Below are 57,671 nucleotides of genomic sequence, written 5' to 3' on the forward strand. Positions count from 1 at the left end.
GATCCACTGGGGGACCTTCAACCTGGCGCGTCATCCGTGGGGCGAGCCCATCGCGCGGCTGCGGGCGGATTCGCGGCCGGACACGCCGACGATCCTGGTGCCGCAGCCCGGTGGCTCGATCGACCTGACCCACCGGACCGGTACCGGTGTGGCACAGCCCGGTTGGTGGGAGGCCTCCGCGTGAGCTCGTCGACGGGGATCGCCAGTCCCGGTCTCACCGCCGCCGAGGTGGCGCAGCGGGTCGCGGCCGGTCAGGTCAACGCCCTGCCCGACCGGTCCGGTCGCAGTGTCTCGGACATCGTGCGCGCGAACGTCTTCACGCGGATCAACGCGATCCTCGGGGTGCTGTTCGCGATCGTCGTGTTCACCGGCTCGCTGATCAACGGGCTGTTCGGGCTGCTGATCATCGCCAACTCGGGCATCGGCATCATCCAGGAGATCCGCGCCAAGCGGACCCTTGACAAGCTCGCGATCGTCGGTCAGGCCCGACCACGGGTCCGGCGCGACGGCACGGTGACCGAGGTGCCGCCCGATGAAGTGGTGCTCGACGACATCATCGAGATCGGTGCGGGCGACCAGATCGTCGTCGACGGTGAGGTCGTCGAGGCGACCGCGCTCGACGTCGACGAGTCGCTGCTCACCGGCGAGGCCGACCCGATCGACAAGGACCCGGGAGCCGCCGTGCTGTCGGGCAGTTTCGTGGTGGCCGGCGGGGGCGCGTACCGCGCCACCAAGGTCGGCGCCGACGCGTACGCGGCGCAGCTCGCGGCCGAGGCGTCGAAGTTCACCCTCGTCTCCTCGGAACTGCGCTCCGGGATCGACCAGATCTTGCGGGTGATCACCTGGTTGCTGATCCCGGCCGGCGTGCTGACGATCATCAATCAGCTCTTCATCAGTGACAACGATCTGCGCAAGTCGCTGTTGGGCATGGTCGCCGCGTTGGTGCCGATGGTCCCGGAGGGGCTCGTCCTGATGACCTCGATCGCCTTCGCGGTGGGCGTCGTGCGGCTGGGTCAACGGCAGTGTCTGGTGAACGAGCTACCGGCCATCGAGGGACTGGCGCGCGTCAACGTGGTCTGCGCCGACAAGACCGGCACCCTGACCGAGAACGGGATGCGACTGGCCGAGGTGCGAAACCTCGGGTCGGTACCACGCGAGACCGCGGACCAGGTCTTGGCCGCACTCGCCGCCCACGACCCGCGACCCAACGCCAGCATGGTCGCGGTCGCCGAGGCCCACCCGGTCGCGCCGGACTGGACGGTGACGGCCGTCAAACCGTTCACATCCGCCACCAAGTGGAGCGGGATGTCGTTCCGCGGAAGCGGCTCCGGCCCGGATGCCGGAAGCGACGACGGGCACTGGCTCATCGGTGCGCCCGACGTCCTGCTCGACCCGGCGAGCGACACGGCCCGCCTCGCCTCCGACATCGGCGCCACCGGACTCCGCGTGCTGCTGCTCGCGTGCACCGACATCCCCGTCGACACCGACCCCGCACCGGGTCAGATCGCTCCGGGAACCGTGTCGCCGGTGGCGCTCGTGGTCCTCGAACAACGCGTGCGTTCCGACGCGCGCGACACGATCGACTACTTCGAACAGCAGCATGTCGCGGTGAAGGTCATCTCCGGCGACAACGCCCGGTCGGTGGGCGCGGTCGCCGCGTCGCTCGGCCTCGGGTCGGTCGACACCTCGGTCGACGCGCGCGAGTTGCCCGCCGAGACAGGCGAACTCGCCGACGTCGTCGAACGCGGTGTGACGTTCGGCCGGGTGCGGCCCGACCAGAAACGCGCCATGGTGAAGGCGTTGCAGTCGCGGGACAACACCGTTGCCATGACCGGGGACGGCGTCAACGACGTCCTCGCGCTCAAGGACGCCGACATCGGCGTCGCGATGGGCTCGGGCAGCTCCGCTGCCCGGTCGGTGGCCCAGATCGTGTTGCTGGACAACAAGTTCGCCACTCTTCCCTACGTGGTGGGCGAGGGTCGTCGCGTCATCGGCAACATCGAGCGCGTCTCCAACCTGTTCCTCACAAAGACCGTGTACGCGGTGCTGCTGGCGCTGTTCGTCGGTGTGGGCGGACTCCTCGGGGCGGTGTTCGGGTCCGATCCGCTGAGCTATCCGTTCCAGCCGATCCACGTGACGATCTCGGCCTGGTTCACCATCGGCATACCGGCGTTCGTGCTGTCGCTGGCTCCCAACAACGAGCGAGCACGCCGTGGTTTCGTGCGCCGGGTGCTGCTCAGCGCGGTGCCCAACGGCGTCGTCGTCGGTCTGTGCACTTTCGTGACCTACCTGATCGTCAACCCGGGCGGCGCCGGTGTCGAGGTGGGCGGGGACGCCGTCGAGCTGTCGCAGCCTCAGACGCAGGCCGCCACCGCGGCGCTGATGACGTTGATCGCGATCGCGGTCTATGTGCTCGCGGTGGTCGCCCGTCCGTACAACTGGTGGAAGGTCGTCCTGCTGGCGGTCTCGGCCGGCGCGTACGTGCTGATCTTCGCGTGGCCGTTCACCCAGGACCTGTTCCGGCTCGACTCCTCGAACTGGGGGATGAACTCGGTGGCCCTGATCTCGGCCGCGGTCGGAATCGTGTGCGTCGAGGTCGTCTCACGCGTCGCGCCGAGGTGGATCGCCACCCACGGGGACGAAGCGCAGCTCAGCGGGGCGCTCGTCTCCGACCGATAGAATCTGCGGCAAGTGGCCGGAAGATGTCCGGCACGTCGATCAGAGGAGACGCCATGGATCTCAAGGGACTCGTCAACAAGGCCAGAGCCACGCTGCAGAAGAACCCGAACCTGATCGAGAAGGGCGGCGACGCCATCGACAAGGTCACGAAGAACAAGTACTCGGGTCAGGTCGACAAGGCACAGGACGCCGTGCGCAAGGCCGTCGGCGCGCCTCACCAGAACCCGGGGCACCAGAACCCCGGACCGCAGAATCCCGGGCACCAGAACCCGGGTAACCCCCAGCAGTAGAACGGTTCACGCGCCCGCCCGCGGATGTCGGCGATACGTCGACACCGTCGGGTCGCCGCCGATCCAGAATCGCCAGTCGAGGTCGGCGGCCCGACGGACGCCGACCCGTGGGCCGGCGACCACGCGTTCGCCGGCTCGGGGCGTCCCGGGTTCGAGGAGCACGGGGGTCGACGGGTCGGTGAGGTCGGTGTCGAGGTCGGCCATCGTGATCCCCAGAGCGCGGCACAGATTGCCCGGGCCGCTCGCGAGTCGGTCGTCGGAGACGGGCCCGACGCGGGTGACACCGCGCCGGGCGCGCGCGAGTTCGGTGCCGTCGATCACCTCGCCCGCGCGCAGCAACACGGCGGCCGCAGGACCCGGACCGGCGACCACGACGTTCGCGCAGTGGTGGCCGTGGATGCGGTAGACGTACAGGCGGCCCGGCGGGCCGTACATGATCTCCGAGCGGGGTGTTCGGGTGTAGGCGTGGGACGCCGGATCGTCGGGACCGGCATACGCCTCGACCTCGGTCAGGCGGATCGTCACACCGTGCCCGGTCAGGTGCGAGCCCAGCAGCGAACGTGCCTGTTCGGCGGCGGAAGCGGGGGCACTACTCTCTTGGGTCATGGCGAAGACGAGCGACTCCATCGGCGTTGATCTGTCACCGGAAGATACCTGGGCCGCGGCTTCGGATCTCTCGCGGTACAGCGAATGGCTGGTGATCCACGAGACGTGGCGCAGTCCCCTCCCGGACGCCACCGAGCTGGGGAAGGGGACCGAGATCTCGTCGATCGTGAAGGTCAAGGGCACCCGCGTCCGCTTCGACTGGGTCGTCGAGAAGTTCGAGCCGGTCTCCCACGTGCGCCTGAAGGGCAACGGCAAAGGCGGGGTCAAGGCCAAGCTGGATCTGGGCATCGCTCCCACGTCGACCGGATCGGAAGTAACCTTCACTGTTGATCTGGGTGGGCTGCCGCTGATCGGACCCGTGGGCAAGACCGCGGCGATGGCGGTTTCGGGGGATCTGCGTAAGTCGCTGCTGAAGTTCCGTGAGGTGTTCGGCTGAGCCACGCGTGAGCGCGCGGGCCGCGACCGCCGATGCGTCGATGCGTCGTGCGGCGGCCACGCGAGAGGCCGCCTGCCGGCTGCCGTACGAGGGGAACGGGAAGAAGACAAATGGGGCGTCACAGCTCCGGTGCCGATCGCGCCGGAAACGAGTGGAACGGGAACGACCGGACGGGAGGGGCGGTCCCGCCGCGTGCGCAGTCTCCGTCGAACAGTGCCCGGTCAGACCGCGATGACGACTTCGGTTTCGAGCATCGCAACACCGACGGGGGCCGTCGCGGCGGATGGCTGTGGGCGGGTGCCGTTCTGCTGGTCGTCGTCGCCCTGGTCACCGGCGTCATCATCTGGCAGACCAGTTCGGGCGGCTGCGGTGAACGCACCCGGGTGGCGGTGGCGTCGGACTCGGCGATGACGGGGCCGCTGCGCGAGGTGGCGCGGCAGGCGTCCGCGGATTCGTGTTTCGACTACGACGTGCAGACGGCCGCGGGCGCGGACGTGCCCGGACTCCTCACGCAGGGTGCCGCGGCTCCTGATCTCTGGGTCGCGGACTCGCAGGTGCAGGCCCGCCGTGTGACCACCCAGGTGCGTCGTGAACTCGACCTGGTGTCGCCGTCGATCGCGTCGACCCCGGCCGTCGTCGCCGGTACCGACGTGCCCGAGCTGGGCACCTGGGTGGAGGTCATGAAGCTGCCGGACCTGCGCACCGGCAGCCCCGTGGACACCAGCACCGGGGACGCGCCGATCATCGGCGCCCTCGCGGCGGTCGACTCCGGCGAGCTCGCCGACGAGGACTTCACCGAGGCGATGACCATCCTCGCCATCCAGCAGAACAATGCGCGCCTCGCCAACGACAACGAGGGCACCCGGCTCAACCTCGCCAACACCTCCGGCGTCCCGGTGGTCACCACCGAGCAGCAGTTCGACCTCTTCATGCGTACCCATCCGGGCTCGAAGCTGACGTCGACGATTCCCGCGGCCGGGACCGTGATGCTCGACTACCCGCTGGTCAACACGGCACCCGCGGCACGTCAGCAGGCGTCCGCCGACGCGGGGGCGGCCCTGGTAGCCGCTCTGAGCACCGACGCGGGACGCGCCGCACTGGCCGACTCCGGATACCGCGACGCCGACGGGAACGGCGTCGGCCAGCCGGTGAAGGAGCTCGAACTCCGCGATCCGTCGTCCGTCGACAAGGCGCTGCGACAGTGGCAGGTCCTGGGTGTGCCGATCCGCTCGCTGGTCGTGCAGGACACCTCCGGATCGATGGAGACGCCGGCCGGCGGGACCACCCGGGCCGGCCTGCTCATCGACGCCTCCCAGACCGGGCTGAAACTCTTCCCCAACAACACGATGATCGGCGGCTGGGCGTTCAGCGTGAACAAGGGCGGGCCCGGGCAGGACTGGGAGGAACTCGCCCCGATCCGTCGCCTCGACGCCCGCTCGGGGAGCGGTACGCATCGCGACGCGCTCGGCCGGGCCGTCGAAGAGGGGCTGTCGGACCTCGGTGGCGGGACCGGTCTCTACGACACGACCCTCGCGGCGTTCAAGAAGGTGCAGGACACCTACGACCCGAACTACTCCAACAGCGTCATCATCATGACCGACGGACAGAACGAGGATCCGGACAGCATCACGCTCGACGAACTGCTCGCCGAGTTGAAGCGCCTCGAGGACCCGGCGCGTCCGGTGCTGGTGCTGACGATCGGCATCTCCGACGACGCGGACTCCGACGCACTCAAGCAGATCGCGGAGGCGACGGGCGGCACCACCTACGTCGCGGAGAACGCGGCCGACATCCGCACCGTGTTCGTCGACGCCATCCAGGCGAGGGTCGCGGCCGCCGGACGCTGAGACCCGTTTCGCCGACGCCGCGGGCGTCGTCGGGACGAATGCGCGCGCGATCGGCACAATTGGTACATGACGTACATCCCAGAGACGCCCGAGACCCTCGAACCGCGCAGCACCGCCTCCTCCGAGTCCCCCCGTCCGTCCCGGACTCTCCGGGGATCCACCGCACTTGCTCGCACCGGCGGGGTGGTCGCCGCCATGGCGGCGGTCGGACTCGTCGCGGGCGCGTGCTCGTCCGGGGACTCCGGGTCGGGAGACTCGACCACCGGCACGACGGCGGACAGTTCGGCCGCCACCGAGGCGGCCGACGCCGGCTCCGGCGAATACAAGGACGGCGAGTACACCGCGCGCGGTGAGTACATCTCGCCCGGTGGCCCGCAGAGCGTCGGCGTGACCGTCACGCTGTCGAACTCGGTCATCACCGCGGTGTCGGTGGACACGAGCCAGACCAAGGGGCCGTCGCTGGAGTATCAGGGCAAGTTCGCCGGTGGCATCTCCGATGTCGTGGTGGGCAAGAACATCGACGAGATCGAGGTCGACAAGGTGTCCGGTTCGTCGCTCACCTCCGGTGGCTTCAACGAGGCGATCACCCAGATCAAGGAAGAGGCCCAGGCCTGACCGCACTCGGTGCCGCGCACCACTGGACCTTCGGCGCGATCGGGACCCGATGGACGATCAGTACCCCGTCGCCGCTGCCCGTCGACGTGGTCGACGCGGTGGACGCCGAGATCGACCGGATCGATCGCGCGTGGTCCCGGTTCCGGGACGACTCGACGGTCGCGGACATGGCCAGGCAGGCGGGTCGGTACCCGATCGCCGACTCCGACCAGCCGCTCGTCGACTGGTATCGCCGTCTCTACGACCTCACCGGCGGCGCCGTGTCGCCGCTGGTGGGGCAGACGCTCGCCGACGCGGGTTATGACGCTGCCTACAGCCTGCGCGCGTCCACCCGGGTGCCGGCCGCCCCGGCATGGGACTCCGTGATCGGCGAGCACACGGGCGCACTGGAGATCCGCGAACCGGCGTTGCTCGACGTCGGTGCTGCCGGAAAGGGATTCGCGGTGGACCGGGTGGCGGCCATCGTCGGCGCGAGCGTCGACGACTTCGTGGTCGACGCCGGTGGCGACATGGTGGTCTCGCCCCGCTCCCGCGGACTGCGGGTGGCGTTGGAGCATCCGTCCGATACGACGAAGGCGATCGGTGTCGTGTCCGTCGCCGGTGGCGCGATCTGCGCATCGGCGAGCAATCGGCGGGTGTGGGCCGACTGGCATCACATCGTCGACCCGCGCACGGCCTCACCCGCCCGAGAAGTCCTGGCGACCTGGGTGATCGCGCCGTCGGCGATGGAGGCGGACGGCTTGGCGACGGCGCTGTTCTTCACGCCGGCGGCGTTCCTGCGCGGCGACTTCGACCACCACCGCGAAGGTTTCCACCACGTGACCATCCGACGCAACGGGAGCGTCGAGCACACCGCGATCCCCGGATTGGAGTTGTTCCTGTGACAACGCTTCTGCCGCAGCTGCTCTCGCCGATCGATGCCGCCCGGCGACACCTGACCCCGTATCGGGCGGTGCTGTGCGGGTTGGTGGTGCTGGTCGCGGTGGCCTTCGTCGTGTCCGCGACCGACGCCGATTTCGGGTACGGCCCGGACGACCTCGCGGTGTGGCTGGTGGTCGCGGTCGGGGTGAGCGCGGTCGTCGGTTATGCCTGCGCCGGCGTGTTACGGGTGCCGCCCAACTCGGACTCCTGGCTGATCACCGGACTGATCCTGTTCTTCGTGTTGCCGGGCGGTTCCGAGGACACCGCGGTGGCGACCGTCGCGGTGGGCGCCGCCATCGCCGCGGCGTCGAAATATGTTCTCGCGTGGCGTCGTCGGCTGTTCGTCAATCCCGCGGTCGCGGGCGCGATCGGTTGCTATGCGCTGGCCTATGCCGGTGTCGAGGGCATCAGTTTTCCCTTCTGGTGGGTGGCCGCCGAACCGCTGCTCGTACCGATGATCGTGGTCGGCGCCGTGGTGGTGACGCTGATCCGCGAGTGGCGGCTGGCCCTGGTGTTCATCGGTGCCTCGCTCGTCACGATCGGGGTCGTCGAGCTGGTGCGGGGTGGGCAGGACCTGTCGACGTGGGTCGTGTCGAGTCCGATGCTGTTCGTCGCGGCCATCATGCTGCCCGAGCCGCTCACGTCACCCGCCACCGAGATCCATCGGCTCGTCTATGCGGCCCTGGTGGGCGTGCTGATGCACTGCCAGTACACGATTGCGATCACCGACGCGTACACGTTGGCATTTGTGCCCGAGGTCGCGTTGCTCGTCGGATGTCTGTACGCCTTCGCGGTCCGCCTGGTGTCGGGGACCGCGCGCCGGGTGCCGCTCGACGTGGTGACCACCCCGGTCGCCGACCGGACCTACGCGGTGCGCGGTGAAGCGGTCGGTGCCCCCGCGTCGTTCCGGGCGGGCCAGTGGTCGAGTGTCAGTGTGCCCCGGTGGTCGGCACCGGTGTGGTCGGGTTCGCGGCGGGTCTTCTCGTTCGTGTCCGCGCCCCGGCAGCAACCGGTGGAGTTCGGTTTCACGGTTGCCGCGAAGCCGTCCGCGTACAAGGCGGCGCTGGTGGAGGGGACCGCGCGGCGCGCCTACGTCGACGAGATCGGCGGCGACTTCGTTCTGCCGCGGGCGTTTCCGTCCAACGGCGCGGTGGTCTTGATCGCATCGGGGATCGGCATCACGCCGTTCGTGTCGATGGTGCGGGATCTGGTGCAGTCGGAGCCGGGTCGGGATCTGTCCGGACTGACCGTCGTGCACGTTCTGCGGGACCGACGACGCGCCGTGTACGACGATGATCTCGACAGCGCTCGGGCGGCCGGTGCACGCGTCGTGACCGTCGAAGCGCCGGACATCGCCGATGGGGTCGACGATGCTGACCGGGTCGCCGAACTGATCGGACCCCGCGCCGCGGGCACACATTACTACGTGTCCGGCACACCGGGGTTCGTCGAACGGACCTCGGCGACGATCCGTCGGCTCGACGGTTCCACGAGGACCCGGCCCTGGCGTGTTCACACCGACTCGTTCGCCGGTTACTGAATCCCGGCGAGATGGGGATAGCCTCTCCGAGTCACGAAATCGTTGACTGTGCGGAAGATTTGGTCGACTGTGCGTTGATTGTCGTTGACTGTGCGCACCCCATGTTCGGGTCGCCGCTGCCGGGGAGTTCGGGGTGTTGCGGGTCCATAGGTCGGGTCACCCGGCCAGCGCGCGCAGGAAGAAGCCGAGATTGGCCGGCCGCTCGGCGAGACGGCGGACGAGGTAGCCGTACCACTGTGCGCCATAGGGGATGTACACGCGGACCCGGGCGCCGGCGTCGGCCAGACGACGCTGCTCGTCGACGCGAATGCCGTAGAGCATCTGGTGTTCCCAGGTGCCCGGGGCCCGTCCGAACTCGTCGGCGAGGATGGTGGCGGCGTCGATCATCGTGGGGTCGTGGGAGGCGACCATCGGGTATCCGCGCCCCTTCATCAGCGTCCGGAGGCAGCGGAGATAGTTGTCGTCGACCTGCCGGCGCTCGGTGAAGGCGACTGCGGCCGGTTCGGCATAGGCGCCCTTGCACAGGCGGATTCGAGCTCCCGACGCCGCGAACTCGGCGCAGTCGTCCTCGGTCCGGCGCAGGCCGGCCTGCAGCACGGTTCCGGTGTCCGGGAAGTCGTCGCGCAACGAGCGCACGATCGCCAGTCGCCGGTCGACGGTGGTGTGACTCTCGGCGTCCACGGTGACCAGGACGCCCCGGCCATCTGCGGCGTCGACGATCGTCCGCGCGTTCTCCTCGGCGATCTTCGCGCCGTGCTCCGGCAGGCTCAGGCCGAGTGCGGTGAGCTTCACCGACACCTCGACCGACCCGGCAGGTGCCGACCGGAACATCGACAGTGCCTCGAGGAGTTCGAGATAGGCGCTCACCGTGGCGTCGGCCCGGGATTCGTCGACGGTGTCCTCACCCAGGTGGTCGACCGTGACGGCGAGTCCGTCATTGAGTTCGGCTCCGACGGCGGTCATGGCGTCGGCGAGTGATTCGCCCGGCACGAACCGGCGCACCACTCTCTCGGTCACCGGCCACCGCTCGGACACATCCTTGACGCGTTCGCTACGCGACACCGCGACGATCGCCGGACGCAGCACGGTGTCGAAGACGGTGCCCATCAGATCCCCGTCCAGTCGATGGCCATGTGCGGGTAGGTCGTCGTGGTGGGCGGGCTGAAGGTCTCCTTGATCGTGCGGGTCGACGTCCAGCGCATCAGGTTCTGCTTCGATCCGGCCTTGTCGTTGGTCCCCGACGCCCGGCCCCCGCCGAAGGGCTGCTGTCCGACGACCGCACCGGTCGGTTTGTCGTTGACGTAGAAGTTGCCCGCGGCGTTGCGCAATCGGTCGGACGCCAGTGTGACGGCCGCGACATCGGTGGCCATGATGGACCCGGTCAGTGCGTAGGTCGCCGTCGAATCCACCAGTCCGAGTATGTTCTCGTACTCCGCGTCGTCGTAGACGTGAACGGCGAGGATCGGACCGAAGTACTCGGTGGCGAACGCCTCGTCGGTCGGATCGTCGGACAACAGGACGGTGGGCCGTACGAAGAAACCCTCGGAGTCGTCGCAGTCGCCGCCGACCGCGACGGTGAGCGAAGCCGACGACTTCGCGCGGTCGATCGCCGCCACCTGCTTGTCGAACGCGCGCCGATCGATCACCGCGCCACCGAAATTCGTCAGATCTCGAACGTCGCCATAGGTGAGTTCGGCGGCCTCGCCGAGGAACTCGTCGCCCATCCGATCCCACACCGACCGCGGGATGTAGGCGCGTGACGCCGCCGAGCACTTCTGTCCCTGGTACTCGAAGGCCCCGCGCGACAATGCCGTTCGCAGCGCGTGCGGCTCGGCCGAGGAATGCGCGACGATGAAGTCCTTGCCACCGGTCTCGCCGACGAGGCGGGGATAGTTCCGGTATCGCTCGATGTTGGCGCCGACCTCGCGCCAGAGATGCCGGAACGTGCGTGTCGACCCGGTGAAATGGATGCCGGCCAGATCCTGGTCGGCGAGTACGACATCCGAGACGGCCACGCCGTCGCCGTGGACGAGGTTGATCACACCGGGCGGCAAGCCGGCGGCGTCGAGAAGGGCCATGATCAACTGGGCCGAATACGCCTGGGTGGGTGAGGGCTTCCAGACGACGGTGTTGCCCATGAGCACCGGAGCCGTGGGTAGGTTCGCGGCGATCGCGGTGAAGTTGAACGGGGTCACGGCGTAGACGAAGCCGTCCAGCGGACGATGGTCGAGCCGATTCCACACCCCCGGTGACGACTCCGGTTGTTCGGCGAGGATCTCGCGGGCGAAGGCCACGTTGAACCGCCAGAAGTCGACGAGCTCGCACGGTGCGTCGATCTCGGCCTGCTGCACCGACTTCGACTGACCAAGCATCGTTGCGGCCGCGATCCGTTCGCGCCACGGCCCGGCCAGCAGTTCGGCGGCGCGCAGGATGACGGCCGCCCGGTCGTCGAAGCTCGTGTGCGCCCAGTCGTCGGCGGCGGCGCGAGCGGCGTCGACGGCGGCACGGGCGTCGTCGTGGGTGGCGTTGGTGATGAAGCCCAGGACCTCGCGGTGTGCGTGGGGCTGGACGACGTCGATCTCATCGCCGGCACCGAGGCTCAGATGGCCGCCGATGATGTGGGGGAACTCGCGCCGACCGGCGTGGGACTGCCGCGCCAACTCGTCGACGATGCGCGCGCGCTCCGGCGAACCGGGGGCATAGCCGTGTACGGGTTCATTGGACGGTCGAGGGGGAGTGGTGATGGCATCCATGAGTCCAGTCCACCGTCCCTCCCGGCGCCGCGATATGGCCGATCGGCAAACATATCCGTCGTAGCCTTGTCCGTATGGACAAGACCGCGGGCATCGCTCTGGGACGGCTGGTCCTGGCCCTGGATCAGACCGTCGCGACCTTGGTCTCGTCCCCGCGCGGGCTCGACGCCCCGGTGTCGACGCTGGCGATGGTCGACACCGACGATCTCCACTACGGGCTCGGGCGTGCGGCGCGATCGGCCGATCTCTTCCTTCTCGTCGGACTCGGCGACGAGATCGGTGTCGAATGGCTCGGTGACCTCGGTGCGCATCGCCCGGTGGCCGTGCTGACCAAGAGCTCGACACCGGCGTTGATCGGTCTAACCGAGCGGCTGGGGATCGCGGTCATCGCCATCGACCCGCACGCCCGCTGGGAACGGATCTACAACCTCGTCACCCGGGTGCTCGACGCTCGATCCCATCCGGCCGGGGACGGCGAGTCCATGGAGTCCGGGAGCACCGGCGACCTGTTCCAGCTCGCAGCCGAGGTCGCCCGGCGGACCGGAGGCCTGGTGAGCATCGAGGACGAGCATGCGCACGTCCTGGCCTACAGCTCGGCCGGTGACGAGGCCGATGAGTTGCGCCGGCTGTCGATCCTGGGCCGGGAGGGTCCGCCCGAGATGCTCGCCTGGTTGCGGGAGTGGGGCGTGATGGACGCGGTACGGCAGTCGTCCGGGGTCGTGACCGTCGACGCGCGTGCCGATCTGGGGTTGCAGCCGAGACGCGCGGTGGCGATCCGGCCGGCACCCACCGCCCGACCGAGCGGCTCCGGCGACGTCCTGCTGGGGGTCGTCTGGCTGCAGGAGGGATCTCGTCCGCCGGCCCGCGACACCGACGAGGTGCTCGTCGGAGCCGCAGCCGTTGCGGCACGGATCATCTCGCGGCGCCGCTCCGCCGGCTCCGACCACGATGAGCGGGTGCGGCGGCTCCTCGGTGTGGGCGGCGAACCAGTCGACACCGATCGTCTCGCCGCCCAGCTCGGCATCGCGCCGTCGGCGACCGTGACGATCGCCGGGTTCGCCACCCCCGACGGCATCCGCGGGGGACAGGTCTCGGCACTGATGTTGCACGCCAGCGCATTCAGTCCACTCTCGGTGACGGTCACCATCGGCGACCGCGCCTACGCCGTGCTGCCGGGGGTCGCGCTCGACGACGCCGTCACATGGGCCCGGGTCGCCGTCGGCGCGGCCGACCGGCAGTTCGCGGTGCCGGCCCGCGCCGTGGTCGCCGGTCCCGACAGCATCTCCACCGCAACCGAGCTGCGCCACTCGATCGACCGCGTGCTCGATGCGGCCGGCCGGGAAGCCGACCTGATCGACGATGTCACCACGGTCGAGCGATCCCGCACCGGTGTGTTGCTCGGCGAGATCATCGGATTGCTCTCGGAGAACCCTGATCTCGTCGACGACCGGGTCACCGGCCTCGTCGATCTCGACGCCCGCAGCGGCAGTGCCTTCACCGCGTCACTGCGCGCCTACCTCGATCACTTCGGTGACGTCCGTGGGGCGGCCGCGGCACTGCATGTCCACCCGAACACGTTGCGCTATCGCCTACGTCGGATCCAGGCCCTCACCGGGATGGACCTCGACGATCCGGCGACGCGTCTCGTCGTGGCGCTGTCGCTACGTGTCCGGTGAGGGCGGCACAGCGAGTCCGAGTGTCACCCGCCCGGGAGATCCGATGGGTACCGTGGCGCCCATGCCGTCCTCGTCGAAGTCCCTGTCCGACCTCGCCGGCCGGCGGGTGGTCGTCACCGGTGCGACGAACGGCATCGGGATGGCCACCGCCGCGGCGCTCGCCCGGGCCGGAGTGCGGGTGGTGTTGGCCGTCCGCGACACCGAACTCGGCGCACGACGCGCACGGGAGTTCGGCGGCGAGTGCGAGGTGCTCCGACTCGATCTCGCCGACCTCGCCTCGGTGCGGGCCTTCGTCGCCGAACTCGACGGTCCGGTCGATGTACTCGTCAACAACGTCGGGATGTTTCCGCACCAGCGCAGGACGACGCCGGACGGGTTCGAACTGGGCATCGGCACGAACTTCCTCGGCCCGTTCGCCCTGACGAACCTCCTGCTGCCGCGTATCCGACGGCAGGTCGTGTCGGTGGGTTCCGAGGGGCACCGCCACGCCCGCATCGACCCCGCCGATCTCGACCACCGACACACCCGGTGGTCGGCACCCCGGGCCTACGCCGCGTCCAAGCTGGCGGTGATGCTGTGGGGCCTCGAACTCGACCGGCGATTGCGCGCGGTCGGGTCACCGGTGACCTCGATGCTCACGGACCCGGGCTGGGCCGCGTCGAACATCTCGAACAAGCCGGGCCTGGGAGTCCTGCACCGGGCGGCCCAGGGTCTGGCTGGAGTGCTCGGCAACGATCTCACCGCCGGGGCGGCACCCACGCTGCACTGTCTGACCGAACCCATCCCGCCGGGCAGCTATGTGGGGGTCGACGGACTGTGGGGACTGCGCGGCCGGCCGGTGCTGTCGGGCCGCGCCCGCATCGCGTGCGATTACGAACTGGCCGGCAGTCTGTGGAGCAAGGCCGAGAATCGCACCGGCACCCGGTGGCCGTTGGGGTAGGGCTCGCGTCGCCCTGCCGGGTCACGCCAGATCGGTCAGTCGATCCGACAGCTGGGCGGTGAGTTCGTGCGCATAGTGCACCTGCCGCTCCAGTTTCTCGCATGCAAGTCGGGCGCGCTGCCGGAACTCCGCGATCGCGTCGAGTGCCGCTCGCCGGTCCTCCGGTGCCGCGTCGCTGTCGTCGAGAACGCTCTCGGCGTGCAGGAGTTCACGCATGTCATCGAGCGTGAACCCGAGTGGTTTCATCCGCCGGATCACGAACAGCCGATCGATGTCGGCACGTGTGTACAACCGGAACCCCCCGGCCGAACGCGCGGACGGCACGACCAGGCCGACCTCGTCGTAGTGGCGGATGGTCTTGATGGACAACCCGGTTTCCGTCGCCACCGCGCCGATCTGCAGATGGCCGGTGGTCTCGGTCCCTCCGTCGGTCACGACCCGCCCTCTCTACCCGGTCAGCCTTCGCCGCCGAGCCGGCCACTGAGACGCCGATGGCGCTCGGCGCTGTGGCCGTCGAGGCCGACGATGGTGGCGGTCTTGCCCTTGGCTGCGTACTTGGTGGTGATCGCATCGAGGGTAGCGACCGTCGACGCGTCCCAGATGTGCGCCTCGCTCATGTCGATCACGACGTCGTCCGGGTCGCCGGCGTAGTCGAACTGGTAGACGAGGTCGTTGCTGGAGGCGAAAAACAGTTCGCCCCGCACCGCATAGACCCGGGTTCCGGGTTCGGGGTCGGCGACCTCGACCACCTCGGTGACGTGTGCGACCCGGCGCGCGAACAGCACCATCGCCGTGAGGACACCCACGATCACGCCGTAGGCCAGATTGTGGGTCGCCACGGTGACGACGACGGTCGCGACCATCACCGCGGTCTCGCTCTTGGGCATGCGCCGCAACGTCTTCGGGTTGACGCTGTGCCAGTCCAGAGTGCCCACCGACACCATGATCATGACCGCGACGAGAGCCGCCATGGGGATCAGGGCGACGATGTCGCCCAGCCCGACGACCAGGATGAGTAGGAACAGTCCGGCCAGGAACGTCGAGATCCGGGTGCGCGCCCGGGACTCCTTGACGTTGATCATGGTCTGGCCGATCATCGCGCACCCGCCCATCCCGCCGAAGAGGCCGGTCACGATGTTGGCGATGCCCTGCCCGGTGGCCTCACGCGTCTTGTCGGAATGGGTGTCGGTGAGGTCGTCGACGAACTTGGCGGTCATCAGCGACTCGAGCAGGCCGACGAGTGCCATGGTGAACGCGTACGGCGCGATGACCGAGATCGTGTCCCACGTCAGCGGGACGTCGGGGAAGAACAACGTGGGGAGGCTGTCGGGTAGTTCGCCCTCGTCGCCGACGTCGGGGACGGCGAAGCCGACCGCCAGGGTGACCGCGGTGAGCAGCACGATCGCCACGAGCGGTGACGGGATCGCCGAGGTGAGCCGGGGGAGACCGACGATGATCGCGAGTCCCGCTGCGACGAGGGGATAGACCAGCCACGGAACGCCCAGCAGGTGCGGCAGTTGGGCGGTGAAGATCAGGATCGCCAGCGCGTTGACGAACCCGACCATCACGCTGCGCGGGATGAAGCGCATGAGTCGCGCGACCCCCAGGGCACCGAGGACGATCTGGATGACACCGGCCAGGAGCACCGCCGCAATCAGATGGTCCAAGCCGTGACTGGCGACCAGGGGCGCCACCACGAGCGCCACGGCGCCGGTGGCCGCCGAGATCATCGCCGGACGGCCCCCGACGATCGCGATCGTCACCGCCATCGTGAACGAGGCGAAGAGACCCACCCGCGGGTCGACCCCGGCGATGATCGAGAACGAGATCGCCTCGGGGATGAGTGCGAGTGCGACGACGAGACCGGCGAGGACCTCGGTACGCAGCCGTCGTGGGGACCGCAGGGTCGCCAGTACCGACTGTCGGCGGGCAGGGGTCAGCACCTCGGCGGTCACGGCGTCTCCATCTTCGCGAGCGATCAGAACGGATGTCGCGCAGTGACTCACACACCTCGCCGGATCGTCGGCGACGATGGCGACCGGGGCCGACCCTACGGACGCGGCAACTGTACCCTTACGGGAGGGTAGATATCCACACCCGGTCGGTTGCGCGCCTAGAGGATCGTGAGCATCTCGTTGTAGGTCGGCAGGGGCCAGAGGTCGTCGGCGACGATGGATTCGAGGGTGTCGGCAACCTCGCGAACCGTGGCCATGGCCGGGATGAGGGTCTCCAGCGCGTACGTCGACTCGTCGAGTGTGGACTCGCCGTGCATCCCGGCGATGCCGGCATCCAGCGTCGCCAACCCCTCGTGCAGCGCGCCGATCAGGCCGGTCAGCTCCTCGAGCAGCGGTGTGGGAGCGTCGATCCCGGCCATCTTGAGCGACGCCGCGGTGCCCGCGAGTTCACCCTGGTAACGGATCGCGGCCGGCATGATCATCGTCTTGGCGATCTCCGCGGTCTCCTTGGCTTCCACGAGGAGGGTCAGCGCGTAGTACTCGAAGATGACGTCTTCCCGGGCCTCGAGTTCGCGGGCCGACAGCACGCCGTACTTCTCGAAGATCTCGATGACCTCCGGCGAGGTGTACTCCGTCACCGCGTCGACCGTCGTCCGCAGGTTCTTGAGGCCGCGGGCGGCCGCCTCCTCCTGCCATTCGTCGGAGTAACCGTTGCCGTTGAAGATGACCGCCCCGTGCGAATTGACGATCTCCTGCAACACCTTCTGAACGGCGTCCGCGAGATCGAGCCCGTCGGCGAGGAGCTTCTCGAGGTCGGCGGCGATCACATCGATCGAGTCGGCGAGGATGGTGTTGATGGCGACCATCGGATCCGAGATCGACTGGTTGGAACCCGGTGCGCGGTACTCGAATCGGTTGCCGGTGAACGCGAACGGACTCGTGCGGTTGCGATCTCCCGGATCGGCCGTCAGCGGCGGGAGGGTGTCGACGCCGAGTTCGATGACGCCCGCGGCCTTGGAGCCGGTCGCACCGCCCTTGGCGATCTGCTCGAACACATCCATCAGCTGTTCGCCCAGGAAGATCGAGATGATCGCCGGCGGAGCCTCGTTGGCCCCCAGTCGATGGTCGTTCGAGGCGGACGCGACCGCGGCACGCAACAGTCCGCCGTAGAGGTGGACCGCGCGGATGATCGCGCCGCAGAAGGTCAGGAACTGCATGTTCTCGTGCGGGGTGTCGCCCGGGTTCAGCAGATTGCCCTGGGTGGAGTTGCCGAGCGAGAAGTTCACGTGCTTGCCCGAGCCGTTGACGCCGGAGAACGGCTTCTCGTGCAGCAGACACTTCATGCCGTACTTCTCGGCGACGGCCTTCATCGTGGTCATCATCAGTTGCTGGTGGTCGTGGGCGAGAACCGACCGTTCGAAGACCGGCGCGATCTCGAACTGGCCGGGCGCGACCTCGTTGTGTCGCGTCTTCGCCGGGATCCCCTGCTTGAACAGCTCGCGGTCGAGCTCGATCATGAAGGACAACACGCGCTCGGGGATGGCGCCGAAGTAGTGGTCGTCGAACTCCTGACCCTTCGACGGCGGTGCGCCGAACAGGGTCCGGTTGCAGGTCATGAGATCCGGTCGGGCATAGAAGAAGTGCTCGTCGATCAGGAAATACTCCTGTTCGGCGCCCGCGTACGAGACGACGGTGTCGACGTTGTCGTGACCGAACAACCGGAGCAGCCGCATCGCCTGCTTGCTCATCGCCTGCTGGCTGCGCAGCAGCGGGGTCTTCTTGTCGAGGGCCTCACCGGTCCACGAGATGAAGATCGTCGGGATGCAGAGCGTGTTGCCGTTCGGGTTCTCCAGGAGGTACGCGGGACTGGTGACATCCCAGCCCGTGTAACCGCGGGCCTCGAAGGTCCCGCGCAGGCCGCCGTTGGGGAAGCTCGACGCGTCGGGCTCGCCCTGCATCAGCGTCTTGCCCGCGAACTCGGCGAGAGATGCACCGGTGGAATCGGGTTCGAGGAACGAATCGTGTTTCTCGGCGGTGAATCCGGTCAGCGGATAGAACACGTGGGCGTAGTGGGTGGCGCCCCTCTCGATGGCCCAGTCCTTCATCGCCACCGCGACGTAGTCGGCCAGGGTGGGGTCGAGCGCACAACCGGTGTCGACGGTCGCGGCCACCGCCTTGAAGACGTGCTTCGGCAGCCGCTTCTTCATCACCGACAGGCTGAACACATTGCGCCCGAACGTGTCTGCCAGCGGTTCGGTGAACCCCGGTGCCGAGCAGTCGTAGGTTGTCACGGCCTCGATCGCCTGTCGGCGGGACATGCTGCCACTCATGGTTACTCCTGGATGATCTCGGCCCCCACGTGCGCGGGGGTCGCACGACGACGTCGCCACGTCGTTGTCGCAGATGCGAGCGACTCGACGCTATGAGCTGGGTGTATGCGCTCGATTGCCCCCGTGTGACGCCGAGGAAAACTACTTGCCCCGGAACCGGTTGAGGCAGTGTCGAACCCGGAACGAGGCCAGGACGGGTCAGCGCAGGGTCGCGTCGTCGCCCATCACGGCACCTTCGCGACGCGGATCGGCGCCGCCGATCCAACCGCCGTCCTGCCGGAGCAACGCGCTGAGACCGCTCGACTGCTCCTCGATCGACACCTCGGCGCCGCGCTCCCGCAGGCCTCGGACCAGGGGATCTCCGGCGCCGTCGTCGGTGGTGTCGACCAGGGGGTGTTCACCGCCGACGTTCGAGGTCGGAGTGTTGGCCGAGCCGAAGTCGATCATCGACACGGCCTGCTGTGGGTCGAGTCCCCAGTCCAGCATCCCGACGATCGTCTTGATCACGAACTGGATGATCACCGACCCGCCGGGTGAGCCGAGGGCTGCGACCACCTCGGCGGGAGCGCCGTCGGCGCCCGGTTGCAGGACGAGGGTGGGAGCCATCGACGACCGTGGCCGTTTGCCGGGCGACACCCGGTTGGCGAGCAGCGTGCCGTCGTCGTCGCGGGGCTCCGCGGAGAAGTCGGTCAGCTGATTGTTGAGCAGGAAGCCGTCGACCATGTGGTAGCTCCCGAACGCGGATTCGATCGTCGTCGTCATGGAGGCGACGTTCCCGTAGCGGTCGGTGACGGTGATGTGGCTGGTCCCGTGTTCGGAACCGGCATACGACCCCAGGGGCACCGGCCCGAGGTCGCCCGCCGGGGCCTCGCCGAGCGATGAGTCGGGCTTGATGAGTGCCGCGCGCGATCGGAGATAGGCCGGGTCGAGGATGGTCGCCACCCCTCGTCCGGGGAGGGGGACGAAATCGGGGTCGGCCACGTACTTGTCGCGATCGGCGTAGGCGAGCCGCTCGGCCTCGGTGACGAGATGCACGGCGGCCGGGTCGGGGCGTCCGCCATCGGCGTCGACGTCGGTCGGGGGCATCGACGGGAGGTCGAAGTTCTCGAGGATGCCCAGTGCCGACGCCACGGCGATCCCGCCCGACGACGGCCCGGGCATGGCCACGATCTGGCGTCCGCGATACGTCGTCACGACCGGGTCCCGGACGAGTGCGCGATACCCGCGGAGATCCTGCACCGTCATCAGACTCGGCGTCATGCCGCCCGCGGTGGACCCGGCCTCGGCGACGATGGCGTCGGCGAGCGGCCCGTCGTACAGGGCGCCGGCGCCGTCGGCGGCCAGCGCGCCGAGCGTTTTCGCGTAGGCCGGGTTGACGAGCCTGGTGCCGGCCGCCTTGGGGGAGCCGTCGGCGGCGAGGAAGTACGCGCGCGCATCCTCGTCGACGGCGAGTTCGGCCGCGGACGCGGCGATCGCGGTCGCGAGCCGCGGGCTGATGTCGAAGCCGTTGTCTGCCAAGCGCACTGCGGGTTCGAACAGGTCACGCCAGGCGTGCCCGCCGAACTCGCCGTGGACCGTCTCCAGCATCCGCATCACGCCCGGCACCCCGATGGACCGGCCTGAGGCGCGGGCGCTCGGCACGGGCGGCGCGGGATCGTCCGGGCTGATCCGGGTCAGGTAGGACTCCGTGGCGGCGGCCGGGGCCGTCTCGCGCCCGTCGAAGGCCCGAACACTCTTCGACGCCGCGTCGTAGTAGAGGGCGAAGGCGCCACCACCGATGCCGGACGACTGTGGTTCGACGAGGCCGAGAACCAGCTGCGCGGCGACCAGGGCATCGGCGGCCGTGCCGCCGTCACGCAGGACCTCACAGGCGGCGCGGGTGGCGAGCGGATTCGCCGTTGCCGCCGCATATGTCGTGGTGACGACGGGCCTCATCCCGGTTCGGAACCCCGAGGCCACTTCCGGTCTGGTGGCGATGTCGGTCGGTGCGGCGGACACCGACCGGGCGTCGATCATCTCTCCGTTGGGGATCTCGGCGCAGGTGATCGGATTCGCTTCCGGCGGGGCCGAATCCGTGCCGCACGCGGTCGCGATCAGGGCGGTGGCCAACGCCGCGGACAGCGCGCGCACGATGACAGGGACTCCGCGACGGGGCGTCATCGACCAAGCGTACTGGCGATCGGCCGTCCGCGAGGAGAACCGGGTCGGGTGGTTCAGGTGAGTCGGGGGAGCGCATAGGGTCGAGGCGGTAGGGCCGCACCGGCACGGTCGGCCGAACGAGACGAACGGGGAGAATCGTGGGAGTGGTACGGCATCAGGCGCGGATCGACGGGCCGCGTGAGCGGGTGTTCGAGTACGTCGACGGGTATCAGAACGTCAGCGAGTACATGTTCGGGGTGACTCGTTTCGAACCCACCACCGAGCAGACGAGCGGACTGGGCGCGACCTTCGCGGTGACCATCGATGTCGGTCCCAAGGCGCTGAAGTCGATCGTCAAGTGCACCGAATACGTCGAGAACGAACTGATCGCACTGGAGGCGATCGAAGGGTTCGGGGCGAACACCAGGTGGCGATTCGCCGACGCGGACGGTGGATCGGGAACAGACCTGGACGTCGAATTCTCCTACACCCTCCCGGGCGGGATGGCAGGCAAACTCCTCGGCAAGATCATCGGCCCGTTCGCGGCCCAGGCCGTGCGCCACACCGAGGTGACCATCGGCAAGAAGGTCGGCGCCACCGGCTGACCGCCGGTTCAGGCCGCCTCCCGGTCGGCGGGCTCGGGTATCCGGTTCGGCAGGTGTCGCGAGAACAGCAACGCCAGGACGAGGAGACCGAACACGACGAACAGTGCCTGCTGCAGCGCCGCGATCTGCGAGTCCGCGTAAGCCTCGGACACCGCCTGTGCGGACTCCGACGAGCCGCCCGCATCGAGAACGAGGGTGCGGGCCTCGTCGGCGGAGATGATCGGTACGCCCGCGGCGTCGACCGTGCTGACGATCTGCTGCTGATCCGCCGCGGGGAGGTTCTCGGTGTCGTTGACCGCCGACACGAAGCCCGACGAGAGCATGAGGAGAAAGACCGAACCTGCCACCGCGGTGCCGAATGACGACCCCAGGTTCTGGAACGTGCCCTGGAGACCGCCGACCTCGGAGGTGTCCTTCTCCTCGACCGCGGACATGTTGACGTTACCCAGCTGCGAGGCGAGCAGTCCGAATCCCGCGCCCACCACGAACATTCCCGCCGCGAACACGGCGCTGCGCAGGTCGGTTCCCACCGACGCGATGACGAGGAGTGTCCCCAGCGCCATCGTGATCTGCCCGCCCCGGGCGATGAACCGCGCGGAACGTCGTGCGGTGAGCCAGGATCCGAGGATCGAGAACAAGATGAGACCGACCGAGAGCGGCAGGATCTTCACCCCGGTCTGCAGTGCGTCGCGCCCGAGCATCGTCTGCAGGTACACCGGGACCACGAAGAACAGGGCCGCGATCGCGAAGTACTGGGCGAGGAAACCGCCGAGTCCGCTACGCAGAGGGGCGATCCGGAACAACTCGACCCGTAGCAGCGGCTGTCGGCCGGAGTCGGCGAGAGTACGTTGCCGTAGGACGAACAGCCAGAGTACGACGACTCCGAGGAGCAGCAGGTAGGCGACCGGCGAGACCCCGAGCGGGGCGATCGCGTCCCCGCCGATCTCCGGCGGGTGCTGCGGTTTCAGCCACCCCCAGGTCTTCGACTGGAGGACGCCGTAGACGATCAACGCCAGACCGCCGGCGGAGGCCACGACACTCAGCGGGTCGATGCGCACGTTCGCGTCCCGGGGGACGTCGCGGATCAGCTTGGCCGCGAACAGGACCGCCACCATCACCACCGTCTCGGCGACGAACACGTAGCGCCACGACAGGTAGGTGGTCATCACGCCACCGAGGAGCGGGCCGATGGCCGCGGCCAGCCCGGTGACCGCGCCCAGGATCGAGAATGCGGTGACACGCGCCTTGCCGGTGTAGTTGATGGCGGCCAGCGATGCGATCGCGGGGATCACCAGAACCGCGCCAAGTCCCTCGACGAGCGACCACCCGATCAACAGGACGGTCAGGTTGGGACTCAGCGCCGTGGTCAATGACCCGATGCCGTAGATGACCGCACCGATCTTGAAAGCTCGTGCGCGGCCCATCAAGTCGCCCAGCTTGCCGCCGGTCAACATGAACGCGGCCATCGTGAGCGCGTAGCAGGTGATCGCGGCCTGCATGCCGGTGATCGAGGTCCCCAGGTCGTCGGCCACCACTGAGATCGACACGTTCATCACGGTGCTGTCGAGCACCATGACGAACTGGGAGATGGCCAGGATGATGATCACAGACCAAGAGCGCATCGTCAGTCTCCTCAGATGTGGTGAGCGCTCTGATCTTTACAGGTTCGGGCCGTTACCGCGTGGGATTGAGCATCGGTACGAGGAACTGACGCGCGACGGTGGCGAGCTGCTCGTCGTCGGTGATGTCGACGACACGACTGGGCACGGTGAGGAACGACGCCGACACGCGGACCATCATCTCGGCCACGAGATCGACGTCCAGCTGATCGGAGATGTTGCCCGCCACTTGTTCTCGACGCAGCTGCGCGGCGACGAAATGCTGCACCGTCGCGAGCAGCATGCCGTCCCCGCCGATCATCGATTCGATGAGCATGCTCGGTTCGGCGTCGCTGATCTCGCCGATCAGCGGATTGCCGGAGATGGCGCGGAGTGAACCGACGAAGCCGAACACGACACGGTCGGCGACGGTTTCGGCACGGGGTATCTCCGCGCGGAAGCGGTCGAAGTACCGGCGGAACTCGCGCAGCACCACCTGGTCGACGAGTGCGTCCTTGGTGGCGAACTTCCGATACAGGGTCACCCGCGTGACACCCGCGCTCTTGGCGACCTTCTCCATCGGCGTGCGTTGGACGCCCAGTCGGCAGAACAGTTCGAAGGCCGCGTCGAGGAGGCGCTCGGCGGTCGGGTCGGCCGCTCCCTCGGACGGTGTCGAGGACTCGAGAAACGCGCGCTGGAGTAGTGAACTCGACAGTGAGGCGCCGGTCGGCTGCGTGGTCACCTGGTCACCCCCTTCGTCTCATGATGACCGCCTGGGCTTCCATGATCGCAAAAATCGCGAAACACATGTGTCCTGGACCACCCGGTGGTAACAATGATACAAGGATACGTTGTTTGTCACATTGATACATGGAAGTGGTGGGACGGGGTCATGGAAGATCTGAACAGGCGGAATCTCATACGCGCCGGCGGTGTCGTCGGTGCGGCCGGCGCGGTGGCCGCGCTCTCGCAGACGACACCATGGACGTGGTCGCCGGCGAACTCGGTGCCCGGCCGAGGCCGCGGCGCGGATCCGCGGCAGCTGTGGGACGACGAGGCGGATCCGGTGATCGCCAAGGTCATCGACAGCGGACAGGTACACAAGGTCAACCGGCTGCTGCGCACGTGGCATCGTAACTCGCAGCCGCTGCCGGCCGGGCTGCCCTCGGAACTGCGCGACTTCATGGAGTACGCGCGCCAGTTGCCGTCGTGGACCGACCAGGCCAAGCTCGCCGACGCGGTCCGCTTCAACCAGAAACGCGGAACCTACCTCGGCGTCCTGTACGGCTTCGCCAGCGGCATGATGAGCACGGTCATCCCGCGCGAGGCCCGGTCGGTGTACTACTCCAAGGGCGGGTGGGACCTCAAGGACCGGATCACCAAGACCGCCAAGCTCGGTTACGACATCGGCTCGCTGAACGCCTACCAGCCCGGCGGCGAGATGGTCGTGACGTGCGTCAAGACGCGCATGGCCCACGCCGGCGTGCGGCATCTCCTGCCGCAGTCGCCGCACTGGGTGCACGGGGCGACGGAGAAGAAGCCGATCAGCCAGGCCGACATCATGGTCACCTGGCACAGTCTGCCCACGACGGTCATGCGCAACTTCGACAAGTGGAACGTCCCCATCGCCGCCGACGAGTCCGCCGGGTTCCTGCACTCGTGGCAGATCAGCGCCTACATGCTGGGCGTGAAGGACGAGTACATCCCCGCCTCGTGGGACGCCGCCGACTCGCAGGCGCGGCAGGTCCTCGATCCGATCCTGGCGCCGACCCCGGAGGGCCGCAAGCTCGCCGACATGCTGCTGGATCTCGGCATGAACCTCGATCTCTCACTGATCTCGCGGGGCGTGCTGGGAGCGCTCACGAGATTCGTGCTCGGCGACCAGGTCGCCAACTGGTACCAGATCCCGCGCGAGCCCGTGTGGAGCCCGCTGCTCGAGACGGCGTGGGGTCCGTACGTGCAGATCCGCGAGGGCCTGCTGAACGTCGGCATGCCGCGGGAGGCGTACTGGCTGTTCGACGAATTCCTCCGCCAGTTCGTGCTCTTCTACATGTCCGAACTCCGGATGCCGATCAACATCGAGATCCCGGTGATCAACAACCCGAAGTACAAGTAGCCCACGCCTAGTCGGCGGACACCTGCGCAGCCCCCGCCGACTCGCCGACTTCCACCGCCCGGTCCTGCTCCTTCTTGTTCCGCTTCGGGAACAGGGGGATGCGGGGTCGGGCGGTCAGCCATTTGCTGAACGGCAGACGCAGGAGGAGGTCGACGAGTGCCAGCGATGCCGCCAGCACCAAGGCGATCAAGATGATCGAGCGCAGGACCGCCGAGTGCGGGAACCAGTCGAAGAGCCCGCTGAGGAATCCCACGCGGCCCAGGATGTCGAGGATCAGCGGGTGGACCGCGAAAACCCCGAACGCGCGGAGCGTGGCCTGCGACACCAGCTTTCCGCCGGCCGGGCGCCCGGCGGCGCGTCGGTCATCCCAGACGAGACCGATCAGCCAGAGCAGGACGAAGCCGCCGACGAACCAGGGCAGTGACACCGGGTTCCAGGCCGTGTTGGCCTTCCACGGCACATTGCCCGGTGAGGTCGCGAGCAGGTAGCCGGCGATGGTGAACGCGGCGCAACCCGCCGCCACCAGGACGACCGTGGCCATGTGGTCGCGCAGCCAACGGTCGACGGCCTCGCGGTGCTGCGCGGCCAGGACACCCATCGCCACGAAGAGCGCGTACATCGGGAGCGTCTTCCACAGATGCTGGTACGCGACGTCCCATGCATGACCGGAGGGTCGGGGGAGGTACTGGTAGACGACGAACACCAGGAGCTGGATCGCGGTCGCGCCGGCGAGCAACAGCCACGGGCGGGTGCGGCCGCGTTCGAAGACCCATGCGATCAGCGGGAAGAACAGGTAGATCTGCATCGAGATCAACAGGAAGTACAGCTGGTACTTGCCCTCGCCCACGAGCAGGTCGTGCGCAAGCCGGGGCAGCATCTCGCCGACGGGCGGGAAGGGGTTGTCGGCCAGGATGAGGTGGTCGGTGATCGTGTAGATCAGCGTCCAGGCGAGGTAGGGGCCGACGACCAGTCCGAAACGACGGCGCCAGAACTGCCACGGCGACATCTCCCGGCCCTGCATGCTCAGCACCAGGACGTACAGCGTGACCGCGACGAAGCCGTAGCGTGTCAGATGGCACAGGGTGCCGACCAGATTCGCGCCGCGGATCTCGTCGACCCCGCCGTTGATGGCATTGACGCTGTGGGCGACGACCACGAAGGTGAACAGCACAACGCGAATGAAATCGGCGGTGTGGGCGCGTCCGCGCGGCTCGGTCGCAGGCGGGCGAGGTGCCGAACCGGCAGGACGTGGTGATGCGGCGGAGTCCGGCGACTCGGCGGTGGTGGCCGTGGTCTCGTCGTCGTCGGCGGTGCGCGCCGATCCTGATGCCGCGTGCACCAACGAAAAGACCTCCCCGGGTGAAACGGTAGAACGTATGCGGTAGGCAGTGTACGGACACAAGCTGGCAGCAACCTCAACGCCGGGGTGTTCCGAGTGGCGACAATCACAGCCGGAAATGTCCGTTTCGAGCGATGCCCCGACTATAGCGAGGATGCGCTCGGGAGCGTTGGCGGAGAGGGTGCTGCCCGGGTGAGGCGCTGACGTAGACTGCCGGATGGCCGTGCCGCGGAACCGCGGCCACGGCATCGACAACCCCGCCTTCGTAGCTCAGGGGATAGAGCAACCCTCTCCTAAAGGGTAGGTCGCAGGTTCGAATCCTGCCGAGGGCACCACACCGGTTTCGGACGGCAGGTCCATCCGCCGAGCGGTCTCGGGCTATGCATCGGCGCCGGATTTCGCGAACCGCCGACGGTAGACGAGCGGCGAGACGCCGACACTCGCGGCGAAGTGATGGCGCAGCAGCGTGGCCGACGTGAAGCCGACCCGCCGCGCCACCTCGTCGACGCTCGCGGTGGTCGACTCCAGCAGGTTCTTCGCCGAGAGCACGCGCTGCTCGGTCAGCCAGCGACGAGGCGAGATCCCGACCTCGTCGACGAACCGTCGCGCAAAGGTCCGCCCCGACATGTGCATACGGGTCGCCATGTCGTCGATGCTGATGTCGCGGTCGAGGTTCGCGGTCATCCAGGCGAGCAACGCGCCGAATCCCTCGTCGGCGCACGCCGGCATCGGCGCCTCGACGAACTGGCGTTGACCGCCGTCGCGATGCGGTGGCACGACCATCCGTCGCGCGATCCGGTTGGCGACCGCCGGCCCCCAGGACTCGCGGACGAGATGCAGTGACGCGTCGATCCCGGCGGCAGTGCCGGCGCTCGTGGTGATGGGGCCGTCGTCGACGAAGAGGACATCGGTGTCGACCTGCGCCTGGGGGAACATACGCGCCAGATCGTCGCCGTACCGCCAGTGGGTGGTGCACCGGCGACCGTCGAGGAGTCCGGCGGCACCGGCGACGAACGCGCCCGAGCAGACGGTGAGGACGCGTCCGCCGTTGTCGACGACCGCACCGATGGTGTCCAGGATCTCGTCGGGGTAGTCGCCGCTGATGCTTCCGCCGGGGATCACCACGAGATCGACGTCCCGGCACTCCGGCAGGGTGTGTGACACCTGCAGCGAGACCCCGTTGCCCACCCCGAGCGAGGATCCCGGTTCGGGGGACGCGACGCGAAAGTCGAAGGCCGGGACCCCGTCGTCGGTGCGGTCCAGGCCGAACACCTCGTGGACGACCCCGAACTCGAACAGCGCGACGCGTCCGTAGAGGAGGACGCCGACGGATTTCAACACCGCACCAGTATGGCAGATAATTTGCGAACAATGGCTTTGCTGCCACTGGTGGCGGGAAAGCCGTGGGCGAATGATTACTGCCATGACACTCCTCTTCGTTCTCGCCCTTGTCGTCGTCGTCTCGGTCGCCTGCGCGACCGGAGTGCTGGCTCTCGCCGCGCGTCGTACCCCCGCCGGACAGCGGACGCCGGGCCAGCGGATCTCCGACTGGTTCACGCGGAATCCGCGGCGGCCCTACGGCCCCGACACCGAGCGGGTCGCGGCGGAACTCAGCATCCTCACCCGCCGGTACGACAAGCTCATCTGACGCCCGGTCCGCTGCGCTACCGTTGCGGTCGTGACTTCACAGACCGTCCTCGTGACCGGCGCGACCAGTGGCATCGGCGCCGAGGTCGCCCGTCAGTTCGTCGCGCGGGGGCACCGGGTGTACGGCACCACCCGCAACCCCGACTCCGTGCGCAACCCGCTGCCGGGCGTCACCTATGTCCGGCTCGACAACGCCGACTATGCCTCCGCCGAATCGTGCGCGGCCCTCGTCGGCGAGGTCGACATCCTGATCAACAACGCCGGCGAGTCCCAGGCCGGTGCGCTCGAGGACACGTCGATGTCCGCCGTCGAAGATCTGTTCCGGGTCAACGTCTTCGGACCCATCGCGCTGACCAAGGCGGTGTTGCCCGGGATGCGTCTGCGGCGTCGCGGCACGGTCGTGATGGTGGGGTCGATGTTGTCCAGCTTCCCGGTTGCCTTCCGGTCCAACTATGCCGCGACCAAGTCGGCGCTGAAGGCGTTCGCGCTCGCGTCCCGACGCGAGCTGGCGCCGTACGGTATCCGGATGATCAGCGTCGAGCCGGGCACGATCGCGACCGGGATCGGTGATCGCCGGAGCATCCACATCGGCGACGATTCGCCGTACCGCGCCGAGTACGAGATGCTCGCCGCCGCGACGCGTCGCAACGAGGACGCGGGAATCACCGCGGAGAGCATGGCCACCCAGATCGTCGACGCCGCTCTCGCCGACCATCCGAAGCCCTTCTATGCCAAGGGCAATCAGGCGGGCCTGGTCTTCCTCCTCCGACGCCTCGCGCCGAGGCAGCTCATCCTGGATATGACCGCCCGCAAGCACGGACTCCCCAAGGTGACGATCTGACCGTGCGAATCACACTGCGCGTCATCGGGATCGGACCCGGGGGCCCGCGCCAGATCACGCTGCAGGCCATCGACGCGATGGCCGACGTCGACGCCTTCCTCGCACTCGAGAAGGGCACCGCCAAGAGCGGTCTGCTCGACGCCCGCCGCGCGATCCTCGCCGAGCATGCGCGGCAGGGTCATTCGCTGGTGGAGATCCCCGACCCGCCGCGCGACCGCGAACCGGAGAACTATGACGCCGAGGTCCGCCGCTGGCATGCTGCGCGCGCCGATCTGATCGCCACCGCGCTACGCGACGAGGTCGGTGACGGCGGCGTGGCCGCCTTCCTGGTCTGGGGCGACCCCGCACTCTACGACAGCACGCTGCGCATCGTCGACGATCTCGCGGCCCGCGACGACCTCGAACTCGTCGTGGAGGTCATCCCCGGCGTGACCAGCGCTAGCGCGCTCACCGCGGCGCACGGCATCGTCGCCAACCGCGTCGGTGAACCGATCCACACGACGACCGGCCGGCGCCTGGCGGACACGCCCGTGGGCGCCGACGCCAACCAGATCGTGATGCTCGACGCCGACCTCGCCTTCCGGCACACCGCCGACCCGGACGATCACATCTGGTGGGGTGCCTATGTCGGAACCGACGACGAGATCCTGATCAGCGGCCGGGTCGGCGAGGTCACGGACCGGATCGTCGAAGCGCGCGCCGCGGCCCGGGACCGGATCGGCTGGATCATGGACATCTATCTACTACGGAAGACGAGTCGGTAGTCGTCGTCACAGGTGTTCCCGCGCAACCAGTTCCACGGTGACGACCATGGCGATGGAACTCACCGCCAGCAGGGCGATCAGCACGAACAGCTGCATGGCCGCGGCCGCCCACACCGAGGCGCCGCCGAGGACCATCCCGACGAATGCGCCAGGGATGGTGACGAGGCCGACCGACCGCGTCTGATCGAGGCCGGGTATCAGGGCGGTGGCCGACGCCGGGCCGGCGATCTCCATCCGCGCGTCTCGCCGCTCGAAGCCCAGCGACAGTGCGGCCTCCACCTCACCCCGACGCACGCGCAGCTCGTCGTGTGCCCGTCGACCGGCGAGCGAGGCGGTCACCATGGCGCCGCCGAGCATGATCCCGGCGGTGGGGATCACGGCGATACCGCGACCGGGGAGCACCCCGGCCACGACGAGGGCGGTCACGATCACGATCGTCGGCGCGGCGACCGGCCCGGCGCACCAGATGACGTCGACGAGTCGGGGACGCGCGGGACGGACACGTCGGGCGGAGGTCCACGCGGCCGCCGAGGCCATCGCCGCGACGAACAGCGCCGAGGCCCAGAGGTGCGGGACGACCGCGGCGAGCACGGCGGCCAGCGCAGCCAGTTGTACGGCGGCACGCAGCGTGGCGACGACGGTCTCCCGAGCCAACCCGCTTCGGCGGTTCACCATCACCGCGACGCCGGCCAGCAGCACGATGACCACCACCAGGGCGGGGCCGATGCGCACCACCGCGTCGCCGATTCCGTTCACCGATCCAGTTCACCAGGGCCGGGCACGCACCGGCAGCGGAACGTTGTCTGCCCGCACCGATTCACCAGATCTGCTGCAGCGCGGCGAGCATCTCGTCGCGGATCTCGCTGCGGCAGATGACGAAGTCCGGCATGTACGGATGCCGGTTGTTGTACACGATCTCCGAACCGTCGAGTCGACTGCAGTGCAGGCCCGCCGCCAGCGCGACCCCCACCGGCGCGGCGTTGTCCCACTCGTACTGACCGCCGGCGTGGACGTAGGCGTCGGCATCCCCGCGGACGACGGCCATCGCCTTCGCCCCCGCCGAGCCGACCGGCACCATCTGCAGACCCAGTCGGTTCGCCACATGACTGGTCTCGTAGGAACCGCCCCATCGGGAGGTGACCAGGCGGCGGGTCAGTTCACCGGCGGGGCGCTCGACCGTGTCCGACCGAAACAGTTCACCCGTCGCGGGCAGCGACACCGACGCCTCGGTGACGATCCCGCCCTCGGTCAGGGCGACATGCACGGCCCAGTCCGCCGAACCGGCGGCGAATTCCCTTGTGCCGTCGAGCGGATCGATGATCCACACCCGAGCGGCGGTGGCCCGGTCGCCGACGTCGGCGGCCTCCTCGGACAGCACCGCGTCGCGTGGCCGGTGTTTGCGCAGCACCGTCGAGATCCAGGCCTGCGCAAGCGCATCGCCCACATCGCCGAGCATCGCGCCGCCCAGCAGGTCACCGGACCGGATTCCGAGAAGTACTTCGCCGGCTCCCTGCGCGATCCGGGCGGCCAGGTCGGCGTCGGAAAGTCGGGAGTTCATCCCACAACTAGAGCACACTGGTGGCATGCCTGAGCTCCCAGAGGTGGCCGCCATCGCCGACTACGTCGACGGTCGAGCGGCCGGACTCCCGATCCGTCGGGTCGACGTCGCGTCGCTGTCGGTGCTGAAGACGGCCGATCCGCCCTACACGGCGCTGATGGACCGGATCGTCGAATCCGTCGGACGTGTGGGGAAGTACCTGGTCATCCGGACCGTTCCCGGTTCGGCGGCCACCGCGTCAGAGCCGTTGTTGCAGCTGGTCATCCACCTGTCGCGCGCGGGCTGGGTGCGGTGGAGCGAGGACCTGTCGCCCAAACCCCTGCGGCCGGGCGGCAAGAGCCCGATCGCCCTGCGCGTGCATTGTGGACTACCCGGTGAGGGATTCGACGTCACCGAGGCCGGCACCCAGAAGCGGCTCGCCGTGTGGCTGGTCCGCGAACTCACCGAGGTCGAACGCATCGCGGGCCTTGGACCCGATGCGCTCGAACTGACGGCCGAGGAATTCGCGGAGATCCTCGCCGGGACGACCGGCCGGATCAAGAACGTGCTCACCGACCAGCACACCATCGCCGGGATCGGCAATGCGTACTCCGACGAGATCCTGCACACCGCACGTCTGTCGCCGTTCGCCTCGTCGAAAACGCTGAAGCCCGACCAGGTCGCCACTCTCTACGACGCCATGCGCGGCGTGCTCACCGACGCGACGGGTCGCCTGGAAGGCCAGGCCGTCGCGCGGCTGAAGTCCGAGAAGCGCACCGGCCTGCGCGTACACGCCCGCACCGGCCTGCCGTGCCCGGTGTGCGGCGACATCGTCCGCGAGGTGTCCTTCGCCGACCGGTCCTTCCAGTACTGCGCCACATGCCAGACGGGCGGGAAGGTGCTCGCCGATCGGCGGATGTCGCGATTGCTGAAGTAGCCGTCGCGGCCGGGCGGAGAACCCGGAACTTACCGGCCGGTAGCCTGGCGGTCGTGACGACACGACAGAGAATTCTCATCACGGGGGCCAGTTCGGGGCTGGGGGAGGGCATGGCCCGGCGCTTCGCCGCGCAAGGGCGTTCGCTCGCGCTCGCGGCCCGCCGACGCGACAAACTGGAGGCGCTGGCCGATGAGCTCCGGCCGTCCGCCGAACGTGTCGAGGTCGCGGCGCTCGACGTCACCGACGTCGAGGCCGTTCCCGAGGTCTTCGGGAGACTGGCCGACGGGCTTGGCGGTCTCGACCGGGTCATCGTCAACGCCGGACTCGGCAAGGGGGCGCCCCTCGGTACCGGCAAGGCCGCGGCGAACATCGAGACGGTGCAGACCAATCTGGTCGGCGCGCTCGCCCAGGCCGAGGCGGCACTGGAGATCTTCCGGGCGCAGAACGCCGGCCATCTGGTGCTCGTCAGCTCGATCTCGGGTGTCCGCGGCATGCCGAAGGCGCAGGCCGCATACTCGGCGTCGAAAGCCGGGCTGACGGCGCTGGGGCAGGGGCTGCAAGCCGAGTTCGCCTCGTCGCCGATCACGGTGTCGGTGGTCGCGCCGGGCTACATCGAGACCGACATCAACCGGGGCGTGAAGACCTCCCTGATGGTCGAGACGGACAAGGGCGTCGATGCGCTGGTCAAGGCGATCGAGGCGGAGAAGGGGTGGGCGCCCGTACCCGCGTGGCCGTGGACGCCGATCGCCGCGGCGCTGAAGTTCCTGCCGGCGTCGGTCAGCCGCCGGCTGGTCTGAGCGTTTCCGCCTCGCGCGGAACTCATTCACGCAGTGGACCTTTCATCGTGCCATGGCCGGAGGGGACTAGCGTGGCGGAATGACGCGCAACCGGTGGCGGTCCTGGTGGGTCCTAGTCGCTGCCGTGGTCGGTTGTGCCGGGCTGCTCGGTTGCGTGCCGTCGGCACCGGCCGGCCGGGTCCCGGCATCCTCGTCGGTGCACCCCTCATCGACGTCGCAGCCGACGAAGACGCTGACGACCGGCCCGCGCCGGGACATCGAGCCGGTGGCGGCGCGGTTCCCGGCGCTGGCCGACGCGACCGTCGACGGCTGGGCGGCAGGCACTCTCGGGACGAGCGCGACGGGTCGCGTACCCGGGCCGAGCGCCTACTGGTTCGACGCGGTGATGAACGCCGGCGCCGATCAGGTCGCGCGGTGGGCGGCGGAGTACGAGGCGAAACCGGTGCCGGAGCCCCTGTCGCCGGTGAACGCGTTGCGCGAGTTCGTCCCGCCGGGCGAGCTTCTCGGCAGCCCGGAACTCGACCGGGCCTTCTCGTCGGCGCAGTGGCAGGCGCGGGTCTACCTGTCTCCGGCGTCGGGGCGCGTGGTCGTCCTCGGTGTCGACGACTGACCTGCGTAAGGTGGCCGTCGTGGCGAACAAGCAGGGACAAGTGGTGGCGTCGGGCGCGTTTCAGGCGTTCGGCGCCCGGCAACGGGAGCAGGTCGGCGAACTGCTCGGCGAGATCTTCGACCGCACGGACATCGCGGCCATGGGCTCCGACTGGCGGGGCATCGTCTATTTCACCCTCACCGACGACGAGACGACCTCCGCCGACACGGTTCTGGGCTTCGATCCGTCGAGCGGGACCTCGGGCGAGCTGGCCACCGTCGACGAGGTGGCCGAGGCGATCCGCACCGGCGATGTCGCCGAGGCCGTCGACGTCGCGAGCTTCGACGCCTGGCGGGCGGCGACCGGCACCCGCGCGCTGGACATGGGCGCCTGCGTGCCGCCCACCCTGTACGAGTTCCTCGGCGGCGATCCCGCCGAACGTGACATGGAGCCAACAGATCTCGTCACCTACGTGGCCACCGCGGCCGCGATCATGGGCCGCATCCAGTCCCTCGGCGTCGAACCCGGGGACGAGATCCCCGACGAGGTCTTCGACGAGGAGTACTGGAAGTAGGCCCTCAGACCGCGCGGCCGCGTCGTTGCCGGTACCAGGTGACGAGGGCGTCGGTCGACGAATCGTCGTGGGTGTCAGGTGCTTCGGGTTGGACGAGGGTGCCGAGCAGTTCCTTGGCCTGGGTCTTGCCCAGTTCGACGCCCCACTGGTCGAACGGGTTGATGCCCCAGATGGCGCCTTCGACGAACACCTGGTGTTCGTAGAGCGCCACGAGCTGGCCGATCACCGACGGGGTGAGCTGGGGGGCGAGGATCGAGGTGGTGGGTCGGTTGCCGGGCATCACCTTGTGGGCCACGACGTGTGCGGGTACGCCCTCGGCGGCGATCTCGTCGGCGGTCTTGCCGAAGGCGAGCACCTTGGTCTGGGCGAAGAAGTTGCTCATCAGCAAGTCGTGCATGGAGCCCGTCCCGTCGGCGGAGGTCGGTAGGTCGTCGGTGGGTTCGGCGAAGCCGATGAAGTCCGCGGGCACCATCCGGGTGCCCTGGTGCAGCAGTTGGTAGAAGGCGTGCTGACCGTTGGTTCCCGGTTCGCCCCAGAAGATCTCACCGGTGTCGGTGGTGACGTGGTGGCCGCCGGCGGTGACCGACTTGCCGTTGGACTCCATCGTCAGCTGCTGCAGGTAGGCGGCGAAGCGGGCCATGTCGTTGCTGTAGGGCAGTACCGCACGAACGCCGACGTCCCAGAAGTTGTTGTACCAGAGGCCGATCAGGCCGAGGATCACCGGCGCGTTGCGCTCGAGGGGCTGGGTGCGGAAGTGCTCGTCGACCTGGTGGAAGCCGTCGAGGAATTCGGCGAAGCGTTCCTTGCCGATCGCGGCCATCACCGACAGTCCGATCGCGGAGTCCACCGAGTAGCGGCCGCCGACCCAGTCCCAGAAGCCGAACATGTTGTCGGTGTCGATGCCGAAGTCGGCGACTTCGGCGGCGTTGGTGCTGACGGCGACGAAATGCTTTGCCACGGCGTCGGAGTCGGCGTCGAGAGCCTGCAGGAGCCAGGTGCGTGCGGCGGCGGCGTTGGTGAGCGTCTCGAGGGTGGTGAAGGTCTTCGAGGCGATGATGAACAGTGTCGTCTCGGCGTCGAGGTCGGCGAGTGTGCCGACCATGTCGGCGGGGTCGACGTTGGAGACGAAGTGACAGCGGATTCCGGCGTCGACGTAGTGGCGCAGCGCCTGGTAGACCATGACCGGTCCGAGGTCGGAACCGCCGATGCCGATGTTGACGACATCGGTGATGGGTTTGCCGGTGTGTCCCTTCCACTCTCCGCTGCGGAGGCGGTCGGTGAACTCGCCCATCCGGGTCAGGACCTCGTGGACGTCGGCGACGACGTCCTGGCCGTCGACGGTCAGTGTCGCGTCGGCGGGCAGCCGCAGGGCGGTGTGCAGGACCGCGCGGTCCTCGGAGGTGTTGATGTGGGTTCCGGCGAACATGTCGTCGCGGATCTCCTCGAGACCGATCTCGCGGGCCAGGCTCATCAGCAGTTCGAGGGTCTCGCGCAGCACCCGGTGCTTGGAGTAGTCGATGTGCAGATCCCCGACGTCGACGGTCAGCTCGGTGCCGCGCGCGGGGTCGATCGCGAACACCTCACGCAGATGCATGGCATACACGTGCGGCTGATGAGCCGCGAGCGCCTGCCAGGACTGCGTCGCGGTGATGTCGCCGTGGTCGGTGCCGGTGAAGTCGCTGCCAGGGGCCTGGGTGCTCATGACCCCTAACCCTATGTGCTCGGCGGCCGGGCCGCGACGGTCGTCACACGCGGCGCGGAGACATCACCGGATCACCACGTCGGCGATATGACTGCTCGGAATCAGCGGCCCAGCGGTCCACGCCCCAGGCGCAGCAGCAGCATCGCGAGGGTGTGCCCCTCCTGGCCGAGGTCCTGGAAGCGCTCGAGCACCTTCACCTCGCGGCTGTGGACCAGGCGGGGTCCGCCGGAGGCCATCCGCGCGGCGCCGATCTTCTTCGACACCGCCGACCTGCGCTTGATCGCGGCGAGGATCACGGCATCGAGCCGGTCGATCTCGAGCCGCAGCTGGTCGATGTCGTCGGGCAGGTCGCCGACCTCGGACGAGAGCTCGTACTTGTCGAGGTCGATCGAGTGCTCGAACGACGTGCCGCCGGACGGGCGGGGGTCCTGAGCGCCGGGGCTGGGGCTGCGGTCGGTCACGCGCCCGATTTTGCCACGACGCCCCCCGACGACCCGCACGTGGCCGAGTCACCCGACCCGACCACGACGCTGCTCGGCGCACATGGAAACTGGAGCGCATGCCCAATGCTCGGATGGTGTCCCTCGTCGCCCTGTCCCTGATCGTGGGTCAGCTGATCATCCGGGGCTGGCTCGTCGCGACGGGCAACTTCTACTGGGACGATCTGGTCCTCGTGGCACGCGCGTCGTCGAACCCGATCCTGTCCTGGGAGTATCTGGGCCACAGTCACGACGGGCACTTCATGCCGGCGGCGTTCCTGCTCGCCGGGGTGGCCACGTGGCTGGCACCGCTGAACTGGGTGCTGCCGGCGCTGATGCTCGTGGCGATGCAGGCGATCGCGTCGGTGGCGGTGTGGCGGATGGTGCGGACCATCGCGCCGCGCGCCCGCATCGGTGCACTCGTCGCGCTCGCGTTCTATCTGTTCAGTCCGATGACGGTGCCCGCCTTCGCCTGGTGGGCGGCCGGCCTCAACACCCTGCCCCTGCAGGCGGCGATGGCGTGGATCGTCGCCGACGCGGTCCGCCTCGCGCGCGGTGACGTCGACGACGCCCGACGCAGGCTGGTGTGGGTCCGCTCGACGATCGTCTTCCTGATCGCGCTGGCGTTCTTCGAGAAGTCGTTGTTCATCCTCCCGGTGGCGTTGGTGGCCGCGGTCCTCGCGAACGGCGGTCCCCGCGCGACGACGGCGACGCTGCGGGCCGCCCGGGAGTTGTGGCTGGCGCTGACCGTCGTCGCCGCGTCGTGGGTGGCGGTGTACTTCATCACCACCGACCCGACGTCGGGTGAGCATTCGGTGGCGCAGACCGCGCGCCTGGTCTGGCGGTCGGTGACCGATGCGATCGTGCCGTCGCTCGTCGGCGGGCCGTGGGAATGGGAACGGTGGACACCGAGCCCCCCGACGGGTTTCCCGCAGATGTGGATGATCGTCGGCGGCTGGCTGGTCCTGGCCGTGGTCACCTGGTGGGCGGTGGCCCGCCGCCGCGGTGGCGCGGTGATCGTCGCGTGCGCGGCCCTCTACGCGGTCGCGGCGCAGATCCCGGTGATGTGGAATCGGTCGAGCCCGCAGACCGCGATCGAACTCGCCCAGCACATGCGCTACCTCCCGGACACCGCGCTGGTGTTCAGCATCGCGCTGGCCGTGCTGTGTGCGGCGCCGGCCCGGAACGCCGAGGTGGGCGGGCGGCATGCACGCACGTCCGACGCGGAGTCCGGGCTCGACGAGGAGCGGTCGGCCTTGCCCGCCTTCGCATCGGTCGTGGGTGCGCTCGTCGCGGTGTCCGCACTGGTGTCGCTGGTCTCGTTCTCGTCGTCGTGGCGGGACAACCCGACCGGCGACTACCTCGAGACGGCGACCGCGTCGCTGCACGATGCCGCGGCGCAGGGGCCGGATGGCCTGACCATGCTCGATCAGTCGGTGCCGCTGGAGATCTTGCAGCCGTTCGTCTACCCCGACAATCAGATCAGCCGCATCTTCGGTCGGGTGGATCCCCGGCCCGACTTCGGGGCGGCCACCGACCGGCTGTTCGTGCTCGACACCGCGGGAAACCTCGTGCCCGGCGGCGTGACCCAGCGACGCATCATCTACGCGGGTTCGGGAACCTGCCGCACCCCGGAGGTCGACGGGCCCTCCCGACTGCGACTCGACGGCCCGCTCTTCTCCTGGCCCTGGACGATCGCGCTGAGCTACTGCGCGACCCGGGACGGCGAGATCGAGATCGCCCTCGAGGACGGGGAAGCGGTCCGGGCGCCGGTCCGCGCGGGACTGGGGTCGGTGTACGTCCGGATCGACGGCGGCGGCGACCGCGTGGACATACGTCCCCTGACCCCGGGTCTGCGGTTGCACACCGGCGCCGGTCGGGTGGGCGAGGCCGCCGAGGCGCGCTTCGCCGGCGGCTGAGCGCCCTCAGTCGTAGTAGAAGGCGGAGATGTTGTCGCTCTGGTTCTCCGCGGCGATCAGGGCCCGGAGGGCCGACGCGGTCTCCTCCTCGGCGACGAAGTAGACGACCTTTGCGTCCCCGGCCGCGGTGACCTGTTGCCGCATCTGCTCGCGGAGCACCTCGGTGCCCTCCCAGGACGGATCGAAGGTGCCGCCGACGATGTGCTCCCGATACCCGTCACCGAAGGTGATGTGCATGTTGCCGTCGGTGCCGATGCCGTCGAAGACGTAGTCGCCGCGCTTGATCGCGTAGTAGCTCGGCAGGCCGGTCACGCTGGCACCGAAGCGGGCCTGTTCCGGTTCCTTGTTTCCGGTACGGACATAGACGATCTCGGTGTTGGTCTGCTTCTCGTTGTTGTCGATGAGATCGTTCAGCTCGGTCTCGGTCGAGTCGATGAACGCGAGGTAGGTGAAGCTGTACCGCGACGCGATGTTGGTGTCCGGCGGGAGGTTGGTGGCCGCACACCGGGTGGTGCCGTTGCGACCGAAGTCCACCCGCAGGACCACCTTGCACTCACCGCCGAGCGCTCCGGGTGGTCGGTTGCCGACCGCGAAGTTGAGCGTCAGACCGTAGTTGAAGTGGCCGCGGACGTCGTCGGTGTAAGGGCTGCCCTGCACGGTGTAGTCGAAGGCGCACGACGAGGTGGTGCATGCACCGGTCTGCCGCGAGGACACCACCGGTTGCTTCATCCACAGCCCGGGCGCGGGTACCGACACGAGGTCCGAGACGAGTGCGCGCTGGTTGGCGAACACCTTCTGGGCCTGGTCGGCCGGCTGCAGGCTGACCGCCGCGTCGATGTCGTAGGTGACCGGGCCCTGCACACTCTGACCCTTGACGTTGGTGACGTTCTTCGTCTCCGGATCGAACGTGACCTCCCAGGCCCCGATCTTCACCTTGTCGTCACCGACGAACTCGATCGGCGGGTCGGTGGTCGGCCAGTGGCGGGCGTCGGGCGTGCCCTTGTTGGGTGCCGGGAGTTCGGCCCCCAGCTGCGGCGCGTCGCCGGCCTCGATGTTGCCGATGTCGCCGGCGAGATTGTCCGGGCCGAGGATCGTGCCCAGGCGCGGCATGCTCGTGAAGCGGGTCGAGGCCCACTTGTTGTCCAGGGGCCCGGTGTCGAGGTTCGTCTTCTCCGCGTCGACGAGGAGCTCGGTCCAGAGGGCGCCGGGCGCGCTGATGAACGGACTGTTGCCGATCTGGCGGTACTCGCCCTGCTGCGCGCCGAGGGTGATCGTGCCCTCGGCGGTGTTCGACGTGGTGACGATCAGGTCGTCGAACTCGACCGTGCCCTCGCCGCGCTCGTCGTCGTATTTGTAGGTGACCCGGCCGGTGAACTTGGCCGCCGGGCTCGTGGCCATCTTGAACAGCACCTCGTCGAGGCTCTTCTGCGCACGGAAGGCGGGCGTGGGTTCGACGGTGCCCGCGCTGCTGAACGGCACGAACGACAGGACGAGCGCGATGACGAGGGCCAGTGCTCCGACACCGAGTGCGATGGCGGCGGGGACAATGGACGGTCTCTTCATGGGCGCCTCTTCCTGCTCGCCGGGGCGGCGTCGCCGCATGCGAGTTCGTTCGCAGACAGGGCACCCCGAGCCGGTGGTACGGCGTCATATTAGCCGCGGGCGACGACGATCGGGGCCTCAACCCACGGGGCCGGTCGACTGTTCGATGGACCTCGTACCGGGGCCGAGCGGACCGGCCGACGGGGGTCTGTCGGCAGTGGCGGGTAACCTGGACAACCGATGAACAGCTCTTCTTCTGCCCCTCTTCTCGCCGGTCGCGCGGGCGCCGCCTCCTTGGGTGCGGCCGCCGACGATCGGGTCGCGCGCCTGCTCGAAGGTCTCAACCCGCAACAGCGCGCCGCGGTGCTGCATGCCGGCGCACCGCTGCTGATCGTGGCGGGTGCCGGCTCGGGCAAGACGGCGGTGCTGACCCGCCGGATCGCCTACCTGCTGGCCGCGCGGGATGTCACACCCGGACAGATCCTGGCCATCACGTTCACCAACAAGGCCGCCGCGGAGATGCGCGAGCGCGTCATCGATCTCGTCGGCCCCCGCGCCGCCTACATGTGGGTGTCGACGTTCCACTCCACGTGTGTGCGCATCCTGCGTGCGCAGTCGGGGTTGCTGGAGTCGATGAACTCCAACTTCTCCATCTACGACTCCGACGACTCGAAGCGGTTGTTCGGCATGGTGATCCGCGACCTCGACCTCGACCCCAAGAAGTTCAGCCCGCGCGGGGTGTCGGTGGCCGTCTCGAACTTCAAGAACGAGCTGATCTCGCCCGACGAGGCACTGGCCTCGGCGCCCGAGGACGATCCGACCTCGACGACGATCGCCCGGATCTACGCCGAGTACCAGCGTCGGCTGCGCGCCGCCAACGCCTTCGACTTCGACGACCTGATCGGCGAGACCGTCGCGCTGCTGCACCGGCACCCGCAGGTCGCCGAGTACTACCGGCGCCGGTTCCGTCACGTTCTGGTCGACGAATACCAGGACACCAACCACGCGCAATACGTGCTCATCCGCGAGCTGGTGGGAGAGCAGACCACCGCGAGCGGTCTGGAACCGTCCGAACTGTGCGTGGTCGGCGATGCCGACCAGTCCATCTATGCGTTCCGCGGTGCCACGATCCGCAACATCGAGGAGTTCGAGCGCGACTTCCCGTCCGCCGAAACCGTTCTCCTCGAACAGAACTACCGGTCGACGCAAACGATCCTGTCGGCCGCCAACGCGGTCATCGCGCGCAACTCGAACCGGCGCGAGAAGCGGCTGTGGACCGACTCCGGCGAGGGTGAACTCATCGTCGGCTATGTCGCCGACTCCGACCGCGACGAGTCGACGTTCATCGCCAAGGAGATCGAGGAGCTCACCGACTACTCGATCGGCGGTTCGTCGAGCCACAAGTACTCCGACGTCGCGGTGTTCTACCGCACCAACACGGGGTCGCGTGCGATCGAGGAAGTGTTCGTCCGGCACGGGATTCCGTACAAGGTCGTCGGCGGCACCAAGTTCTACGAGCGCAAGGAGGTGCGCGACGTGGTGGCCTACCTGCGGGTGGTCGCCAACCCGGACGACTCGGTCAGCCTGCGCCGCATCCTCAACACCCCCCGGCGCGGCATCGGCGACCGCGCCGAGGCCTGCGTCGCCGTGCATTCGGAGAACACCGGCCGGAGCTTCTACGAGTCGCTGATGGACGCGGCCGAGGGCAAGGTCGCCCTGTTGAACACACGGGCCGTCAAGCAGATCGGCGGGTTCGTCGAACTCATCGAGGGCCTGCGTTCGGACTTCCTCACCCACTTCGGCGAGGCGGGCACCGAAGACGCCGACGTGGCCTTCCTCGACGCCACCGAGGAATCGGCGGACATCGGCGAACTCGTCGACGCGATCGTCGAACGCAGCGGCTACCGGGCCGAACTCGAGGCCTCCAACGATCCGCAGGACGGCGCGCGTCTCGACAACATCAACGAACTCGTGGCCGTGGCAAGGGAATTCAGTGCCGATGCGGCACAGGTCGACGCCGATGCCGATGACCCGGACATCGAGGTCGACCGCGAGGGCGAGCCCGAACCTGGTTCGCTCGCAGCGTTTCTCGAGCGCGTCTCGCTGGTCGCCGACGCCGATCAGGTGCCCGACGAGGGCGAGGGTGTGGTCACGATGATGACGCTGCACACCGCCAAGGGGTTGGAGTTCCCGGTCGTCTTCGTGACCGGTTGGGAGGACGGGCATTTCCCGCACATGCGCGCGCTGGGCGATCCGGCCGAGTTGAGCGAGGAACGCCGGCTGGCGTACGTGGGCATCACCCGCGCCAAGCAGCGTCTCTACCTCACCCGATCGGTCACCCGAGCGTCCTGGGGCCAGCCGGTGTCGAATCCGGAATCCCGCTTTCTGCAAGAGATCCCGCAGCATCTCATCGACTGGCGCCGCACCGAACCCCGACGCTCCGCACGCGGCTTCGGCGGGTCCTCGGGCGGAGTGTTCGGCCGCGACGGGGGATTCTCCGGCTCGGGCGGTTCGTCGTCGATGGGTCGCGGACGTTCGTCGTATTCCTCGGATCCGGCACGTGGTCGCAACAAGCAGGTCCAGCTCGACATCGGCGATCGGCACAACCACCCGAAGTACGGGATGGGCAAGGTCGTGGCCAAGGAGGGGAGCGGCGCCACCGAGCGCGTCACGATCGACTACGGCGGCAGCGCGGGTCGAGTCACTCTTCTCACCGCGGGCGGGATTCCCGGGGACAAGCTCTAGGGGGAGGGCAAGCGACACCCCCGGCTCTCCCTGAGGGGTGCTCGGAGCTTGCGGCGGCCGCGCTGCTACTAGCCGGTGTAACCGGAGAGCTTCACGCCCTTGGCTGCGAGCCACGGCACGGGATCGATCTTGGTGTTGCCGTTCTTCCACACCTCGAAGTGCAGGTGCGGCCCGAACGAGAAGCCCTCGTTGCCGACCAGGGCGATGACGTCGCCGGCGGTGACGCGCTGGCCTTCTTTGACGAGGACGCCCGAGGAGGCCATGTGGCCGTACATGGTGACCGTTCCATCGGCCGCCTGGACCTGAACCCAGTGGCCGTATCCCGATGCGGGCTCGGCCTTGATCACGACGCCGTCGGTGGCCGCGTGGATCGGGGTCCCGAGCGGAGCGGCCATGTCGATGCCGCCGTGCATGGTGCCCCAGCGCATCGCGAAGGCCGAGGTGAAGTCGTAGCTGCCGAGCGGGATCGGCGAGGTGAAGAGCGGGCGGCGGGCCAGGGCCTCGCGGCGATCCTGGTCTGCGGCCATCTTGGCGCCGACACCGAGCTGGTTGGTGAAGACGTTCATCTGGTCGGTCTGTGCTGTCGCAGCGGCCACTCCGGGGCCGAGTTCGACCGGTGCGGCGCCGGGCGCTGACGCGTCGTTGACGGCGGCGGCGTTCACCGGGGCGGGCGCTTCGTCGCCTGTGCCGACCTGGGCGACGGCGGCGACGGCTGCGCCGGCCGCCATGGCGATGAGGGCGGCGCGTCCGCCCTTGAGGGCGTTCGGGGGCGCAGCGATGCGGTGCTTGCCGCCACGGCGCACGCGCTGTCCGGCCGGGTTGGTGCGGAAGGGGCGATTCTCGCCGTCGAGGGCGTCGTCGGCGAGGGTGTCGAGTTCGCCTCCGTCGAAGGCGTCGAGTTCGGCGCCGTCGACATCGAACGGCTCGTCGTGCTCGTACTGATCGAACTCGTGCTCGGGAATCAGGATGTCCTGAGTGATCTCCGAGCGGGTGGGGCGGTAGTAGCCCTGCCACGACGACGGGGTCCAGCCGGCGTCGGAGGACTCGCGGGTGGTGGCGGAGTCGGCGAAATCGAAGTCGTAGTCGCTGAGGTCGTATCCGGCGGCGCCGTCGGTGTCGACGATGGGGATGATCGTGGTCATCTCTTCCGCTGTGACGTCATCGATCAACCCGCCCGATCGGACGCGGCCCGATCCGCGTGAGACACCGAGTCCCGCCAAATCGTCCACCTCATCTCTTGCTGCCGCATCTCGTCGTTGGCGGATTCGAAGTTACCGTCCGTAATCCTTCTGTGACCAACCGCTGAGAGCCGACGGTAACGAAATGATTGCGGCAAGTCCAACCGTAGAAAGCGACAAACCGGGATATTGTGAGCTGAGTCACACGACTTGTGCGCCACGCTCGAAATTGACGAATTTGCAGTTCACGATGGTGCATTGAACCTGTGAATCCGGCGAGCAGATGTCGGCGGGTGTAAGTGCTGCTCATGGACGCTCGGGGTGGGTGTCCCCCTCACTCGGCGCCGCCAATCCTGTGAGGGCCGACCGAGCGAGTGATCTGTCGCACAAGCGCAGGGTGCGCGCGGGGTGGCGATTTCCGACAGGTTTAAAGTCCGATATGGCCCGCATTACACCCTTGCGCGGGCAAATCTACGAGATGGTGAGCTGAATGGATCTCTTCGAATACCAGGCGAAGGAACTGTTCGCCAAGCACGGGGTTCCCACCACACCCGGTCGGGTGACCGATGATGCCGCCGACGCGCGGGCGATCGCCGAGGAAATCGGCAAGCCCGTGATGATCAAGGCGCAGGTCAAGACCGGCGGGCGTGGCAAGGCAGGCGGCGTGAAGTACGCCGCGACCCCGGACGACGCGCAGTCCCACGCTTCCAACATCCTTGGCCTCGACATCAAGGGCCATGTCGTCAAGAAGCTGCTGGTCGCCGAGGCCAGCGACATCGCGGAGGAGTACTACATCTCCTTCCTGCTCGATCGCACCAATCGCTCGTACCTGGCCATGTGCTCGGTCGAGGGCGGCATGGAGATCGAAGAGGTCGCCGCGACCAAGCCCGAGCGCCTCGCGAGGGTCGCCGTCGACGCCGTGAAGGGTGTCGATCTGGAAACCGCGCGCTCGATCGCCGAGCAGGGCCATCTGCCCGCCGAGGTGCTCGACGCCGCAGCGGTCACCATCTCGAAGCTGTGGGAGGTCTTCGTCAAGGAGGACGCCACCCTGGTCGAGGTCAACCCGCTCGTCCGCACTCCGGACGATCAGATCCTCGCCCTCGACGGCAAGGTCACCCTCGATGCCAACGCCGACTTCCGTCAGCCCGGCCACGAGGAGTTCGAGGATCGCGACGCCACCGATCCCCTGGAGCTCAAGGCCAAGGAGAACGACCTCAACTACGTCAAGCTCGACGGTGAGGTCGGCATCATCGGCAACGGTGCGGGCCTGGTCATGTCGACGCTCGACGTGGTCGCCTACGCCGGTGAGAAGCACAACAACGTGAAGCCCGCCAACTTCCTCGACATCGGCGGCGGCGCCTCGGCCGAGGTCATGGCTGCCGGTCTCGACGTCATTCTCGGCGACGAGCAGGTCAAGAGTGTCTTCGTGAACGTCTTCGGTGGCATCACTGCGTGTGACGCCGTCGCCAACGGCATCGTCGGTGCTCTGGAGAAGCTGGGGTCCGACGCCAACAAGCCGCTGGTCGTCCGCCTCGACGGCAACAAGGTCGACGAAGGCCGCAAGATCCTGGCCGATGCGAACCACCCGTTGGTCACGCTCGCCGAAACCATGGACTCGGGCGCCGACAAGGCCGCCGAGCTGGCGAGCAAGTAAGGGAGCCACGGAAATGTCGATCTTTCTGAACAAAGACAACAAGGTCATCGTCCAGGGCATCACCGGCGGCGAGGGCACCAAGCACACCGCCCTGATGCTCAAGGCCGGCACCAACGTCGTCGGCGGTGTCAACGCACGCAAGGCGGGCACCACCGTCTCGCACGTCGACGCCGACGGCAACAACGTCGAACTCCCGGTGTTCGCCTCGGTCGCCGAGGCCATGAAGGAGACCGGGGCCGACACCTCGATCGCCTTCGTGCCGCCGAAGTTCTCCAAGGACGCCATCATCGAGGCCATCGACGCGGAGATCCCGCTGCTCGTGGTCATCACCGAGGGCATCCCGGTGCAGGACTCCGCCTACGCGTGGGCCTACAACGTGGAGAAGGGCGAGAAGACCCGCATCATCGGCCCGAACTGCCCCGGCATCATCACCCCGGGTGAGGCGCTGGTGGGCATCACGCCGAACAACATCACCGGCAAGGGGCCGATCGGTCTGGTCTCCAAGTCGGGCACCCTGACCTACCAGATGATGTACGAGCTGCGCGATCTCGGCTTCTCGACCGCCATCGGCATCGGCGGCGACCCGGTCATCGGGACCACCCACATCGACGCCATCGAGGCGTTCGAGAAGGATCCCGAGACCAAGCTGATCGTCATGATCGGTGAGATCGGCGGCGACGCCGAGGAGAAGGCCGGCGAGTACATCAAGGCCAACGTGACCAAGCCGGTCGTCGGTTATGTCGCGGGCTTCACCGCTCCCGAGGGCAAGACCATGGGCCACGCCGGAGCCATCGTCTCCGACGGTGCGGGCACCGCCCAGGGCAAGAAGGAGGCCCTCGAGGCCGCGGGCGTCAAGGTCGGCAAGACGCCGTCCGAGACCGCCTCGCTGGCACGGGAGCTCTACCAGGCCCTGTAAGCCTCGACGCACACGGGAAAGCCCGGGCGGGAATCCTCCTCGCTCGGGCTTTTTCATGGGTCGACCCGCCACAGTCGCCGCGTGAGATAATCCGTCGGTGAACTCCCAGGCTCGACGCGGCGCGATTCCCCAGCTGGTGGGGGAGTCGGTGCGGTACGCCGGGGTGCTCGTGGGGGTTGCCGAACGGCTTCCGGTGGCGGGCGGGTTGATCGGGTCCGCACGGGCGCGGATCGCCACGATCACCGACGCCGCTGTGACGGTGGCGGTCTCGACGACGCGAGCCGTCCTGGGCGTCGTCATCCGGGAAGTGGTCGACGCGCTGGTCGAGGAGGTCGACCTCACCGACCTCGTCCTCACCCATGTCGACCTCAAGCGCCTCATCAGCGAGGTGCTCGCACTCATCGACATCGACGAGGTGATCACCACCGTGGATCTCGATCGTGCTGTGGCACAGGTGGACCTGAACGCGGCGATCGACCTCGTCGACCTCGACGCGGTGATCGGCAAGGTCGATCTCGATGCCGTCGCCACCGGAATCGACATCGACGCGATCGCCGCGCGGATCGACATCGACGCCATCCTCGGGCGGGTCGATCTGATCGGGCTCGCCGAGGAGATCATCGACGGCGTCGATCTCCCCGACATCATCCGCGAGGCGAGCACCTCGGTGACCGCCGATGTGATGACCGATGTGCGCAGCACCAGTGAGCGCGCCGACGACGCGGTGGCCAATGCGGTCAACCGGTTTCTGCGCCGGCGTGGCGCCGCGACCGTCGAGGCTGCGCCCGACGCCGAGGGACCTCGATGACCGCTGAACCGAAACCGACCGGGCCGCTGGAGGATTCGACTCCCGCGTCGCCGCCGCCGACGACGCCCGGCCGGCCACCCGCGCACAAGGCGCATGCGGTGCAGGACCGGGACAAGAACGCCGGCATCGTGAGTCGGGGTGTCGCCTCGTTCCTCGACCTCCTCGTCGTCTGGACGATCCTCGGCGCCTCCTACGCGGGACTGTCCCTGATGAAGTTCGTCATCTCGGTCGGCGAATTCTCGCTGCCGGAAGTCAATCTGATCTTCACCACGACCGGCTTCGTCCTCGTCGCGGTGCTCTATCTCGCGACGTGCTGGGAGATCTCCGGACGGACGCTCGGGTCGGTCGTGATGGGCCTGCGCGTGGTCAATTCGGAAGGGGCCCGCATCCGGCCGACCATCGCGGTGCTGCGCGCGCTGCTGTGCACCTTCTTCGCGATAGGCCTCGTGTGGGTGGTGATCGACCGGCGTCGTCGGTCGGTGGCCGACGTCCTCCTGCGGACCCGGGTCATCTACTCTCGGTGACCGCCTTGAGTCGGGTCAGCCCCTTCTCGAAGTCCTTGCCCAGCATCTTGTCGAAGATGCCGAAGAGTCCGGCGACGCGGCTGAACAGCGACTGCGGGCCCACCATCGTCCAGGACACCCGCGTGGCCCGACCCTGCGGAACGAGTTCGAAGGTGACGGTGTTGGTGGCCTTCATCGGCTTCTCGAACTCGAGGCGCACCTCGACCTCTCGGGGTTCGTCGACGCGCGTGATCTCCATGGCACCCCGCCCGGCCTTCTTGTTGCCCGACCACGCGTACTCGGCGCCGACACCGCGCTCCGCGCCGGAGTAGTCGCGCGTCATGTCCGGATCGACGCCCTCCCACGGGGACCAGTGCACCCACTGCCGGAAGTCGGTCAGGTACGGCAGTACCGCCTCGGGCGGTGCGTCGACGGTGATGGATCGGGTGATGCGGAACGTGTCGGACATGCGGGTCTCCTGGCCGTCGGTCGGCTGATTCGAGGTGACGTGAGTATGACACCGGCGGGCAGCCGATACGGTGGCATCCATGGGTGAACGGGCACGGCTGAGCGCACCGGTCCTGCGCGACATGCTCGTCGACGAGGGAACGTGGGAATCGTGGGACTCCCCGGTCGAGAGTCCGGCGTCCGCCTCGGACGGCGACGACGACGCCTACGCCGAGGAACTGGCGCGGTCCCGCGAGCGCACCGGGTCCGACGAATCGGTGATCACCGGCTCCGGTGTGATCGGCGGCCACCCGGTGGTCATGGTGATCAGTGAGTTCGGCTTCCTCGGTGGGTCCATCGGACGCGCCGCGGGTGCCAGGATCGTGACGGCGGTCCGGCGCGCGACGCATGAGCGGCTTCCGCTGCTGGCCCTCCCGGCTTCGGGGGGCACCCGGATGCAGGAGGGGACTGCGGCGTTCCTGCAGATGGTCGCGATCACCGGTTCCGTCACCGACCACAAGGCCGCGGGACTGCCCTATCTGGTGTACCTGCGCCACCCGACGACCGGCGGTGTGTTCGCCTCGTGGGGGTCCCTCGGGCACATCACCTGGGCGCAACCCGGAGCGCTCATCGGATTTCTCGGACCGCGTGTGTACGAGGGCCTGCACGGTGAGCCATTCCCCGACGATGTCCAGACCGCCGAGAACCTGGTCCGCACAACGGTTGTCGACGACGTGGTAGCGCCGCTCGACCTCCGCGACCGCCTCTCGGCGGTACTGCGCCTCCTCGCCCGTCGGGGAGATGCGGTGGCGCCGACCGACTCGATTCGGGTACGTGCGCGACGCACGCGTTCGGGGGAGCCGGACGACACCTGGGCGTGTGTCCGCGCGACCCGGGAGCCCGAGCGCGCGGGACTCGTCGAGTTCCTGGCGCACGGCGACTCCGCGCCGCTGTCGGATGCCGGGCCACTCCGATTCTCGCTGAGCGACTTCGACGGACACGTCGCACTGGTCGTCGGATATGACCGGACGTCACAGGCGGCCGGCGAGTTGCCGGGTCCCCGGCACCTGCGCGAGGCGCGCCGGGCACTCCTGACGGCCGGGGACCTGGGGCTCCCGGTGGTCACCGTGATCGACACCCCGGGCGCGGAATTGTCGGTCGTCGCCGAGGAGGGTGGCCTCGCGGCGCAGATAGCGCGCTGCACAGTCCAGTTGATCAGCGCCCCGGTGCCGACGGTCTCCGTGCTGTTGGGCCAGGGTGCGGGCGGTGCGGCGCTGGCGCTCTTCCCCGCCGACTTCCGCGTCGCGCGCGCCGATGCCTGGCTCTCGCCGTTGCCGCCCGAGGGAGCGAGCCTCATCGTGCACCGGGATCTCGACCACGCCGGTGAAATGGCCTCGCGGCAGGGCATTCTCGCCGGTCGCATGGCGGCTCAGGGGATGATCGACGTCGTCGTCGACGCCGGATCGGATGACGAAGCGATGTCGGCGCTCCGTGACTCGATCGCCCGGTACCTGGCCGCTTCGCTCGTTCCGGACAGCGAGGCGCGCACGCGCGTGCCGACGGCGGACGCCCGATGACCGACCGCGTGGTTGCCGTCGGCGCACTCATCACCGACGAGGACGGCCGAATCCTGTTGATACTGCGCCGCAACGAGCCGTCGGCCGGACACTGGAGCCTCCCCGGCGGCAAGGTCGAGCCCGGGGAATCGCTCGACGAGGCGGTGGTGCGCGAGGTGGAAGAGGAAACCGGTCTGGCGGTGACGGTCGGTGAACCGGCCATCCAGCTCGAGATCCCGGTCGGCGACGGACGGGTGTACGAGGTGCACGACTTCCGGGCCGAGATCCGTTCGGGGAACCTGCGTCCCGGTGACGACGCCGCCGACGCGGCCTTCTTCACACCGGCCCAGGTGCGCACGGCGAGAGTCACCAGCCGGCTGGTGGAGTATCTGGAACAGGCCGGTGCACTGCCACCCGAGTCGCCCTGACCGGTCATCGAGCCGAACCCGCGGACGGCAGTTCGCCGTGTGGGGGTGACGTGGTGCCCGAGAGCGGTTGTGTGCAGGATGGAGACATGACCGAACTACTGCCCCTGGACCCTGACCAACTCCTCACCACCACCCGCTCGGTGCGCAAGCGTCTCGACTTCGATCGTCCCGTGCCGCTCGACGTGGTCAAGGAGGCGCTCGAGGTCGCGTTGCAGGCGCCGACCGGCAGCAACAGTCAGACCTGGCACTGGATCGTGCTCACCGACTCCGAGCTGAAGCAGAAGGTCGCGGACTACTATGCGCAGTCGTTCGCGAAGTACTACTCGGGCCAGGCCCCGCGGGACGAGACCGGTAAGCGGGTCGCGTCCAGCGCCCAGTACCTCGCCGACACGATGGGTCAGGTCCCGGTGCTGGTCATCGGCGCCATCTACACCGGAGGGGGCCTGCCGGCGGGTAATCAGGCCGGTGTGTGGGGTTCGTTGCTGCCGGGTGCCTGGAGCCTGCAGCTGGCGCTTCGTGCCCGTGGTCTCGGGTCGGCGTGGACGACGTTGCACATCAACTACGAGAAGGAGATCGCCGAACTCCTCGGCATCCCGGACAACATCCATCAGGGTGTGCTGCTGCCGGTGGCCTACAGCAAGGGCACCGACTTCAAGCCCGCACCGCGGAAGTCCCTCGATTCGGTCCTGCACATCGACGGCTGGTGATCAGGAGGTGCCGGGTCCCACCTGATCCGGCACCTCGCACCGCAGTGCAGCCAGCGCCATCGCGGTCAGAAGTCGACGCAGTCCGTTCTGGTCGAAAGCGGGCAGGCGCGGCGAGGAGTTGAGCAGCCCGAACATCGCGTGCACGCGCACGCGGGCCTCGGCGCGGTCGAGAGCCATGCCGGCCTCGTCGGTGACGGCGAGGAGCACATCCACCCACCGTTCCACGTAGCGGCGCTGCAACAGTCGAACCCGATGATTGGCGGCCGGGGTCATCGACGGCAGGTCGCGATCCTGCACGGTGATGAGGTCGGGGCGGGTGACGAGCACGTCGATGTGAAAGCCGATGAGCGCCACCAGCGTTTCCGACGGGGAGCCACCGCGGTCGGCGACCTCGCTGCCGCCGTCGTGCAGTCGCTGACTGATGTCGATGAGCATCTCGTCGAGCAGCTCGGTCTTGGAGGAGAAATGGCGGTACATCGCCGGTCCGCTCACCCCGACAGCCCGTCCGATGTCTTCCAGCCGTACCCCCGCGAACCCGCGCTCGGCCATCTGACGAGCGGCGGCGGACAGCAATTCGGCACGACGGGCCGCCTTGGCCTGGGTTCGGCGCGTCGGCGGACGATTCGTGGCTTCCGATTCGTCCTCGCGCGGTTCGTGCGTTGCGGACATCGATCCCGCACTCTACGCGTCCGTGCATGCGAACGAGATGCAGCCTGACCGACGTCGGCGGGCGGATCCCGGTGGCGGGTGACCCGGTCGAATGAAAACTGCGCCGGCCACCGCTTCCGGGGCCGGCGAGGGCTTAGTCTTGCGCATGGTCGCGCGCCGGACGGCGGGCGCAGGACAGTCCGGAAGGGCGGCGGGCCGAGTCCCGCATCAGCGACGAGGAGCGGATCGTGAATCCAGGCGAACCCCAGCACCCGGGCGGTCAGTGGTCAGGCGTTCCGCAGGGCCCGCCGCAGACCGGAGGCTTCGCCGGAAACCAGGACCAGACGGCCCACGTTCAGCACCCCGGCACCGGAGGTGTTCCCGGTCAGCAGTGGAACACCGGCGCGCAGTACCCGCCTCCCGGTTGGGGGCAGCCGACCCGTGGCCCGCGTGCCGACCTGTCGGTGATCTTCGCGCTGGCCTCCGCGCTCGCCGGGATCGTCACCTACTTCATGGGTTTCCTCAGTTGGGTCTCGGTGTCGGCGGGCGCCGAGGAGGAACTCAACCGGTGGGGCACCGACTTCGAGGAGGGACAGGGTGGGATTCCCGCGTTCTTCTCCTACGAGATCGTCCTGAACCCCGGGAAGTTCTTCATCGCACTCGGGGTCGTGGGCATCGCGGCGACGTTCGTCCTGGTTCCTCGCTATCGCAGGGCGCTGCCGTTCCTGGCGGTCGTCGGGGTGGCCGCGTGGCTGGCGCTGTTCGCCGCGGCCCTCATCACTCCGCCGTTCCTCGATCTGGGCGCCGGCGCGATCGTCGGACTGATCCTGGGCTTCCTGCAGGTGGCGCTGCTCGTCGCGGCCGCCTTCTTGTACGGTCTGAAGAAGGATGACGCGCACCACTCCTGACCACGGACCCGACGATCCGATCGTCGGTCTCCTGCGTCGTGCCGGGTGTGTCTTCGCCGAAGAGGAAGCCGCACTGTTTCGCGAGCAGGCCACCGGCGCAACCGAACTCGATGAACTGTGCGCACGCCGCGCGGCGGGGGAGCCGCTCGAACATCTCCTGGGATGGGTCCGCTTCGGCGACCTGCGGTTGTGTGTCGGCCCAGGAGTCTTCGTGCCGCGACAACGCTCACTGTTGCTGGCACGCACCGCGGTCGCCGCGGCGCGGGCGCGACCGTCCCCGCTGGTGCTCGAGGCGTTCTGCGGCGTGGCACCCATCGCCGCGAGTGTCGCAGCCGCCGTCCCCGGTGTCGGTCTGCACGTCATCGACACCGACGACACCGCGCTCGGCTTCGCGCGCCGAAACCTGCCGGACGGGACCGGGATTCATCGCGGTGCCGGACTCGACGCACTACCGGCGGCACTGCGCGGCCGTCTGGACGTGATCGCCGCTGTGCCGCCCTACGTACCCGACTCGGCGCTCGGTCTGCTGGCGCCGGAGGCGCGGGATCACGAACCACACCGGGCGCTGCTCGGCGGCCCGGACGGCCTCGACCACATCACGGTGCTGATCGCCGACGCCCGGACATGGCTCGCTGTCGGTGGCGAGTTGCTGATCGAGATGAACACCGCCCAGGCCGAGCAGGTGGTCCGGGGCGGCGGCGCGACTCACGAGTCCGACATCATTCTCGGGGGAGACGGGCAGACTGCCGTCATGTGTTGTCGCCGGACGCGCTGACGGCCGCCGGTTTTCGGTCACGCCGGCCGAAACCCCCTAGATCCCCAGCGCGGCCCGTTGCCGTGCGACCGCTTCCCGGTACCGTTCGACGTTCGCCATCTTGACCCCCTCGTATCCGCGGACCATGTCCGGCAGTTCCGCGAGGTCGACGACCGCGGGTAGCCGGTCCACACCGATGCGCCCACTGGCGAGCGCATCCAGGACGGCGTCGACGAGCTCCCGGTACTCGACGATCAGCGCACGTTCGGTGCGGCGGACCTCGCTGCGACCGAACGGGTCCCACCGGGTTCCCCGGAGCCGCTTCATCGTTGCGAGTGCGCTCAGCGGGCGGTCGGCCCACGACCCGAGGGCAAGCTTCTCGCGCATGCCCATACTGCGCAGCGTCGGCGGATGCAGCCGCACTGCGACCTCGGCGTCGGCGCCGAACTCGTCGGCGATCCGCGCGGCGAACGTCGGGTCCTGCGTGAGCCGGGCGACCTCGTACTCGTCCTTGTAGGCCATCAGCTTGTACAGGTTCCGGGCGACGGCATCGGTCAGCGAGGAATCCGGTGCGACGCGCCGCACCCGCTCCACCGTGGCGAGGTACTCACGCGCGTACCGCTCGTCGGAGTGGGCGGTCAGTTCGTCGTACCGGATCGCGATGGTGCGCCGGAGTTCATCGTCGACGCCCTCGAGCCCGGCGACCACCCCGAGGGCATGGGGGCTCGGCTCGATCTCGGCGGCGGGACGGCCGTGCAGACCGTCGATGGTCTCGGATACCGAGCCCGGATCGGCCACGATCTGTCGGCCGCGTCGAAAGGCCTGCACGTTCGCGTCCACTGCGACGCCGTTGAGTTCGATCGCGCGCTCGATCGACGCCGCCGTGATGGCCAGGGAGCCGGCCTGATAGGCGGCACCCACCATCAGCATGTTGGCGAACTGTTCGTCGCCGAACAGTGCGGTCGACATCGCTCCCGAATCGAGGTACACCGCGCGCGTCACCCGGTCGTCGATCGCGGAATGGACGGCGGCGTCGGACGGGAAGCCGACGGAGGTGTCGATGACCATCAGGCCGGTCGGCACCTGCGTCGTCGACACGACCGCGATCGTCTTCTCGGGAGCGGCGACCTTGAGGTTGACCGGGTCGGTGCCGACGAGAGGATCGCACACGAGGTACAGGTCGCAGTCCTCGGACGCCACCTTCGCCGCCTGCTCCAGCGGATGCGGGGCCACCTTGATGTCGCTGACCACCGCGCCGCCCTTCTGGGCGAGTCCGGTCATGTCGACGGTCCGGGCCGAGTGCCCGTCGAGGACGGCCGCGGTGGCGAGGACCTGGGACACGGTCACCACCCCGGTACCGCCGACGCCCGTGACACGCAACGAGAAGGTGTCGCGGATGGTGGGGACTGCGGGCGTCGGTAACGCGGACTCCGCCAGATCTGCTGCGCGGGTGCGAATTCGATCCGTGCCGGGGGCGACGGTGACGAACGACGGGCAGTCGCCCCGCAGGCAGGAGAAGTCGAGGTTGCAGGAACTCTGGTCGATCCTCGTCTTGCGTCCGAACTCGGTCTGCACCGGGTGTACCGAGAGGCAGTTCGACTTCTCGCCGCAGTCGCCGCAGCCCTCACAGATGCGTTCGTTGATCACCACCCGACGAGTGGGGGTCGGCATGGTGCCGCGCTTGCGCTTCCGGCGCTTCTCGGCGGCGCAGTGCTGGTCGTGGACGAGGACCGTGACGCCCGGGACGGCTGCGAGTTCGGTCTGCACGTCGGACAGATCATCGCGGTGTCGGACCGCCACCTGTTCGGGAAGGCCGAGTGTGCGAACGTGTTTCGGGTCGTCGGACGTGACCACGATCCGGTTCACGCCTTCGTCGAGCAGCAGCGACGTCAGCCGTGGCAGGGTCATGGCACCCACCGGGTCCTGCCCGCCGGTCATGGCCACGGTGCCGTTGTAGAGCAGCTTGTAGGTGATGTTCTCACCCGACGCGACAGCCGCTCGCAACGCCAGGGATCCAGAGTGCGAGAAGGTTCCGTCGCCGACGTTCTGCACGAAGTGGTTCGCGGAGACGAAGGGGGCCATGCCGATCCACTGCGCACCCTCGCCGCCCATCTGGGTGACGCCGGCGATGTCGCCGACCTGTCTGGGGTCCATCAGCAACACCATGGCGTGACAACCGATACCGGCGCCGACCAGGGTGTTCTCGGCGACCTTCGTCGAGCTGTTGTGCGGACAACCGGAGCAGAAGTACGGCGTGCGCACGGCCAGTGGGAGTTCGATGCGGGTGTGGCGAGCGGCTTTGCGGTCGAGCCAGATCTGTGCGGCGTCGACCCCGTGGCGGGCGAGCCGGTCGGCGAGACCACGGGTCACGGCGTCGACGTCGAGTTCGCCGAAGCGGGAGAAGAGGGTCGAGCCGTCCTCGTGGACCTTGCCGACGATGCGGGGGGCCCGCGGATGGCGGAACAGGATGTCGCGCATCATCGTCTCGATGAAATCGCGCTTCTCCTCGACGACGATGACCTCGTCGAGATCGCCGGTCGCGGTGTCGAACATGAACCGGTCGAGGATGTCCCGCTCGATCGGGTAGACCATGCCGAGTTTGAGGATGCGGATCCCGAGCCGCCGCAGATCGTCGTCGTCGATTCGCATCAGGCGCAATGCCTCCCGCAGATCGAGGTAGGTCTTGCCTGCGGCCACGATGCCGATGCGGTCGTCGGGACTCGAGACCACGATCCGGTTGATGCCGTTGAGCCGGGCGTACTCCTGCGCGCGCGGAAGTCGGGTGGTGAGCTGATTCTGCTCGAGTTCCATCAGATGGGCGCCGAGCAGCCGTCCGCTGGGCACATGGGGACTCGTCCCGAGCTCGCCGAGGACGGGCACGATCCGGTCGGGGTCGACATGCGCGGTCGACGCTCCGTCGGCGACGTGCGCGGAGATCTTGAGCGAGGTCCAGAGCCCGCTGGTGCGGCTCATGATCGCCGCATGAACGCCGAGGTCCAGGATGTCCTGGGAATCGGCCGGGTAGAGGATCGGGATGTAGAGGTCGGCCAGGGCCATCTCGGACGCGCATGGAACGGTGGAGGACTTGGCGCCCGGGTCATCGCCGACGAGCGCGACGGCGCCGCCGGCGGAATGGGTTCCGATGAGGTTGGCATGACGCAGCGCGTCCGTCGCGCGGTCGAGACCGGGGGCCTTGCCGTACCAGTATCCGACGACGCCGTCGCGGGGGTGCCCGGCCGCGGACGGTGCCAGGTCGCGATCGCCGCTGACCTGGGCGGCGAGTTGAGAACCCATCACCGATGTCGCGGCGAGCTCTTCGTTGAGGCCGGGCCGGTGGATGACGTCGTACGGGGCGAGATGCTCATGGCGCCGGGCGAGCTCGAGGTCGTATCCGGCGAGGGGAGAGCCCTCGTAGCCGGAGATGAACGAGGCGGTGCGGAGGCCGGATCTGCGGTCGACGCGAGCGCGGTCGCGGACCATGCGGACCAGGGCCTGGATTCCGGTGAGGTAGATGTCGCCGGCGTCGCGTGTGTAGCGGTCGTCGAGCGAGAACCCGGCGACTGCCGCCCCGGGCGGTCGCGTGTCGGGGGTCGGGATGTGCTCGAAGCGGGCACGATCGTCTGCGAGGGTCATGGGGTCACCTGGCCTTCTATGTGCGGTGGCCGATCCGGGGTTCCGGTTCGTCGGCGCATCGGTTGTGGCGGCCCGGGGGTGGTGGGCCTGCCACAACAGTACGAGATGACGTGACGCGCGTCACGTCACGCCGCCTGCGCCGGCCGGCGGGATTCCGGCCCGATCCGGGCGTGACATGGGCCACTGCATCGCGTACGATCACTTTCAGTTAATCCCAACTAACTGAAGGGTCGACGGTGACCAGCACGCTCGACGGCTTCCGGGCCGCACACCAGCGCAATCTCGACCTGCTCGGCGAGCGCCTCCGAGACGTCTCCGCCGGCGGTGGGGCGAAGGCGCGCGAGCGTCACGTCGCCCGCGGCAAATTGCTTCCCCGGGACCGGGTCGACGGTCTGCTCGATGTCGGCTCGCCGTTCATCGAGGTCGCGCCGCTCGCGGCCTTCGGGATGTACGGCGACAAGGTGCCCGCCGCGGGGGTCATCGCGGGTGTCGGCCGGGTCGCCGGTCGCGAGTGCATGATCATCGCCAACGACGCCACCGTCTCGGGCGGGACGTACTACCCCGTCACGGTCAAGAAGCACCTGCGCGCGCAGGAGATCGCGGCCGCCAACCGGCTGCCCTGCATCTATCTCGTCGATTCGGGCGGCGCGATGCTGCTTCAGCAGGACGAGGTGTTCCCCGATCGCGATCACTTCGGCCGCATCTTCTACAACCAGGCGACGATGAGCGCGGCGGGGATCCCGCAGATCGCCGCCGTCCTCGGTTCTTCCACCGCCGGCGGGGCCTACGTCCCGGCCATGAGCGACGAGACGGTGATCGTGCGCAATCAGGGCACCATCTTCCTCGCGGGCCCGCCCCTGGTGAAGGCGGCGACCGGTGAGGACGTCTCCGCGGAGGACCTGGGCGGCGGTGCGATGCACTCGTCGGTGTCGGGCGTCACCGATCACCTCGTCGACAACGATCAGCAGGCCCTTGCCAAGGTCCGCGAGATCGTCGCGACCCTCGGACCCCGCGAGGCCGCCCAGTGGGAGACCGTCCCGGTCCGTGAGCCGCTGCGGCCGCAGACCGACATC

51 protein-coding genes and 1 tRNA gene (2 of these 52 cut by a window edge) are annotated in these 57,671 nt (G+C 68.5%); 32 read left to right on the forward strand and 20 right to left on the reverse strand.

The features are described 5' to 3' along the window. The 3 genes in view from BCM27_RS07060 to BCM27_RS07070 are tightly spaced (at most 53 nt apart) and all read left to right on the forward strand, a layout consistent with a single transcriptional unit that may run on beyond the window. Nucleotides 1–184 carry the final stretch of an MBL fold metallo-hydrolase gene (locus tag BCM27_RS07060; RefSeq protein ID WP_033203858.1) on the forward strand. Its footprint begins 1,001 nt before the window's first position, so the window shows 184 of its 1,185 coding nt (coding positions 1,002–1,185); its start codon lies off the left edge, out of view; the stop codon is at nt 182–184. Continuing rightward, nucleotides 181–2,679: an HAD-IC family P-type ATPase gene (locus tag BCM27_RS07065; RefSeq protein WP_004020143.1), complete on the forward strand. Its 2,499-nt coding sequence runs from the start codon at nt 181–183 to the stop codon at nt 2,677–2,679. The genes BCM27_RS07060 and BCM27_RS07065 overlap by 4 nt, the downstream gene beginning before the upstream one ends. 53 nt (nt 2,680–2,732) lie before the next feature. Next, on the forward strand, nt 2,733–2,969 hold the full coding sequence (locus BCM27_RS07070; protein WP_004020142.1) for an antitoxin: 237 nt from the start codon (nt 2,733–2,735) through the stop codon (nt 2,967–2,969). Between the two features lie 6 nt (nt 2,970–2,975). On the opposite strand, the gene BCM27_RS07075 is transcribed toward BCM27_RS07070, so the two are convergent. Further along, nucleotides 2,976–3,596: a DNA-3-methyladenine glycosylase gene (locus BCM27_RS07075; RefSeq protein ID WP_004020141.1), complete on the reverse strand. Its 621-nt coding sequence runs from the start codon at nt 3,594–3,596 to the stop codon at nt 2,976–2,978. On the opposite strand from BCM27_RS07075, the gene BCM27_RS07080 reads away from it, so the two are divergent. The 5 genes from BCM27_RS07080 (at nt 3,574) to BCM27_RS07100 (ending at nt 8,934) form a co-directional block, all read left to right on the forward strand. Then, nucleotides 3,574–4,011: a type II toxin-antitoxin system Rv0910 family toxin gene (locus BCM27_RS07080; protein ID WP_004020140.1), complete on the forward strand. Its 438-nt coding sequence runs from the start codon at nt 3,574–3,576 to the stop codon at nt 4,009–4,011. The two genes, BCM27_RS07075 and BCM27_RS07080, sit on opposite strands and share 23 nt — an antisense overlap. A gap of 110 nt (nt 4,012–4,121) precedes the next feature. Next, nucleotides 4,122–5,858, forward strand: coding sequence for a substrate-binding domain-containing protein (locus tag BCM27_RS07085; RefSeq protein ID WP_004020139.1), 1,737 nt, complete (start codon nt 4,122–4,124; stop codon nt 5,856–5,858). 66 nt (nt 5,859–5,924) lie between these two features. Next, nucleotides 5,925–6,473, forward strand: coding sequence for an FMN-binding protein (locus BCM27_RS07090; RefSeq protein WP_004020138.1), 549 nt, complete (start codon nt 5,925–5,927; stop codon nt 6,471–6,473). Nucleotides 6,474–6,511: 38 nt separating this feature from the next. Continuing rightward, a complete protein-coding gene (locus BCM27_RS07095) occupies nt 6,512–7,357 on the forward strand; it encodes an FAD:protein FMN transferase (RefSeq protein WP_081486989.1) in 846 nt (281 codons plus the stop codon). Further along, nucleotides 7,354–8,934, forward strand: coding sequence for a ferredoxin reductase domain-containing protein (locus BCM27_RS07100; RefSeq protein WP_004020136.1), 1,581 nt, complete (start codon nt 7,354–7,356; stop codon nt 8,932–8,934). The genes BCM27_RS07095 and BCM27_RS07100 overlap by 4 nt, the downstream gene beginning before the upstream one ends. A 156-nt stretch (nt 8,935–9,090) precedes the next feature. On the opposite strand, the gene BCM27_RS07105 is transcribed toward BCM27_RS07100, so the two are convergent. Continuing rightward, nucleotides 9,091–10,041 carry a proline dehydrogenase family protein gene (locus tag BCM27_RS07105; protein WP_004020135.1) on the reverse strand — a complete coding sequence of 317 codons (951 nt, stop codon included), beginning with the start codon at nt 10,039–10,041 and terminating at the stop codon, nt 9,091–9,093. Continuing rightward, on the reverse strand, nt 10,041–11,687 hold the full coding sequence (gene pruA, locus BCM27_RS07110) for an L-glutamate gamma-semialdehyde dehydrogenase (RefSeq protein WP_033203706.1): 1,647 nt from the start codon (nt 11,685–11,687) through the stop codon (nt 10,041–10,043). Before pruA ends, BCM27_RS07105 begins: the two co-directional genes overlap by 1 nt. 74 nt (nt 11,688–11,761) lie before the next feature. Here pruA and BCM27_RS07115 point away from each other — a divergent pair, with 74 nt between their 5' ends. Both BCM27_RS07115 and BCM27_RS07120 read left to right on the forward strand, forming a co-directional pair. Then, on the forward strand, nt 11,762–13,363 hold the full coding sequence (locus tag BCM27_RS07115; RefSeq protein WP_004020133.1) for a PucR family transcriptional regulator: 1,602 nt from the start codon (nt 11,762–11,764) through the stop codon (nt 13,361–13,363). Between the two features lie 43 nt (nt 13,364–13,406). Beyond that, nucleotides 13,407–14,303, forward strand: coding sequence for an SDR family NAD(P)-dependent oxidoreductase (locus BCM27_RS07120; RefSeq protein ID WP_033203854.1), 897 nt, complete (start codon nt 13,407–13,409; stop codon nt 14,301–14,303). 21 nt (nt 14,304–14,324) lie between these two features. Here BCM27_RS07120 and BCM27_RS07125 read toward each other — a convergent pair whose 3' ends face one another. From BCM27_RS07125 to BCM27_RS07140, 4 genes are all read right to left on the reverse strand, one after another. After that, on the reverse strand, nt 14,325–14,738 hold the full coding sequence (locus tag BCM27_RS07125) for a MerR family transcriptional regulator (RefSeq protein WP_004020131.1): 414 nt from the start codon (nt 14,736–14,738) through the stop codon (nt 14,325–14,327). A 20-nt stretch (nt 14,739–14,758) separates the two neighbouring features. Next, nucleotides 14,759–16,258, reverse strand: coding sequence for a SulP family inorganic anion transporter (locus BCM27_RS07130; protein WP_004020130.1), 1,500 nt, complete (start codon nt 16,256–16,258; stop codon nt 14,759–14,761). Nucleotides 16,259–16,416: 158 nt separating this feature from the next. Next, nucleotides 16,417–18,588: a glutamine synthetase III family protein gene (locus BCM27_RS07135; RefSeq protein ID WP_004020129.1), complete on the reverse strand. Its 2,172-nt coding sequence runs from the start codon at nt 18,586–18,588 to the stop codon at nt 16,417–16,419. Nucleotides 18,589–18,786: 198 nt separating this feature from the next. Then, the gene (locus tag BCM27_RS07140) at nt 18,787–20,748 is read right to left on the reverse strand and encodes a gamma-glutamyltransferase family protein (RefSeq protein ID WP_033203700.1); all 1,962 of its coding nucleotides are present in this window, start codon (nt 20,746–20,748) and stop codon (nt 18,787–18,789) included. A 137-nt stretch (nt 20,749–20,885) separates the two neighbouring features. On the opposite strand from BCM27_RS07140, the gene BCM27_RS07145 reads away from it, so the two are divergent. Next, nucleotides 20,886–21,332, forward strand: coding sequence for an SRPBCC family protein (locus tag BCM27_RS07145; RefSeq protein ID WP_004020126.1), 447 nt, complete (start codon nt 20,886–20,888; stop codon nt 21,330–21,332). A gap of 8 nt (nt 21,333–21,340) precedes the next feature. Here the strand turns inward: BCM27_RS07145 and BCM27_RS07150 are convergent, their stop codons facing one another. Continuing rightward, entirely contained in the window at nt 21,341–22,954 is a 1,614-nt protein-coding gene (locus BCM27_RS07150; RefSeq protein ID WP_004020125.1) for an MFS transporter, read from the reverse strand. Nucleotides 22,955–23,006: 52 nt separating this feature from the next. Continuing rightward, nucleotides 23,007–23,672, reverse strand: a complete 666-nt coding sequence (locus BCM27_RS07155) for a TetR/AcrR family transcriptional regulator (protein ID WP_004020124.1) — start codon at nt 23,670–23,672, stop codon at nt 23,007–23,009. A 150-nt stretch (nt 23,673–23,822) separates the two neighbouring features. Here BCM27_RS07155 and BCM27_RS07160 point away from each other — a divergent pair, with 150 nt between their 5' ends. Beyond that, on the forward strand, nt 23,823–25,046 hold the full coding sequence (locus tag BCM27_RS07160; RefSeq protein WP_004020123.1) for an oxygenase MpaB family protein: 1,224 nt from the start codon (nt 23,823–23,825) through the stop codon (nt 25,044–25,046). Nucleotides 25,047–25,053: 7 nt separating this feature from the next. Here the strand turns inward: BCM27_RS07160 and BCM27_RS07165 are convergent, their stop codons facing one another. Next, a complete protein-coding gene (locus tag BCM27_RS07165; RefSeq protein ID WP_004020122.1) occupies nt 25,054–26,385 on the reverse strand; it encodes an acyltransferase in 1,332 nt (443 codons plus the stop codon). A 259-nt stretch (nt 26,386–26,644) separates the two neighbouring features. Between BCM27_RS07165 and BCM27_RS07170 the strand changes: the two genes are divergently transcribed. Next, a tRNA-Arg gene (locus BCM27_RS07170) sits at nt 26,645–26,720 on the forward strand. Nucleotides 26,721–26,763: 43 nt separating this feature from the next. Here BCM27_RS07170 and BCM27_RS07175 read toward each other — a convergent pair. Beyond that, a complete protein-coding gene (locus BCM27_RS07175; protein ID WP_033203698.1) occupies nt 26,764–27,726 on the reverse strand; it encodes a GlxA family transcriptional regulator in 963 nt (320 codons plus the stop codon). An 82-nt stretch (nt 27,727–27,808) separates the two neighbouring features. Here BCM27_RS07175 and BCM27_RS07180 point away from each other — a divergent pair, with 82 nt between their 5' ends. The 3 genes from BCM27_RS07180 to cobF are packed head-to-tail and all read left to right on the forward strand — an operon-like array spanning nt 27,809 to nt 29,637. Further along, on the forward strand, nt 27,809–28,033 hold the full coding sequence (locus BCM27_RS07180; RefSeq protein ID WP_004020120.1) for a hypothetical protein: 225 nt from the start codon (nt 27,809–27,811) through the stop codon (nt 28,031–28,033). 30 nt (nt 28,034–28,063) lie between these two features. Beyond that, nucleotides 28,064–28,873: an SDR family oxidoreductase gene (locus BCM27_RS07185; RefSeq protein ID WP_004020119.1), complete on the forward strand. Its 810-nt coding sequence runs from the start codon at nt 28,064–28,066 to the stop codon at nt 28,871–28,873. A gap of 2 nt (nt 28,874–28,875) precedes the next feature. Then, the gene (gene cobF, locus BCM27_RS07190) at nt 28,876–29,637 is read left to right on the forward strand and encodes a precorrin-6A synthase (deacetylating) (protein WP_004020117.1); all 762 of its coding nucleotides are present in this window, start codon (nt 28,876–28,878) and stop codon (nt 29,635–29,637) included. Nucleotides 29,638–29,643: 6 nt separating this feature from the next. Here the strand turns inward: cobF and BCM27_RS07195 are convergent, their stop codons facing one another. Both BCM27_RS07195 and BCM27_RS07200 read right to left on the reverse strand, forming a co-directional pair. Then, on the reverse strand, nt 29,644–30,393 hold the full coding sequence (locus BCM27_RS07195) for an ABC transporter permease (RefSeq protein ID WP_004020116.1): 750 nt from the start codon (nt 30,391–30,393) through the stop codon (nt 29,644–29,646). Nucleotides 30,394–30,454: 61 nt separating this feature from the next. Beyond that, entirely contained in the window at nt 30,455–31,195 is a 741-nt protein-coding gene (locus BCM27_RS07200; protein ID WP_004020114.1) for a 3'(2'),5'-bisphosphate nucleotidase CysQ, read from the reverse strand. A 25-nt stretch (nt 31,196–31,220) separates the two neighbouring features. On the opposite strand from BCM27_RS07200, the gene BCM27_RS07205 reads away from it, so the two are divergent. From BCM27_RS07205 to BCM27_RS07220, 4 genes are all read left to right on the forward strand, one after another. Further along, entirely contained in the window at nt 31,221–32,111 is an 891-nt protein-coding gene (locus BCM27_RS07205) for a DNA-formamidopyrimidine glycosylase family protein (protein ID WP_004020113.1), read from the forward strand. Between the two features lie 53 nt (nt 32,112–32,164). Then, on the forward strand, nt 32,165–32,908 hold the full coding sequence (locus tag BCM27_RS07210; protein WP_004020112.1) for an SDR family oxidoreductase: 744 nt from the start codon (nt 32,165–32,167) through the stop codon (nt 32,906–32,908). A gap of 79 nt (nt 32,909–32,987) precedes the next feature. After that, nucleotides 32,988–33,518 (forward strand): hypothetical protein, encoded by a 531-nt coding sequence (locus BCM27_RS07215; RefSeq protein WP_004020111.1) that lies wholly within the window; start codon nt 32,988–32,990, stop codon nt 33,516–33,518. Nucleotides 33,519–33,537: 19 nt separating this feature from the next. Continuing rightward, nucleotides 33,538–34,071, forward strand: coding sequence for a hypothetical protein (locus BCM27_RS07220; RefSeq protein WP_033203852.1), 534 nt, complete (start codon nt 33,538–33,540; stop codon nt 34,069–34,071). Nucleotides 34,072–34,075: 4 nt separating this feature from the next. Here BCM27_RS07220 and pgi read toward each other — a convergent pair whose 3' ends face one another. Then, nucleotides 34,076–35,773 carry a glucose-6-phosphate isomerase gene (gene pgi / locus BCM27_RS07225; RefSeq protein WP_004020109.1) on the reverse strand — a complete coding sequence of 566 codons (1,698 nt, stop codon included), beginning with the start codon at nt 35,771–35,773 and terminating at the stop codon, nt 34,076–34,078. 101 nt (nt 35,774–35,874) lie between these two features. Further along, nucleotides 35,875–36,234: a chorismate mutase gene (locus tag BCM27_RS07230; protein WP_033203695.1), complete on the reverse strand. Its 360-nt coding sequence runs from the start codon at nt 36,232–36,234 to the stop codon at nt 35,875–35,877. Between the two features lie 98 nt (nt 36,235–36,332). Here BCM27_RS07230 and BCM27_RS07235 point away from each other — a divergent pair, with 98 nt between their 5' ends. Further along, nucleotides 36,333–38,171, forward strand: coding sequence for a hypothetical protein (locus BCM27_RS07235; protein ID WP_004020105.1), 1,839 nt, complete (start codon nt 36,333–36,335; stop codon nt 38,169–38,171). 6 nt (nt 38,172–38,177) lie between these two features. On the opposite strand, the gene BCM27_RS07240 is transcribed toward BCM27_RS07235, so the two are convergent. Continuing rightward, nucleotides 38,178–39,734 carry a hypothetical protein gene (locus BCM27_RS07240; protein ID WP_033203850.1) on the reverse strand — a complete coding sequence of 519 codons (1,557 nt, stop codon included), beginning with the start codon at nt 39,732–39,734 and terminating at the stop codon, nt 38,178–38,180. 219 nt (nt 39,735–39,953) lie between these two features. Here BCM27_RS07240 and BCM27_RS07245 point away from each other — a divergent pair, with 219 nt between their 5' ends. Further along, entirely contained in the window at nt 39,954–42,458 is a 2,505-nt protein-coding gene (locus BCM27_RS07245) for a UvrD-helicase domain-containing protein (protein ID WP_033203694.1), read from the forward strand. A gap of 68 nt (nt 42,459–42,526) precedes the next feature. On the opposite strand, the gene BCM27_RS07250 is transcribed toward BCM27_RS07245, so the two are convergent. Continuing rightward, nucleotides 42,527–43,687 carry a M23 family metallopeptidase gene (locus BCM27_RS07250; protein WP_004020102.1) on the reverse strand — a complete coding sequence of 387 codons (1,161 nt, stop codon included), beginning with the start codon at nt 43,685–43,687 and terminating at the stop codon, nt 42,527–42,529. 439 nt (nt 43,688–44,126) lie between these two features. On the opposite strand from BCM27_RS07250, the gene sucC reads away from it, so the two are divergent. The 4 genes from sucC to BCM27_RS07270 all read left to right on the forward strand — a co-directional run bounded on the left by sucC (nt 44,127) and on the right by BCM27_RS07270 (nt 47,538). Further along, on the forward strand, nt 44,127–45,290 hold the full coding sequence (gene sucC / locus BCM27_RS07255; RefSeq protein WP_004020101.1) for an ADP-forming succinate--CoA ligase subunit beta: 1,164 nt from the start codon (nt 44,127–44,129) through the stop codon (nt 45,288–45,290). Nucleotides 45,291–45,303: 13 nt separating this feature from the next. Beyond that, nucleotides 45,304–46,206 (forward strand): succinate--CoA ligase subunit alpha, encoded by a 903-nt coding sequence (sucD, locus tag BCM27_RS07260; protein WP_004020100.1) that lies wholly within the window; start codon nt 45,304–45,306, stop codon nt 46,204–46,206. A gap of 97 nt (nt 46,207–46,303) precedes the next feature. Next, nucleotides 46,304–47,014 carry a hypothetical protein gene (locus BCM27_RS07265; protein WP_004020099.1) on the forward strand — a complete coding sequence of 237 codons (711 nt, stop codon included), beginning with the start codon at nt 46,304–46,306 and terminating at the stop codon, nt 47,012–47,014. Further along, a complete protein-coding gene (locus BCM27_RS07270) occupies nt 47,011–47,538 on the forward strand; it encodes an RDD family protein (RefSeq protein ID WP_004020098.1) in 528 nt (175 codons plus the stop codon). Before BCM27_RS07265 ends, BCM27_RS07270 begins: the two co-directional genes overlap by 4 nt. Here BCM27_RS07270 and BCM27_RS07275 read toward each other — a convergent pair. Next, nucleotides 47,522–47,986: an SRPBCC family protein gene (locus BCM27_RS07275; RefSeq protein ID WP_004020097.1), complete on the reverse strand. Its 465-nt coding sequence runs from the start codon at nt 47,984–47,986 to the stop codon at nt 47,522–47,524. The genes BCM27_RS07270 and BCM27_RS07275 overlap by 17 nt on opposite strands. Nucleotides 47,987–48,065: 79 nt before the next feature. On the opposite strand from BCM27_RS07275, the gene BCM27_RS07280 reads away from it, so the two are divergent. From BCM27_RS07280 to BCM27_RS07290, 3 genes are all read left to right on the forward strand, one after another. Next, entirely contained in the window at nt 48,066–49,541 is a 1,476-nt protein-coding gene (locus BCM27_RS07280) for a carboxyl transferase domain-containing protein (RefSeq protein ID WP_004020096.1), read from the forward strand. Beyond that, nucleotides 49,538–49,948, forward strand: coding sequence for an NUDIX domain-containing protein (locus BCM27_RS07285; protein WP_004020095.1), 411 nt, complete (start codon nt 49,538–49,540; stop codon nt 49,946–49,948). Before BCM27_RS07280 ends, BCM27_RS07285 begins: the two co-directional genes overlap by 4 nt. Before the next feature lie 86 nt (nt 49,949–50,034). Further along, a complete protein-coding gene (locus BCM27_RS07290) occupies nt 50,035–50,655 on the forward strand; it encodes a nitroreductase family protein (RefSeq protein ID WP_004020094.1) in 621 nt (206 codons plus the stop codon). Here BCM27_RS07290 and BCM27_RS07295 read toward each other — a convergent pair whose 3' ends face one another. Next, the gene (locus tag BCM27_RS07295; protein WP_004020093.1) at nt 50,656–51,324 is read right to left on the reverse strand and encodes a TetR/AcrR family transcriptional regulator; all 669 of its coding nucleotides are present in this window, start codon (nt 51,322–51,324) and stop codon (nt 50,656–50,658) included. A 227-nt stretch (nt 51,325–51,551) separates the two neighbouring features. Between BCM27_RS07295 and BCM27_RS07300 the strand changes: the two genes are divergently transcribed. Together BCM27_RS07300 and BCM27_RS07305 are read left to right on the forward strand one after the other, a co-directional pair. Next, entirely contained in the window at nt 51,552–52,211 is a 660-nt protein-coding gene (locus BCM27_RS07300) for a DUF5336 domain-containing protein (protein ID WP_004020092.1), read from the forward strand. Further along, on the forward strand, nt 52,192–52,986 hold the full coding sequence (locus BCM27_RS07305) for a class I SAM-dependent methyltransferase (RefSeq protein ID WP_004020091.1): 795 nt from the start codon (nt 52,192–52,194) through the stop codon (nt 52,984–52,986). The genes BCM27_RS07300 and BCM27_RS07305 overlap by 20 nt, the downstream gene beginning before the upstream one ends. 36 nt (nt 52,987–53,022) lie before the next feature. On the opposite strand, the gene BCM27_RS07310 is transcribed toward BCM27_RS07305, so the two are convergent. After that, nucleotides 53,023–56,598, reverse strand: coding sequence for an indolepyruvate ferredoxin oxidoreductase family protein (locus BCM27_RS07310; RefSeq protein ID WP_004020090.1), 3,576 nt, complete (start codon nt 56,596–56,598; stop codon nt 53,023–53,025). A 236-nt stretch (nt 56,599–56,834) separates the two neighbouring features. On the opposite strand from BCM27_RS07310, the gene BCM27_RS07315 reads away from it, so the two are divergent. Next, a protein-coding gene (locus BCM27_RS07315) for a carboxyl transferase domain-containing protein (RefSeq protein WP_004020089.1) crosses the window boundary here: on the forward strand, nt 56,835–57,671 show its 5' portion. 741 nt of this gene lie beyond the right edge of the window; 837 of the gene's 1,578 nt are visible here — the first part of the coding sequence; it begins with the start codon at nt 56,835–56,837; its stop codon lies beyond the right edge, outside the window.

Origin of the sequence: Gordonia terrae, from assembly GCF_001698225.1 — a bacterium.
Lineage (GTDB): Bacteria > Actinomycetota > Actinomycetes > Mycobacteriales > Mycobacteriaceae > Gordonia > Gordonia terrae.

Coding starts and splice junctions, on each gene's coding strand:
- BCM27_RS07270 (WP_004020098.1), top strand. CDS start 47,011: ATGACCGCTGAACCGAAACCGACCGGGCCGCTGGAGGATTCGACTCCC.
- pruA (WP_033203706.1), bottom strand. CDS start 11,687: ATGGATGCCATCACCACTCCCCCTCGACCGTCCAATGAACCCGTACAC.
- pgi (WP_004020109.1), bottom strand. CDS start 35,773: ATGAGCACCCAGGCCCCTGGCAGCGACTTCACCGGCACCGACCACGGC.
- sucD (WP_004020100.1), top strand. CDS start 45,304: ATGTCGATCTTTCTGAACAAAGACAACAAGGTCATCGTCCAGGGCATC.
- BCM27_RS07135 (WP_004020129.1), bottom strand. CDS start 18,588: ATGAGTGGCAGCATGTCCCGCCGACAGGCGATCGAGGCCGTGACAACC.
- BCM27_RS07180 (WP_004020120.1), top strand. CDS start 27,809: ATGACACTCCTCTTCGTTCTCGCCCTTGTCGTCGTCGTCTCGGTCGCC.
- BCM27_RS07280 (WP_004020096.1), top strand. CDS start 48,066: ATGGGTGAACGGGCACGGCTGAGCGCACCGGTCCTGCGCGACATGCTC.
- BCM27_RS07240 (WP_033203850.1), bottom strand. CDS start 39,734: ATGAAGAGACCGTCCATTGTCCCCGCCGCCATCGCACTCGGTGTCGGA.
- BCM27_RS07290 (WP_004020094.1), top strand. CDS start 50,035: ATGACCGAACTACTGCCCCTGGACCCTGACCAACTCCTCACCACCACC.
- BCM27_RS07115 (WP_004020133.1), top strand. CDS start 11,762: ATGGACAAGACCGCGGGCATCGCTCTGGGACGGCTGGTCCTGGCCCTG.
- BCM27_RS07075 (WP_004020141.1), bottom strand. CDS start 3,596: ATGGAGTCGCTCGTCTTCGCCATGACCCAAGAGAGTAGTGCCCCCGCT.
- BCM27_RS07245 (WP_033203694.1), top strand. CDS start 39,954: ATGAACAGCTCTTCTTCTGCCCCTCTTCTCGCCGGTCGCGCGGGCGCC.
- BCM27_RS07105 (WP_004020135.1), bottom strand. CDS start 10,041: ATGGGCACCGTCTTCGACACCGTGCTGCGTCCGGCGATCGTCGCGGTG.
- BCM27_RS07215 (WP_004020111.1), top strand. CDS start 32,988: ATGACGCGCAACCGGTGGCGGTCCTGGTGGGTCCTAGTCGCTGCCGTG.
- BCM27_RS07205 (WP_004020113.1), top strand. CDS start 31,221: ATGCCTGAGCTCCCAGAGGTGGCCGCCATCGCCGACTACGTCGACGGT.
- BCM27_RS07275 (WP_004020097.1), bottom strand. CDS start 47,986: ATGTCCGACACGTTCCGCATCACCCGATCCATCACCGTCGACGCACCG.
- BCM27_RS07310 (WP_004020090.1), bottom strand. CDS start 56,598: ATGACCCTCGCAGACGATCGTGCCCGCTTCGAGCACATCCCGACCCCC.
- BCM27_RS07295 (WP_004020093.1), bottom strand. CDS start 51,324: ATGTCCGCAACGCACGAACCGCGCGAGGACGAATCGGAAGCCACGAAT.
- BCM27_RS07235 (WP_004020105.1), top strand. CDS start 36,333: ATGCCCAATGCTCGGATGGTGTCCCTCGTCGCCCTGTCCCTGATCGTG.
- BCM27_RS07150 (WP_004020125.1), bottom strand. CDS start 22,954: ATGCGCTCTTGGTCTGTGATCATCATCCTGGCCATCTCCCAGTTCGTC.
- BCM27_RS07085 (WP_004020139.1), top strand. CDS start 4,122: ATGGGGCGTCACAGCTCCGGTGCCGATCGCGCCGGAAACGAGTGGAAC.
- BCM27_RS07140 (WP_033203700.1), bottom strand. CDS start 20,748: ATGACGCCCCGTCGCGGAGTCCCTGTCATCGTGCGCGCGCTGTCCGCG.
- BCM27_RS07080 (WP_004020140.1), top strand. CDS start 3,574: ATGGCGAAGACGAGCGACTCCATCGGCGTTGATCTGTCACCGGAAGAT.
- BCM27_RS07160 (WP_004020123.1), top strand. CDS start 23,823: ATGGAAGATCTGAACAGGCGGAATCTCATACGCGCCGGCGGTGTCGTC.
- BCM27_RS07120 (WP_033203854.1), top strand. CDS start 13,407: ATGGGTACCGTGGCGCCCATGCCGTCCTCGTCGAAGTCCCTGTCCGAC.
- BCM27_RS07305 (WP_004020091.1), top strand. CDS start 52,192: ATGACGCGCACCACTCCTGACCACGGACCCGACGATCCGATCGTCGGT.
- BCM27_RS07285 (WP_004020095.1), top strand. CDS start 49,538: ATGACCGACCGCGTGGTTGCCGTCGGCGCACTCATCACCGACGAGGAC.
- BCM27_RS07200 (WP_004020114.1), bottom strand. CDS start 31,195: ATGAACTCCCGACTTTCCGACGCCGACCTGGCCGCCCGGATCGCGCAG.
- BCM27_RS07070 (WP_004020142.1), top strand. CDS start 2,733: ATGGATCTCAAGGGACTCGTCAACAAGGCCAGAGCCACGCTGCAGAAG.
- sucC (WP_004020101.1), top strand. CDS start 44,127: ATGGATCTCTTCGAATACCAGGCGAAGGAACTGTTCGCCAAGCACGGG.
- BCM27_RS07090 (WP_004020138.1), top strand. CDS start 5,925: ATGACGTACATCCCAGAGACGCCCGAGACCCTCGAACCGCGCAGCACC.